This is a genomic window from Arthrobacter sp. 10N44_2 (assembly GCF_056394385.1).
This window is the reverse complement of sequence record NZ_JBFTHT010000013.1, coordinates 1-57,671: the sequence shown is the minus strand read 5'-3', so window position 1 is coordinate 57,671 and position 57,671 is coordinate 1. Positions and strand designations below refer to the sequence as shown.

At 67.5% G+C, this 57,671-nt stretch carries 44 protein-coding genes and 1 pseudogene (1 of these 45 running past the window's edge); 22 read left to right on the top strand and 23 right to left on the bottom strand.

Annotated features, from left to right (window positions below):
- The 4 genes from AC1DBX_RS14365 to AC1DBX_RS14350 all read left to right on the top strand — a co-directional run.
- Positions 1-734, top strand: the 3' portion of a protein-coding gene (locus tag AC1DBX_RS14365) for a CoA-acylating methylmalonate-semialdehyde dehydrogenase (protein WP_476856194.1). 766 nt of this gene lie to the left of the window's left edge; only the last 734 of its 1,500 coding nucleotides appear in the window; its start codon lies beyond the left edge, outside the window; the stop codon is at positions 732-734.
- Positions 734-1,882, top strand: a complete 1,149-nt coding sequence (locus tag AC1DBX_RS14360) for an enoyl-CoA hydratase/isomerase family protein (RefSeq protein WP_476870141.1) — start codon at positions 734-736, stop codon at positions 1,880-1,882. Before AC1DBX_RS14365 ends, AC1DBX_RS14360 begins: the two co-directional genes overlap by 1 nt.
- Positions 1,875-2,834: a 3-hydroxyisobutyrate dehydrogenase gene (gene mmsB / locus AC1DBX_RS14355; protein WP_476851800.1), complete on the top strand. Its 960-nt coding sequence runs from the start codon at positions 1,875-1,877 to the stop codon at positions 2,832-2,834. The genes AC1DBX_RS14360 and mmsB overlap by 8 nt, the downstream gene beginning before the upstream one ends.
- A 68-nt stretch (positions 2,835-2,902) precedes the next feature.
- Complete coding sequence (locus AC1DBX_RS14350; RefSeq protein WP_476932043.1) at positions 2,903-3,682, top strand: enoyl-CoA hydratase; 780 nt, start codon at positions 2,903-2,905, stop codon at positions 3,680-3,682.
- 36 nt (positions 3,683-3,718) lie between these two features.
- Here AC1DBX_RS14350 and AC1DBX_RS14345 read toward each other — a convergent pair whose 3' ends face one another.
- The 4 genes from AC1DBX_RS14345 to AC1DBX_RS14330 form a co-directional block, all read right to left on the bottom strand.
- Positions 3,719-6,898: a bifunctional cytochrome P450/NADPH--P450 reductase gene (locus AC1DBX_RS14345; protein WP_476932042.1), complete on the bottom strand. Its 3,180-nt coding sequence runs from the start codon at positions 6,896-6,898 to the stop codon at positions 3,719-3,721.
- 235 nt (positions 6,899-7,133) lie between these two features.
- On the bottom strand, positions 7,134-8,132 hold the full coding sequence (locus AC1DBX_RS14340; RefSeq protein WP_476932041.1) for a zinc-binding metallopeptidase family protein: 999 nt from the start codon (positions 8,130-8,132) through the stop codon (positions 7,134-7,136).
- A gap of 54 nt (positions 8,133-8,186) precedes the next feature.
- On the bottom strand, positions 8,187-8,693 hold the full coding sequence (locus AC1DBX_RS14335; protein WP_223914576.1) for a MarR family winged helix-turn-helix transcriptional regulator: 507 nt from the start codon (positions 8,691-8,693) through the stop codon (positions 8,187-8,189).
- 2 nt (positions 8,694-8,695) lie between these two features.
- Complete coding sequence (locus AC1DBX_RS14330; protein ID WP_476932040.1) at positions 8,696-10,441, bottom strand: AMP-binding protein; 1,746 nt, start codon at positions 10,439-10,441, stop codon at positions 8,696-8,698.
- Between the two features lie 357 nt (positions 10,442-10,798).
- Between AC1DBX_RS14330 and AC1DBX_RS14325 the strand changes: the two genes are divergently transcribed.
- A complete protein-coding gene (locus tag AC1DBX_RS14325) occupies positions 10,799-11,932 on the top strand; it encodes an acyl-CoA dehydrogenase family protein (RefSeq protein ID WP_243181414.1) in 1,134 nt (377 codons plus the stop codon).
- A 14-nt stretch (positions 11,933-11,946) separates the two neighbouring features.
- Here the strand turns inward: AC1DBX_RS14325 and AC1DBX_RS14320 are convergent, their stop codons facing one another.
- The 9 genes from AC1DBX_RS14320 to AC1DBX_RS14280 all read right to left on the bottom strand — a co-directional run bounded on the left by AC1DBX_RS14320 (position 11,947) and on the right by AC1DBX_RS14280 (position 24,777).
- Positions 11,947-13,794: a sensor domain-containing diguanylate cyclase gene (locus AC1DBX_RS14320; protein WP_476932039.1), complete on the bottom strand. Its 1,848-nt coding sequence runs from the start codon at positions 13,792-13,794 to the stop codon at positions 11,947-11,949.
- Positions 13,795-13,867: 73 nt separating this feature from the next.
- Positions 13,868-14,542: a response regulator gene (locus tag AC1DBX_RS14315; RefSeq protein WP_230008106.1), complete on the bottom strand. Its 675-nt coding sequence runs from the start codon at positions 14,540-14,542 to the stop codon at positions 13,868-13,870.
- Positions 14,539-17,217, bottom strand: a complete 2,679-nt coding sequence (locus tag AC1DBX_RS14310) for a DUF4118 domain-containing protein (RefSeq protein ID WP_476932038.1) — start codon at positions 17,215-17,217, stop codon at positions 14,539-14,541. Before AC1DBX_RS14310 ends, AC1DBX_RS14315 begins: the two co-directional genes overlap by 4 nt.
- A 12-nt stretch (positions 17,218-17,229) precedes the next feature.
- Positions 17,230-17,859 (bottom strand): K(+)-transporting ATPase subunit C, encoded by a 630-nt coding sequence (gene kdpC, locus AC1DBX_RS14305; RefSeq protein WP_476932037.1) that lies wholly within the window; start codon positions 17,857-17,859, stop codon positions 17,230-17,232.
- 10 nt (positions 17,860-17,869) lie between these two features.
- Complete coding sequence (gene kdpB, locus AC1DBX_RS14300; protein WP_476870134.1) at positions 17,870-20,008, bottom strand: potassium-transporting ATPase subunit KdpB; 2,139 nt, start codon at positions 20,006-20,008, stop codon at positions 17,870-17,872.
- On the bottom strand, positions 20,005-21,672 hold the full coding sequence (gene kdpA, locus AC1DBX_RS14295) for a potassium-transporting ATPase subunit KdpA (protein WP_476870133.1): 1,668 nt from the start codon (positions 21,670-21,672) through the stop codon (positions 20,005-20,007). The genes kdpB and kdpA overlap by 4 nt, the downstream gene beginning before the upstream one ends.
- A gap of 7 nt (positions 21,673-21,679) precedes the next feature.
- Positions 21,680-21,778, bottom strand: coding sequence for a potassium-transporting ATPase subunit F (locus AC1DBX_RS14290; protein WP_344361134.1), 99 nt, complete (start codon positions 21,776-21,778; stop codon positions 21,680-21,682).
- 271 nt (positions 21,779-22,049) lie between these two features.
- Positions 22,050-24,026, bottom strand: coding sequence for an APC family permease (locus AC1DBX_RS14285; protein WP_476932036.1), 1,977 nt, complete (start codon positions 24,024-24,026; stop codon positions 22,050-22,052).
- Between the two features lie 130 nt (positions 24,027-24,156).
- The gene (locus AC1DBX_RS14280; protein WP_476932035.1) at positions 24,157-24,777 is read right to left on the bottom strand and encodes a hypothetical protein; all 621 of its coding nucleotides are present in this window, start codon (positions 24,775-24,777) and stop codon (positions 24,157-24,159) included.
- Positions 24,778-25,043: 266 nt separating this feature from the next.
- On the opposite strand from AC1DBX_RS14280, the gene AC1DBX_RS14275 reads away from it, so the two are divergent.
- Positions 25,044-27,020 (top strand): APC family permease, encoded by a 1,977-nt coding sequence (locus tag AC1DBX_RS14275; RefSeq protein ID WP_476932034.1) that lies wholly within the window; start codon positions 25,044-25,046, stop codon positions 27,018-27,020.
- 150 nt (positions 27,021-27,170) lie between these two features.
- On the opposite strand, the gene AC1DBX_RS14270 is transcribed toward AC1DBX_RS14275, so the two are convergent.
- From AC1DBX_RS14270 to AC1DBX_RS14235, 8 genes are all read right to left on the bottom strand, one after another.
- Complete coding sequence (locus AC1DBX_RS14270) at positions 27,171-27,374, bottom strand: cold-shock protein (RefSeq protein WP_009357211.1); 204 nt, start codon at positions 27,372-27,374, stop codon at positions 27,171-27,173.
- Positions 27,375-27,521: 147 nt separating this feature from the next.
- Positions 27,522-28,469 (bottom strand): alpha/beta fold hydrolase, encoded by a 948-nt coding sequence (locus tag AC1DBX_RS14265; protein ID WP_476932033.1) that lies wholly within the window; start codon positions 28,467-28,469, stop codon positions 27,522-27,524.
- A gap of 87 nt (positions 28,470-28,556) precedes the next feature.
- Positions 28,557-31,367 carry a PEP/pyruvate-binding domain-containing protein gene (locus AC1DBX_RS14260; protein WP_476932032.1) on the bottom strand — a complete coding sequence of 937 codons (2,811 nt, stop codon included), beginning with the start codon at positions 31,365-31,367 and terminating at the stop codon, positions 28,557-28,559.
- A gap of 166 nt (positions 31,368-31,533) precedes the next feature.
- A complete protein-coding gene (locus tag AC1DBX_RS14255; protein ID WP_079552423.1) occupies positions 31,534-31,851 on the bottom strand; it encodes a hypothetical protein in 318 nt (105 codons plus the stop codon).
- Positions 31,852-31,995: 144 nt separating this feature from the next.
- Entirely contained in the window at positions 31,996-33,051 is a 1,056-nt protein-coding gene (locus AC1DBX_RS14250; RefSeq protein WP_476851828.1) for a zinc-dependent alcohol dehydrogenase family protein, read from the bottom strand.
- A 144-nt stretch (positions 33,052-33,195) separates the two neighbouring features.
- A complete protein-coding gene (locus AC1DBX_RS14245; protein WP_476932031.1) occupies positions 33,196-34,392 on the bottom strand; it encodes an acetyl-CoA acetyltransferase in 1,197 nt (398 codons plus the stop codon).
- Positions 34,389-35,069, bottom strand: coding sequence for a CoA transferase subunit B (locus AC1DBX_RS14240; protein WP_476932030.1), 681 nt, complete (start codon positions 35,067-35,069; stop codon positions 34,389-34,391). Before AC1DBX_RS14240 ends, AC1DBX_RS14245 begins: the two co-directional genes overlap by 4 nt.
- A gap of 82 nt (positions 35,070-35,151) precedes the next feature.
- Positions 35,152-35,892, bottom strand: a complete 741-nt coding sequence (locus AC1DBX_RS14235) for a CoA transferase subunit A (protein ID WP_476932029.1) — start codon at positions 35,890-35,892, stop codon at positions 35,152-35,154.
- 249 nt (positions 35,893-36,141) lie between these two features.
- On the opposite strand from AC1DBX_RS14235, the gene AC1DBX_RS14230 reads away from it, so the two are divergent.
- The gene (locus AC1DBX_RS14230) at positions 36,142-36,924 is read left to right on the top strand and encodes an IclR family transcriptional regulator (protein ID WP_476859421.1); all 783 of its coding nucleotides are present in this window, start codon (positions 36,142-36,144) and stop codon (positions 36,922-36,924) included.
- A 135-nt stretch (positions 36,925-37,059) separates the two neighbouring features.
- A complete protein-coding gene (locus AC1DBX_RS14225) occupies positions 37,060-37,965 on the top strand; it encodes an NADP-dependent oxidoreductase (RefSeq protein WP_476932028.1) in 906 nt (301 codons plus the stop codon).
- Positions 37,966-38,017: 52 nt separating this feature from the next.
- On the opposite strand, the gene nadE is transcribed toward AC1DBX_RS14225, so the two are convergent.
- On the bottom strand, positions 38,018-38,839 hold the full coding sequence (nadE, locus tag AC1DBX_RS14220; RefSeq protein WP_476874325.1) for an ammonia-dependent NAD(+) synthetase: 822 nt from the start codon (positions 38,837-38,839) through the stop codon (positions 38,018-38,020).
- 244 nt (positions 38,840-39,083) lie between these two features.
- On the bottom strand, positions 39,084-40,109 hold the full coding sequence (locus tag AC1DBX_RS14215; protein WP_223914562.1) for a LacI family DNA-binding transcriptional regulator: 1,026 nt from the start codon (positions 40,107-40,109) through the stop codon (positions 39,084-39,086).
- A gap of 206 nt (positions 40,110-40,315) precedes the next feature.
- On the opposite strand from AC1DBX_RS14215, the gene AC1DBX_RS14210 reads away from it, so the two are divergent.
- From AC1DBX_RS14210 to AC1DBX_RS14145, 14 genes and pseudogenes are all read left to right on the top strand, one after another.
- Positions 40,316-41,164, top strand: coding sequence for a sugar phosphate isomerase/epimerase family protein (locus AC1DBX_RS14210; RefSeq protein WP_476932027.1), 849 nt, complete (start codon positions 40,316-40,318; stop codon positions 41,162-41,164).
- A 52-nt stretch (positions 41,165-41,216) separates the two neighbouring features.
- Complete coding sequence (locus AC1DBX_RS14205; RefSeq protein ID WP_476932026.1) at positions 41,217-42,224, top strand: Gfo/Idh/MocA family protein; 1,008 nt, start codon at positions 41,217-41,219, stop codon at positions 42,222-42,224.
- Positions 42,225-42,535: 311 nt separating this feature from the next.
- On the top strand, positions 42,536-44,059 hold the full coding sequence (locus AC1DBX_RS14200; RefSeq protein ID WP_230008163.1) for an ABC transporter substrate-binding protein: 1,524 nt from the start codon (positions 42,536-42,538) through the stop codon (positions 44,057-44,059).
- Between the two features lie 6 nt (positions 44,060-44,065).
- Positions 44,066-45,007, top strand: a complete 942-nt coding sequence (locus AC1DBX_RS14195; protein ID WP_476851820.1) for an ABC transporter permease — start codon at positions 44,066-44,068, stop codon at positions 45,005-45,007.
- A complete protein-coding gene (locus AC1DBX_RS14190) occupies positions 45,004-46,875 on the top strand; it encodes a dipeptide/oligopeptide/nickel ABC transporter permease/ATP-binding protein (protein WP_476872360.1) in 1,872 nt (623 codons plus the stop codon). The genes AC1DBX_RS14195 and AC1DBX_RS14190 overlap by 4 nt, the downstream gene beginning before the upstream one ends.
- Positions 46,872-47,747, top strand: coding sequence for an ATP-binding cassette domain-containing protein (locus AC1DBX_RS14185; protein ID WP_476859415.1), 876 nt, complete (start codon positions 46,872-46,874; stop codon positions 47,745-47,747). Before AC1DBX_RS14190 ends, AC1DBX_RS14185 begins: the two co-directional genes overlap by 4 nt.
- Positions 47,748-47,870: 123 nt before the next feature.
- Positions 47,871-48,707, top strand: coding sequence for a sugar phosphate isomerase/epimerase family protein (locus AC1DBX_RS14180; RefSeq protein WP_476932025.1), 837 nt, complete (start codon positions 47,871-47,873; stop codon positions 48,705-48,707).
- 31 nt (positions 48,708-48,738) lie between these two features.
- Positions 48,739-49,905: a Gfo/Idh/MocA family protein gene (locus AC1DBX_RS14175; RefSeq protein WP_476932024.1), complete on the top strand. Its 1,167-nt coding sequence runs from the start codon at positions 48,739-48,741 to the stop codon at positions 49,903-49,905.
- 94 nt (positions 49,906-49,999) lie between these two features.
- Positions 50,000-51,073, top strand: a complete 1,074-nt coding sequence (locus AC1DBX_RS14170; RefSeq protein WP_223914553.1) for a LacI family DNA-binding transcriptional regulator — start codon at positions 50,000-50,002, stop codon at positions 51,071-51,073.
- A gap of 73 nt (positions 51,074-51,146) precedes the next feature.
- A complete protein-coding gene (gene uxaC, locus AC1DBX_RS14165) occupies positions 51,147-52,553 on the top strand; it encodes a glucuronate isomerase (RefSeq protein ID WP_476932023.1) in 1,407 nt (468 codons plus the stop codon).
- Positions 52,550-53,995, top strand: coding sequence for a mannitol dehydrogenase family protein (locus AC1DBX_RS14160; protein WP_476932022.1), 1,446 nt, complete (start codon positions 52,550-52,552; stop codon positions 53,993-53,995). Before uxaC ends, AC1DBX_RS14160 begins: the two co-directional genes overlap by 4 nt.
- A gap of 208 nt (positions 53,996-54,203) precedes the next feature.
- Positions 54,204-56,015, top strand: coding sequence for a beta-glucuronidase (gene uidA / locus AC1DBX_RS14155; protein WP_476932021.1), 1,812 nt, complete (start codon positions 54,204-54,206; stop codon positions 56,013-56,015).
- A gap of 58 nt (positions 56,016-56,073) precedes the next feature.
- Positions 56,074-57,498 (top strand): glucuronide transporter, encoded by a 1,425-nt coding sequence (uidB, locus tag AC1DBX_RS14150; RefSeq protein WP_476932020.1) that lies wholly within the window; start codon positions 56,074-56,076, stop codon positions 57,496-57,498.
- 33 nt (positions 57,499-57,531) lie between these two features.
- Positions 57,532-57,671, top strand: a pseudogene (locus tag AC1DBX_RS14145) (bifunctional D-altronate/D-mannonate dehydratase); the annotation flags it as partial.

Below are 57,671 nucleotides of genomic sequence, written 5' to 3'. Positions count from 1 at the left end.
TGATCATGCCCGACGCGGACCTGGACATGGCCGCGGACGCCCTGATCGGGGCAGGCTTCGGCTCCGCGGGCGAGCGCTGCATGGCGATTTCGGTGGCCGTTCCGGTGGGCCAGAAGACCGCGGACGTCCTCGTGGAGAAGCTGCAGGAGCGGATCGCCGGCCTCAAGGTCGGCCACAGCCTCGCCAAGGACTCCGATTTCGGCCCGGTGGTGGCGGCCTCCGCGAAGGACCGGATCGAAGGCTACATCGCCTCCGGCGTCGAAGAAGGTGCGAGCCTGGTGACCGATGGCCGCGGCCTGAAGGTGGAAGGCTACGACGGCGGCTTCTGGATCGGACCCACGCTGTTCGACAACGTCACGAAGGACATGAAGATCTACAAGGAGGAAATCTTCGGCCCGGTCCTCAGCGTGCTCCGCGCCGAAGACTACGACGAGGCCCTCCGGCTCTGCAGCGAACACGAGTTCGGCAACGGCGTGGCCATCTTCACCCGCGACGGCGACGCCGCCCGGGACTTCGCCAGCCGGGTCCAGGTGGGCATGGTGGGCATCAACGTCCCCATCCCCGTGCCGATTGCTTACTACACCTTTGGCGGCTGGAAGGCGTCCGGATTCGGCGACCTCAACCAGCACGGGGCCGACGCCTTCCGCTTCTACACGAAGACCAAGACGGTCACCAGCCGCTGGCCGTCCGGTATCCGCCAGGGCGCCAGCTTCATCATGCCGGAAGGCAGCTGATGGGGGCGGACGTTGCGCGGGTAGCGGACAGTGGAGCAGCGGCAGGCGAACCCTTGGCCGGGGAAGCAGGGGAAGTGACGTTTGAACGGCGCGGCCACCTCGGCGTCGTGACCCTCAACCGGCCCGCGGCCGTCAACGCCCTGACGGCCGGCATGGCCGCCGCGATGCTCGAACAGCTCACGCTCTGGGCCGACGACGACGCCGTGGCTGCGGTGCTGGTCCGCGGCGCCGGGGACCGGGGCCTCTGCGCCGGCGGTGACATCGTGGCCATCTACCGGGACATGCTCGACGGCGGGGACGCCACCGCAGACTTCTGGGCCGTCGAGTACCGGCTGAACCTGCTCATCTCCGAATACCCCAAGCCGTACGTCGCGTTCATGGACGGGCTGGTGTTGGGCGGCGGCGTGGGGATCTCGGCCCACGGCTCCGTACGGATCGTCACCGAACGCACCCGCACGGGCATGCCCGAAACGACGATCGGGTTTGTTCCCGACGTCGGCGGCACCCTGCTGCTCTCCGGCTCGCCGGGGGAGACCGGCACCCATGCGGCCCTGACCGGAGCCCACCTGAGCGGCGCGGACGCACTGTTCCTGGGCCTCGCCGACTGCTTCGTGCCCTCCGGCCGTTTGCCGGGCCTGGCGGCAGCGCTCGAAACCGAGGCGGCCGAGGCCGCTGTGGCCCGATTCGCCGAACCGGCACCGGCTTCAGTCCTGGCCGCACAGCAGGAATGGATCGACGCCTGCTACTCCAGCGACGACGCCGAGGAAATCCTGCGCCGGCTGCGGGCCTTCGGTGGAGAGGCGGGCGGGGAGGCCGCCGCAGCCGCTGACACCATCGAGGCCAAGTCGCCGACGGCGGTCAAGGTGGCGCTGGAATCCCTGCGCCGGGTCCGCGGCCTGAGCCTGGAGCAGGCGCTGGAGCAGGAGTACCGCGTCGGCCTGCGCTTCCTTGACGGCCCGGACTTCCGCGAGGGCATCCGCGCCCAGGTGGTGGACAAGGACCGCAATCCCCGCTGGAAGCCCGCCACCCTTGCCGAGGTCACCGGGACGGACGTCGCGGCCTACTTCGCCCCGCTGGGCGGGCGCGAACTGAAACTCTCTCCGAAAGAGAACAACGCGGAGAACAACAAGGAGAAGAACCATGTCTGACGCAGGAGCCCCGGATACCGGCACCATCGCCTTCCTCGGCCTGGGCCACATGGGCGGCCCCATGGCCGTCAACCTGGTCAAGGCCGGCTACCGGGTGACCGGCTTCGACGTCGTGCCGGCGGCCCTGGACGCCGCCCGGGAGCACGGCATTCCCACTGCCGGGACGGCTGTCGAGGCGGCGGCGGGCGCCGCCGTCGTGCTGACCATGCTGCCCAGCGGCAAGCACCTCCTTGACGCCTACCGCGGCACGGGCGGTACGCCCGGCCTGCTCGAAGCCGCCGCCCCGGGCACCATGTTCCTGGATTGCTCCACCATCAACGTGGACGAGGCCCGCGAGGCCGCAGAACTCGCGGTCGCGGCCGGCCACCGCGCCGTCGACGCCCCCGTGTCCGGAGGCGTGGTGGGCGCCGAGGCCGGCACGCTCACATTCATGGTCGGTGCCCTCCCGGAGGACTTCGTGGCCGTCAATCCGCTGCTGGAAGTCATGGGCAAGCGGGTGGTCCACTGCGGCGCGCACGGTGCCGGCCAGGCGGCCAAGATCTGCAACAACATGATCCTGGGCGTCTCGATGATCGCCGTCAGTGAGGCCTTTGTGCTGGGCGAGAAGCTCGGCCTGACCCACCAGGCGCTGTTCGACGTCGCTTCCGCCGCCTCGGGACAGTGCTGGGCGCTGACCACCAATTGCCCCGTGCCCGGTCCGGTCCCGACGAGCCCCGCCAACCGGGACTACCAGCCTGGCTTCGCCGGGGCGCTCATGGCCAAGGACCTCAACCTGGCCCTCAACGCGTTGCAGAGCACCGGCGTCGCGGCCCGGCTCGGGCCGCTCGCGGCCGAAATTTACGATACGTTTGCCGCGGAAGGCGGTGCCGGCCGGGACTTCTCGGGCATCATCACCGACATCCGGGAAAAGTCGGAAGCAGGCAAATCCGAGGCAGGCACGGCCGGGCACTAGTCCCGGACCGAAGCCAACGCGCAACATCAGAACCAGAACCAGACCAGCACCACCGAAGGGGACCACCCATGACGGAACAGTACGCAATCATCCTGGTGGAGCGCCGCGGCCGCGTGGGCCTCGTGACGCTCAACCGGCCCGAGGCCCTCAATGCCCTGAACAAGGCCACGATGGACGAGCTGGTGAAGGCAGTCGCCGGGATGGACGCGGACCCGGGGGTCGGTGCCGTGGTGGTGACCGGTTCGGCGAAGGCCTTTGCTGCCGGCGCGGACATCAAGGAAATGCAGTCCAAGGGCTACATGGACATGTACGCGGCGGACTGGTTCCGCGGCTGGGAGGACTTCACCCGGCTCCGCATCCCCGTCGTGGCAGCCGTGTCCGGCTTCGCGCTCGGCGGCGGCTGCGAGCTGGCGATGATGTGCGACTTCATCATCGCCGGGGACAACGCCAAGTTCGGCCAGCCGGAAATCAACCTTGGCGTGCTCCCCGGCATGGGCGGCTCGCAGCGCCTGACCCGCGCAGTGGGCAAGTCCAAAGCGATGGACATGATCCTGACCGGCCGCTTCATGGACGCCGAGGAGGCCGAACGCGCGGGCCTGGTGTCCCGGGTGGTCCCCGCCGCGGACGTCGTCGAGGAGGCGCTGAAGGCGGCCGAGGTGATTGCGTCCAAATCCAAGCCGGTGGCGATGGTGGCCAAGGAAGCGGTGAACGCCGCGTTTGAGACCGGGCTTGCCCAGGGCGTGCTGTTTGAACGGCGCGTGTTCCACTCGCTGTTCGCCACCGAGGACCAGAAGGAAGGCATGGCCGCCTTCACCGAGAAGCGGCAGCCGGAGTTCAACCACCGCTAGGCGGCACCGGCCGGCCGTGGGAGCGGCGGGGCGGCCTCAGGTGAAGATGTCGGCCACGTACCTGCCGTGGGTGCGCTCCACCTCATCCATCCAGGCCTCGGCCTCCGCCTTGGAGGCGCCGGTCGCTTCCTGGTAAATGAGGGCGCACGTGTCCCGGACCTGCGGCGCCATGTGCTTGCCGTCGCCGCAGACATAGACCGTGGCGCCCTGCCGGACCAGTTCGACGACGTCGGCCCGGTCTGCCCAGAGCCTGTCCTGGACGTATTTCAGGCCGTCCTCGGGTGCGGTGGAAAAGACCGGCCGCAGATCGAGGTTGGCTTGGTCCGCCCATGACGCGAGTTCCGAGCGGTAGAGGAAGTCGGTGTCCGGGGCGCGGCAGCCGAAGAACAGCAGGGCAGGTGCCGGCGTCGTCTCCTCGGCCTCGGCCCGCAGCGCCCGGTCCTGGACGAACCCGCGGAAGGGGGCCAGTCCCGTCCCCGCGCAGACCATGATGAGCGGGACCGCCAGGGACGGCGGCGGGTGGAAGGCCGCGTTCGAGGGGCGGACAGTAACCGCGACCCTTGACCCGGGCCTGGCCTGGGCGAGGTAGGTGGACGAGGCCCCTTCGAAGACCCCGCGGCCGGACCACGCCGGAGCCTGGATGACGGCGAAGGTCAGGGTCACGTGGTCGGGGCTCCAGAGCGGGGACGAGGAGATGGAGTACCGCCGGGGGGTCAGCTGGGTCAGCAGTTGCAGGAACGAGGTGAACGACAGCTGGCATGACGGATACGTCTCCAGCAGGTCAAGGATGGAAACGCGCCTGTCGAGGATCTCGGCCGCGTACCGCCCGCGGTCCTGGGCCAGGGCCTCAAGTTCGGCGCGTTGGGCAGGATCGGCCGCGACATCCGCCAGGTCCTCGAGCTGGGTGCGGGTGGCGGGGACTGCGAGCTCCACGTAGCTGCTCAGCAGTTCGCCCACCGCCACCGGCGCGCCCGTGGGCAGGAAGGTGTCCCCGCGCTCCATGGTCAGCTGGACGTGCGAGTCGTAGTCGAGGTTGAAACGGGCCAGGGCCCGCTGCACGAGTTCGCTGGGATTCAGGGGCAGCACGGCCAGATAATCCCCGGTCCGGTAGCTCATCCCCTCGGGCAGGGCGATCTCGACATGCCGCTTGGACCGGGCGCCGGGCTTGGCCAGATCGACCAGTTCCCGGTTCGCGACGACGGTGCCCAGCGCCAGCCCGTTCTGGCGCAGCATCGGGTCCCGGACGTTGCCGACGAACTGCAGTTCCAGCTCGGGTTGAGCTGTCGGCTGGCTGGTCCGCTGCCCCAGGGCGGCGTCCACCGCGGGCCAGAATCCCGCGTACCACTCTTCGAAATCGCCGAAGAAGTCGCCGCGGGCGTTGGCTTCGCCCCGGGCATAGATCCGCGTAGCACCGGCTGCCTCGAGCCGGGCTTCGATGGCCTTGGGCACCTCCTGGTACGTCCTCGCCCAGTCCTTGTTGCCGTTGCCGAAGACCGTGTACCGGACCCCGGCGAGGGCGCCCGGCCGCAGGCCCTCGGTCCAGGCCACGAATTTTCGGGCGTTGTCCGGCGGCTGCCCCTCGTAGGAGGACGTCACGATCGCGACGAGCCCCTCCGTGGGCAGCCCGCCGGCCGCCTCGTCGAGCGGACCGATGGTGGGGCTGTAGCCGCGCCGTCCGGCGTCGTTGGCGAGGCGCTGGGCGAAGTCCTTGGACGTGCCTGCATTGGAACCGTAGAGCACCCGGATCGGGACGCCGTTGGGCGCGGCGGCCGCCGCTGCGGCTTCGGCCTGCCGTGCCTGTTCGACGTCGGCCCGGGGGCTAGCCGCGATGGTGACGTCCCGCCTGCGCACGTGGATGAACAGCCCTTCAGGCTTCATGGTCAGCGTGTGTTTGATCTGCAGCTCATAGCCCGGGTCCGCCGCCGTGACCTCGAAGCGCTGCAGGAGCTTGGCCAGAAAGAGCATGGCCTCCTGCAGGGCAAATCCCCGGCCGATGCAGGAGCGCTGTCCGTTGCCGAAGGGCTTCCAGGCATTGGCGGGGATTTCGGCGGCCCGTTCCGGGGAGAACCGCTCCGGGTCAAAGATGCCGGCGTCCTCGCCCCAGGCCGCCTTGTCCCGATGCAGTTGCGGGATCAGGACCATGATGGGCTGGCCCGCGGGGACTTCGTAGCGGCCGCCGAGCATCGTGTCCTCGTAAGGAGTCACGTTGAACGCCGGAGCGGTGGGCCACAGCCGTAGCGTTTCCTTAAGGATCTGGTCCAGGTATCCCAGCCGGGGCAGGTGCTCGAACCTGGCGCTTTCGGTACCAAGGACCTCGTCCACTTGTGCACGCGCCTTGGCCAGGACGCCCGGATGGCGCAGCAGTTCGTAGAGTGTAAAGGACAGCAAGCCGCTGGTAGTCTCGTGCCCGGCGATCAGGAACGTGACCATCTGATAGCGGATGTTTTCATCGGATAGACGCTCACCGGTCACCGGGTCCGCCGCGCTGAGCATGGTGTCCAGGATGTCTTCGCTGCCGGGCGGGCTGGGGTTGCGCCGCCGGTCACTGATGATCTGTTCGGCGACCTCGAACATCAGGGCATGGTCTTCTTCGAGCTGGTGCCGCCTGCGCAGCATGATCTTGTTCTGCACCGGGAGCCTGCGCGCCCGGTCCCCGGATTCAACCAGGGCGCGGACCATGGCGCCGACGAACGGGTGCATCTCCTCCCGGTAGAGGCTGTTGAACCGGTAGCTGAACGAGCACAGGGCGATGGTGTCCAGCGTCAGGCGGGTGGTGCTGTCCGGAATGTCGATCCGCGCCGTGGGGCCCAGCCTCTCCCACTTGAGCAGCAGCTGCTCAACGATGTCGTCCATGCCGGCGAACATCCGCTTCAGCGCTGCAGGCCCGAACGCCGGCATCAGGATCCGGTGTGCCTTTTGCCAGTTGGGTTCCTGTGTATCTGCGGTGAACAGGCCGTCGCCGGCGAACTGCCTCACCTGCCGAAGGGCAACGCCCAGCACTTTGCCGAACCGGGACTCGTCGCACACCTCGTTGACGAGCTGCTGGGAAGAGATGGCGACGATACTGCGGTTGAAGAACTGGATGCGGACTATGGGGCCGTACCGCTCGGCCAGCTCGACTATTCCCAGGATTCCCTTGCTGGAGTCGATGTCCGGCAAATTGCCGACCACCGGCCTCGTGGGAGGCTGCGGTATGGGGACGCTGGGCGAAGTCATGGCCACTCCTAGGCGATCGCCAATGGACGCGCTGTGAGCACTGCTTACTGCCTGGCCGGACGGAACCGTCCTGCCGGAACCACGATACTCCGGTCCGATCCCGCACAAAATAGCTCCTGCCCGGCTTCGCGGGCCATCGTCCCTGACGGCCGAACGCCAAGAAGCGAAGGGTCGGAGACTGTTTTCTTCGTGCTGTCTGCCGGGACGCCCTTCTTGTCAGCGGGCGGGGCGTTCCTTAGCCGGCGGCCGTCGCTGAGGTTCGCAGCCCGTGGACGAACTCAAGCTTGTCGATAACTGCGGCGGAAAGGACGAAGGGGTAAAGATCATCTTTCCCCATGCTGCGGTTGACCTGGTTCAGGGCAAGGGAGAGCGGCAGCCATTCGGTTTCCACAACTTCCTGGAAAGAGGTCCCCCGGGGAGTGCCTGGGATGAGTCCGAATTCCCGGGCGGTGTCGAGGGTGTCGCAGATGTGGAGGTAATGGGCGAACGACTCCGCAAAGTCCTCGTAGGGGTGCATGGTTGCGTACTTTGAGATGAACCGTTCATTCCAGTCCGCCGGGGCGCCTTCGCTGTAGTGGCGGTCTATCTCTGCCTGGTAGTCCTTGGTGTCGTCGCCAAAGAGATTACGCGCCTCGCGCGTTCGTCCGTCATCGCTGAATACCAGCACCGTCTCAAAATAATGCCCCACTTCATGCCGGAAATGCCCGAGCATCGTCCGGTATGGTTCATCGAGTTGGGTACGCATTCGTTCCCGATAGGCATCGTCGCTTTCGGCCAGATTGATGGTGATCACACCGTCAGCATGACCGATCACCACATTTTCCTTGACACTGGACAACAGGTCGAAAGCAAGTCCCCCGTCGGGGTCTTCTGTGCGCGTGATGATCGGCAGGCCCAGCCCATCGAGCTCAGCAATGAGATGACGCTTGGCCCGCTCAGCCGCAATGAACTGCGATAGGCCTTTGGCGTCGCTGTCGTTCGGGCGAGTCCGCGTGAGCTCACAGCTGAAGCACTGACTGCCGCCCTCCGGGGCAAGCCAAGTGCAACCGGAAAGCAAAAAATTAGCGCACCGGTGCCAAGTGGCTCCCGACTCATCGGTGTACTGTCCCTGACTGCCTGTTGCGACTATGGCGCGGGCGTTCCGCAGGTATGCCAAGTTAGTTCCGCAGTGCAGGCAGACCGAATTTTCAAAGTACACGCTCGAACCGCAGACACCGCAGGATTGTTTTTTCACTTCATGATCTTAGCCGCGGCCACCGGGCTTCACCCGGTGCCCGGCGCCCGGGTCTCAGCCGCTGAAATCACCGGCGTTCCGGCGGAATGTGCCCAGGATCCGGATCAGCTGGTCCACGTCCTGGTCCGCGAAGCCGGACTGGCCAAAGACCTCGGAGTTCAGCACCGCCGTCGCCCGTTTGGCCAGGGTGCGGCCTTCCGGGGTGAGTTCGATCAGGGTGGTGCGGCCGTCCGTGGGGTGCGGCGAGCGGATCACCAGCCCGGCCTCCTGGAGCCGGTCCACGGCATTGGTGACTGAGGTGGGGTGGACCTGCAGCAGCGCGCTCGCCTTGTTCATGGGCAGCGCCCCGCTGCGGGCGAAGCTGAGCAACGCGAGCAGCTCGTACCGGGCAAAGGTGAGCCCGAACGGCTTGAGCACCGTCTCGATCCGGCCGAGCAGGATCTGCTGGGTCCGCATGATGGCGGTGATGGCGGCCATCGGGGCGGCGACGTCGGACCAGCCGTGGCGCTCCCAGTTCAGCCGGGCGTCGGCAATCGGATCTCGCGGCAGCGGTGTTCCCATGTTCAGCCCTGACCCTTGAGCCCGGGGAAATCGGAGTCGGAGTACTCGACGCCGAGGCCTTCCGGGACGGGCCCGCCGCCGTGGCGCACTTCCTCGCTGTGCCGCAGCTCCACGCGCCGGATCTTGCCGGAGATCGTCTTGGGGAGCTCGGCAAACTCCAGCCGGCGGATCCTTTTGAACGGTGCCAGGTGCTCCCGGCAGTACCGCAGGATGTCCTCGGCCAGCTCCGGGCCCGGCTGGTGTCCGGCCGCAAGAACCACAAAGGCCTTCGGCACCGACAGCTTGAGCGGGTCGGGAGAGGGGACGACGGCGGCCTCCGCCACCGCGGGGTGCTCAATCAGCACGCTCTCCAGTTCGAACGGGGACAGCCGGTAGTCGGAGGACTTGAAGACGTCGTCGCCGCGGCCCACATACGTGATGATGCCGCGCTCGTCCCGGCTCGCCATGTCCCCCGTGTGATAGTAACCGTCGCGGAAAGCCTCCGCCGTCTTGTCCGGGTCGCCGTAGTACGCCTTCATGAGCCCCACGGGGCGGGGGTCGAGGCGCAGGCAGAGCTCGCCGTCGTCAGCCTCCTCACCAGTAGCGGGGTCCACAAGCACGACGTCGTAGCCAGGCAGCGGCTTGCCCATGGCGCCGATCTTGATCGGCTGTCCCGGCGTGTTCGCGATCTGCACGGTGGATTCGGTCTGGCCGAAGCCGTCCCGGATGGTTTGCCCCCATGCGCGGTGGACCTGGTCGATCACCTCGGCGTTGAGCGGTTCGCCGGCGGATACCACCTTGGTGGGCGGGTTCTTGAGCAGGGTGAGATCGGCCTGGATCAGCATCCGCCAGACCGTGGGCGGGGCGCAGAAGCTGGTCACGGATTCGCGGTCCATCTGCTCCATGAGCGCCCTGGCGTCGAAGCGTTCGTAGTTGTAGATGAACACACACGCCTCGGCGATCCAGGGGGTGAATACATTGGACCAGGCGTGCTTGGCCCAGCCCGGCGAGGCCACGTTGAGGTGCACGTCGCCCGGTTCCATGCCGATCCAGAACATCGTGGACAGGTGTCCCACCGGGTAGGACGTGTGCGTGTGTTCGACGAGTTTGGCCTTGGACGTGGTGCCCGAGGTGAAGTACAGCAGGAGCGTCTCGTCGGCCAGGGTGGGGGCGTCGGGGGTGAAATCCGTACCGGCCGCGGCAGCATCCGCGCCGTAGTACTGCAGGGCATTGGCCTGGGCGGCGGCGGGGTCCCCGGCGCTGGCGCCGACTTCAATCAGCGTGTACTGGCCGGCGACGTCGGCGAACTTCGCGATGTTGGCACTGCCGACGGCGGCCCAGGCCGCACCGCCGCGCTCCACCCGGTCCTGGAGATCGGCCGGTCCCATCAGCGTGGTGGTGGGAATCATGACGATCCCCAGCTTGATGCCGGCCAGCATGAGTTCCCAGAGCTCCACCTGGTTGCCGAGCATGATGATCATCCGGTCCCCGCGCCGCACACCTGCCCCGCGCAGCCAGTTGGCCACCTGGGACGAGCGCCGGGAGAGGTCAGCGAAGCTGCGCCGGGTCGCGGACCCGTCCTGTTCAACGATCACCAGCGCAGGCTTATCCGCCTTGGCCGGGTCCGCGGCGAGCTGGTCGAACCAGTCCAGGGCGAAGTTGAACTCCTCGAAGCGGGGCCACTGGAATTCGTTGCGGGCGCCGTCGTAGTCCCCGCGCAGGGCCAGCAGCCGGTCCCTTGCGGCCCGGAATTCCTCAGTCACGGTCATGGTGCACCTTTCGAAGTCCTCGGGCGCTGCCGTTCCGGGCGGGCGGTGGCACGGCGCCGTTGCCTGGGATCCACCGGCCCGGCACGGTGCCTGCCTAGTGATCCCCGTCACTGTGCAATATACTAGGACATCCAAGGGTTTGGAAGGGCGGCGCTGCTCTGCAGGCGTTGCATGACGAAGGGATACGTGCCCGTGCAGCCACAAGGACGTGCCAGCGGACCGGCCGCGAGAGCGGAATCAAATACAGCCGAATCAAATACAGCGGAAAACACAGCGGGATCAGACACGGCGGAATCCGCTACCGCGGGCGCCGCATCCGAAGCCGCGGCGGAGCCGCCGTTTCCCGACGCCGACCTCATGTACATCGTGGACCTGCTGCCGCCGGACGAACAGCTCCGCTACCAGGAGGTCCGGGAATTCCTGCAGTCCCGGATCCGGGCCGCATCAATCGATTACTGGAACCGCGAGGAGTTTCCCTTCGGGCTGCTCGCCGAACTCGGCAAATACGGTTTGGGCGGGCTGCAGACGGACGGCACGTCCAAGCTCTTCAAGGGGCTCATGTATGTCGAGGTGGCGCGCGCCGACGTGTCCCTCTCGGCGCTCGTCGGGATCCACAACGAGCTGATCGTCGGCATGATCGACGAGCTCGGCTCGGAGGAACAGAAGGCGCGCTGGCTCCCTGGCCTCACCGCGTTCACCCAGCTCGGGGCGTTCGCCCTGACGGAGCCGGACCACGGCTCGGACATCGCCGGCGGCCTGGAAACGACTGCGCGGCTGGACGGCGACGAGTGGGTCCTCAACGGCGCCAAGCGTTGGATCGGCGCGGGCACCATCGCGGACTTCGCCCTCGTGTGGGCCCGGGACGTCGCTGACCAGCACATCAAGGGCTTCATCGTGGAGACGGACCGTCCGGGCTACACCGCAACCAAGATCGCCAACAAGATCGGCCTGCGCATCATGCAGAACGCGGACATCGTCCTCGACGAGGTCCGGATCCCGGCGGCCAACCTGCTGCCCGGCGCCACCAGCTTCTCCAAGGCCAACGAGCTCCTGCGCGATTCGCGGGCCTGGGTGGGCTGGCAGGGTGCCGGCATCCAGCTGGCCGCGTTCGACGTCGCGCGCGCCTATTCGCTGAAGCGCCGCCAGTTCGGCAAGGAACTGGCCCGCTTTCAGCTCATCCAGCAACAGCTCGCCGAGATCCTGGGCAACGCGACCGCCTCCCTGGCCCTGATGGCCCAGCTGGCGCGCATCCAGGAAGAGGGCAAGCTCGAGATGGTCCAGGCCGCCATGGCCAAAGCGACCACCACGCGGCTGGCGCGTGCCTCGGTGGCGATGGGGCGGTCCCTCATGGGCGGCAACGGCATCAGCAGCGACTATGAGATGGGCAAGCTCTTCGGCGACGCCGAGATTCTCTATACCTATGAGGGCAGCTACGAAATCAATTCACTGATCGTGGCGCGGGCCGTGACGGGAAAGTCCGCTTTCGTCTAGGCTCCCCGCGGGATCTAGGCTCCGAGTGTGTCAGCGCCGTCCCGCGCCTGGCCGTCCCGCGCCTGGCCGCTCCGTGCCGGCCCGGCCGGGGCAGGCTGAACCGCCGGGCTGGCGTGGCCGTAGCGGGACGTGCGGTTGCGGCCGCCGTTCTTGGCCTCGTACAGGGCCCGGTCCGCGCAGTCCAGGAGCGAGCCGGCCGCGGCGTCGCTTTGCTCGCAGACTCCGGCGGAGATCGTCAGGAAACCAACCTCCCCGAACGGTTCGGACGCGATGGCCTTGCGGGCGCGTTCGGCGGCGCGCAGGGCCTCGGCACCGTCCGTCTCCGGGAGCAGCCACACGAACTCCTCGCCGCCGAATCGGGCCACGATCTCCTCGGCGCGGGCGACCGCCCGGAGCCTGGCCGCGACCTCCGCCAGGACCACGTCGCCCGTCAGGTGGCCGTGAGTGTCGTTGACCCTCTTGAAGTGGTCGATATCCAGGACGACGGCACTCAGGCTTGTCCCGCGGGTCCGGGACTGCGCAACATGCTCGGCGAGGTGCCGTTCCAAGGCCCGCCGGTTGGGCAAGCCACTGAGGGCATCGGTAGTGGCCTGCTGTTCGAGGTCGGTCCGGGCCTCCGTGTTGCCGATGGCGATCTCGACGAGCTCCGCGAACTGGGCCAGCCGCTCCATCATCGCCTCCGTGACCCCGGTGCGCGACTTCGACGTCAGGCTCACGGCGCCCCACAGGCTGCCGCGGACCCGGATCGGCGCCGCCGCCGCAGACTGGAAGCCGCCGGCGCGCATCTGCTCCGCTGCCTGTCCACCTTCCGCCCGGTAGCGAACCAGGGCCGGCTTGCCGGTCACGGCCACCCGGACAGTGGCCGACTCGTCCGTCGGGGCGAAGATCTGCCGCCGGCTCAGCGTCGGCGGCAGCGTCGGCGCCATGGCGACGATTTCCGCCGAGGATGCGCCCGTGAAACGGACGACGGCGGCGGAATCGACGTTGAACAGGTCGCGGACAATCGCGGCGACCCGCTCAGAGATGGCTGCGGGGGCCGCGTTGCGGGCAACTTCGGTGGCTATCTCGTGCAAAGCCTCCCAAATTTTTTGTTGCTGCAGGCGCTCGGTTATATCAACCGCCACCACCATGCCGGCCGCGGCCTCGTCGTCGGAGTAGACCGGCCCGGCGTTCAGCCGGTAGGTGCGGTGGCCGATCTGCCGGCTCCAGGACACCTCGCGGCCGGCGAGGGCAGCGAGGTAGCGCGGCTCGAGCTCGCTGGCGAGATTGCCCTTGAGCACGTCCTGGATGCGCTGGCCTTCGAGCTCTTCCTTGCGGTAGCCGAAGGTCTCCAGCTCCTGGCCTTCGGCGATCAGGTAGCGCAGCTCGGCGTCGAAGAGGAGGACAAAGACGCCGGGGACGCTCCGCGCCAGGGCGCGGTACCGGTCCATGTCCCGTTGCCGGCGCCGGTCGGCCAGGACACGCTCGGTGATGTCCGTGACCAGGACGAAGAAGCCCTGCACCGCGCCGTCCTGGGTATCGGGGGTGTAGGTCACCTCGGTGAAGCGGGACTGGCCCGCGGCATCCACCAGGGTCCGGTCGAACTGCTGCCGCTTCCCGGCGAGCGCTCCCTCGATGTGCGGCAGGTTGGCCTCCAGGACGGTCTCGCCGAGCACGTCCCGGACATGCATGCCGTGAAGCTGCTGGGGTGCGAAACCAAACCACTCGCAGTAGGCGTCGTTGGCCAGGCGGTTGCGGAGTCCCGTGTCCCAATAGCCCACGAGTGCCGGGATTCCGTTCAGGACGGCCCGCAGCTGCGCCGGGATCTCAGGCAGTGGCGACGGACCGGCATCGTCCCTGTTGAGCGGGCTGCGATTAGTCATTGCCCCAGTATCCATTGCCGGGTTGCCTGGAGGGAAACGTCAGTGTCATCGACCGCCAGCGTGTCAGCGGGACTCAGGGCATGAACCTGTAGCCGATGCCGGCCTCGGTGAGCAGGTGGCGCGGGCTGGCGGTATCCGGCTCCAGCTTGCGCCGCAGCTGCGCCATGTAAACCCGGAGGTAGTTGGTCTCCTTGGCGTAGGCCGGACCCCAGACCCTGGAGAGCAGCTGCTGCTGGGTGATGAGCTTTTCCGGATTGCGGACCAGAACCTCCAGAATCTTCCATTCCGTGGGGGTCAGCCGGACGTCCTCGTGGTCCCTGGTCACCCGGTGCTTGGCAAGGTCCACGGTGAAGGCATCGGTCCTGACCACTGATTCGTGCTCCGGTTCGACGCTGCGGCGCAGCAGGGCGCGCAGCCGTGCCAGGAGCTCGTCCAGGCCGAACGGTTTGGTGATGTAGTCATCCGCGCCGGCGTCGAGCGCCTCAACTTTGTCCTCGGAGCCGTGCCGGGCGGACAGCACCAGAACCGGCACGCTGCTGAAGCCGCGCAGCTCCTTGAGGACGCTGGTCCCGTCAATGTCAGGCAGGCCGAGGTCCAGAATGATGAGTGAGAGCGGGTTCTGAGTGGCCGCCAGCAGTGCTGAGGTCCCGTCGACGGCGGTGGTGACGGCGTAGCCGTTGGCCTGGAGCGTGATCCGGAGGGCCCTGAGCAGATGCGGGTCGTCGTCGACGACGAGGACCGCCGTCATGCTGCGTCCGGTCCGGACGTGACGGGCAGCGCATGACCACGGCGCGCCGCCAGCGAGCGGGGCTCGAACGGGGCCTGGGCCCGGTGCCCGTCATACGGGGTCCCCGTCGACAACGGCAGCCGGATAATCATCGTCAGCCCTCCTCCCGGTGTAGCTTCCGCGGTCAGGCTCCCACCCATGGCGTCCGTGAACCCTTTCGCTACCGCAAGCCCGAGCCCGATCCCAGTGGCCTGCGGGGCGTCGTCGAGCCGCTGGAATGGCCGGAACATTTCCAGGACACTCTCCGCAGGGATTCCCCGGCCGTGATCGATGATCCGCAGCTCGCCGGCAGGACGCCCCCCGAGAGTCGCCGGGCTCAGCCCGCCGGCCGCCCCGACCAGGACGATGTCCGAGTCGGGGGCATATTTCACGGCGTTCTCGACGATGTTCGCAATCACCCGCTCCAGCATTCCAGGGTCGGCTTCAATCTCCGGCATGTTTGGAGGCAGGTCCACCCGCACCCTCCCCGCGGGGACGGCGCTCAGGGAACCCGGGATGACCTCATACCAGCGCACGGGTTTGAGCAGGGGATTGACGGCATCCGACGTGATCCGGGACATGTCCAGCAGATTGCCGACCAGCGCGTCCAACCTGTCCGAACACTCCTCTATCGTAGCCAGCAGCTCCTTCTCCTCTTCCTTGGTGAAATGGACGTCGTCGTGCCGAAGTCCGCCGACAGCCAGCTTGATCCCGGCCAGGGGCGTGCGCAGGTCGTGGGAAACGGCCCGGAGGATGGAGGTGCGCATCGTGTTGCTCTCGGCCAGGCGCAGCATCTCCCGCCGGCTCGCCACCAGCTGCTGTCGTTCCAGCTGCGCTGCCAGATGAACCCCGAACGCCCCCAGAAGGCGCCGGTCGCTTGCGGGCAGAATCCGTCCGAACAGCACCAGGCGCGTGGAGGCGTCGATTTCTTCGACGTTGTCGCCGGCGGCATCGCTTCCGGTCCCGTCAGCGGACAGGGCAGGAATTTCACCTACGGCGGCCTGGAGACGCCACTGCCGGTCCGGGCTGGCTCCGCTGTCGCCGTCCGCGAGGCCGTAGCCCAGGCTGAAAACAGCAGCACCACGGACCTGGAAAACGCTCAGGGCTTGTTCCAGCAATGCCTGGACCGTGTCCTCCGAGCCGGCGGCACTGCGCGTCAGGTCACCGAGCGTCGTGGCTTCGGCGCGGGCCCGCGCGGCCTCCTTGGAGCGGCGGGCCGATAGGTCGACCACAAGGGCGACGGCGGCCGAGACGCCTACAAACACCAGCAGCGCCAGGAAATTCTGGGGATCGCTGATGGTGAGGTTGCCCAGCGGCGGGGTCGAAAAGTAGTTCACCAGGAGGCTGCTCCACAGTGCGGCCAGGATGGCCGGCCACAACCCGCCGATCAACGCCACCGCCACCGAGCCGGTGAGCTGGACCAGCATGGCCGCAGCCACATTCTGTTCCGGATTCAAGAGCGACAGCAGGAGTTGCAGGACCACCGGGAGCAGCACAGCAAGTCCGAACCCGGCGGCCACCCGGATGCGGCCAAGGTCCCGCTGCCGTGGCGGGCGGGTTCCCCGGCCGCCGAGCGGATGGGAGACCATGTGGACGTCGATGTCGCCGGAATCGCGGACCACCCGGGTGCCGACCCCGCCGCCGAGCAGATTTCCGACCAGGCCGGCGAGCTTTTTGTGCCGCGAGATGCCGACGACGATCTGGGTGGCGTTGACGCTGCGGGCGAAGTCCAGGAGCGCGGCAGCCGGATCCTCGCCGGTCACGATGTGGTAGCTGCCGCCCAGGTCCAGGATCAGGCGGCGCTGGGCTTCCAGCGCCTGGGGCGACTCCTCGGCGAGGCCATCGGCGGACCGGACGTGGACCGCCAGCAGGTCCCCACCGCTGACGCGGTTGAGGATCCTGGCCCCGCGGCGGATCAGGACTTCTCCTTCGGGGCTGCCGGTCAGCCCGACCACGATGCGTTCCCGGGCCGGCCAGCTTTCGTCGATGCCCTGTTCGGCCCGGTACTTGGCCAGGCCCTCGTCCACCCGGTCGGCGAGCCACAGCAAAGCCAGTTCACGCAATGCCGTGAGGTTGCCCAGGCGGAAATAGTTCGAGAGGGCGGCGTCGATCTTGTCGGCAGCGTAGATCTTGCCGTCGCCCAGGCGCTGGCGGAGCACCTCGGGGGAGATGTCCACGAGGTGGATCTGGTCCGCCTTCCGGACGACGGCGTCCGGCACCGTCTCCGCCTGGTGGACATCGGTGATGGCGCTGACAACGTCGCCCAGGGACGCCAGATGCTGGACGTTGACGGTGGAGAGCACGTTGATGCCGGCATCCAGAAGCGCATCGACGTCCTGCCAGCGCTTGGGATTGCGGCTGCCGGGGATGTTGGAGTGGGCGTATTCGTCCACGATCGCGGTCCCTGGCGCCCGGGCCAGGACAGCGTCGAGGTCCATCTCCTCGAACTCCGTGTCCCGGTAGGGCAGCTTCCGGGGTGGAATGACTTCGAGTCCCTCCAGCAGCGCCCCTGTCTCGCTGCGGCCGTGGTCCATGGCGAACGCGACGACGACGTCCTCGCCGCGCTTGCCGAGCCGGTGGGCCTCCTCGAGCATCTCGTAGGTCTTGCCCACACCCGGCGCGGCGCCCAGGAAGATCCGCAGCGTTCCACGTGCCATGCCGTCATTCTCTCACTTGGATTGTGCCGGCTGCGACGGCAGCGCGGCCGCCGCCACGGCGAGGTTGAGGGCAGTCACGTTGACCGACGGCTGGCCGAGAAACGCGACTAACCCACCGCTGGTGTGCTGCTCCACCAGGGAGGCAACGGCGTCGGTGCTGAGGCCGTTCGCTGCTGCCACCCGCGCAAGCTGCAGTTTGGCGTACTCGGGTGAAATGTCCGGGTCCAGTCCGGAACCGCTGGCCGTCACCGCGTCGGCCGGCACCGCTGCCGCATCCACGCCTTCAGCGGCGGCGACGGCGGCCCGGTTCGCGGCGACGGCCTCGAGCAGTTTCGGATCGTTGGGCCCGAAGTTGGTGGCCGAGGACGACGCCGGGTCCCACTTCACGGCCGAGGGCCGGGGGTGAAACCAGCGCGGGTCCTGGGCGCCGGCGTCGTTAGCGGATGACTGGGCGATCAAGGCAGACGCGACCGGGTCGCCGGCGGCGTCCTTGATGATGGAGCCGTTCGCCTGATATGGCGCGATGAGCTGTGCGATGCCGAAAACGGCCAGCGGGTAGGCGACGCCGAGGGCCAGTGTGGCAAAGAGCAGGAACCGCAGTGCGGTGCCGGCCTGGCGGAGGTAGCCGGTGAGTGCGTTCATGGGGGTGTTCCTAGCCGATTCCGGGGATGAGGGAAATCATGAGGTCGATGATTTTGATGCCGATGAAGGGTGCGATCAGGCCGCCGAGCCCGTAGATCAGCAGGTTCCGCGCCAGCGCCTGGTTGGCGGAGACGGCACGGTATTTGACCCCGCGCAGAGCCAGCGGCACCAGGGCGATGATGATTAGGGCGTTGAAGATCACTGCGGACAGGATGGCTGAGGCCGGGGTGGACAGGCCCATGATGTTCAGCAGTCCGAGCCCGGGGAAGGCTGCGGTGAAGAGGGCCGGGACGATCGCGAAGTACTTGGCGACGTCGTTGGCGACAGAGAAGGTGGTCAGGGCGCCGCGGGTGATGAGCAGCTGCTTGCCGATGCCGACGATGTTGATGAGTTTGGTGGGGTCGGAGTCGAGGTCGACCATGTTCGCGGCGTCCTTCGCGGCCGGGGTTCCGGAGTTCATGGCGACGCCGACGTCCGCCGCGGCCAGGGCCGGGGCGTCGTTGGTGCCGTCACCGGTCATGGCCACGAGCCGGCCTGCGGCCTGTTCCTTTTTGATGACCGCGAGCTTGTCCTCCGGGGTTGCTTCGGCCAGGAAATCGTCGACTCCGGCTTCGGCGGCGATGGCCTTGGCGGTGATGGGGTTGTCGCCGGTGATCATGACGGTCCGGATGCCCATTTGCCGCAGTTCGGCGAAGCGGGCGTGCATGCCGGGTTTGACGACGTCGGCCAGGTGGATGGTTCCCAGGATGTCCGCCCGGCCCTCCTTGTCCACCTGGGCGACCAGCAGGGGGGTGCCGCCCTGGGCCGAGATTTCCTGTACCCGGTGGTCGACCTCCGCCGGAGTGTGCCCGCCGAAGTCGGCAACGAACGCCGCCACCGTGGAGGCCGCGCCCTTTCGGATCTGCAGCCCGTCAAGGTCCAGCCCGCTCATTCGGGTGCTGGCGCTGAAGGGAACCACGGCAAAATTGCCGGAGGAGCGTTCAAGTGTGGCCAGATCGGACCCGGTCACGCCCTTGTCCGCGGCGAGGTCCACGATAGAGCGTCCCTCGGGGGTTTCATCGGCCAGACTGCAGACCCGTGCGGCCTCGATGAGTTGGGTCCTGTCCACTTGGTTGGCGGGGAAGAAATTGACGGCGCGGCGGTTGCCGTAGGTAATGGTTCCGGTCTTGTCCAACAACAGTGTGGTGATGTCCCCGGCGGTCTCCACGGCACGGCCGGAGGTCGCCAGCACATTGTGCTGGACCAGGCGGTCCATGCCGGCGATGCCGATCGCAGGGACCAGGGCCCCGATGGTGGTTGGGATCAGGCAGACCAGCAGGGCGACAAGCACGATCGGAGACGGCGTGGCGCCGGCCAGGGCGGCGAACGGTGCCAGAGACATCGTCACGGCCAGGAACACGATGGTCAGGGACACCAGCAGGACGTGCAGCGCGATTTCGTTGGGAGTCTTCTGCCGCACGGCGCCCTCCACCAGCTTGATCATCCGGTCGATGAACGTCTGTCCAGGCTCGGCCGTGATGCGGATGACAATCCGGTCCGAGAGGACCCTCGTGCCGCCGGTGACGGAGGACCGGTCACCGCCGGATTCGCGGATCACCGGGGCTGATTCGCCGGTGATGGTCGATTCGTCGACGCTCGCCAGGCCTTCGATGATTTCGCCGTCCGAGGGGATGACGTCCCCGGCCTCGCAGATCACCACATCATTGAGACGCAGCTCCGTGCCGGGCACGTCCCGGGTGGTGCCGTTGGGCTGGCGGAGCCGGGCCTGGACGCCTTTGCGGCTGGCGCGGAGGCTGTCGGCCTGGGCTTTGCCCCGGCCCTCGGCGATGGATTCGGACAGCGTGCCAAAGAGGACGGTGAGCCACAGCCAGGCTGTGACCGCGATGCCGAACACCGACGGCCGGTACAGGGAGATCGCCGTGCACAGGCCAGCCCCCACCAGCACGGTGAACATGACCGGGGAATGGATCATCTGCCGCGGGGAGAGTTTGCGGACCGCGAGCGGCAGGGCCGCGAGGACGGACGCGAACGTGAGTTTTGCCGGGGCCTTGGTGTGGTGCTTGTGTTCGCCGGGGGTGCCGAGGGGGTTGCCGTCGGCGTAGGTCTGGGCGTCGGTGTCCGTGGCTAATGCCGTGTGAGACCGGGTCATTTGAGGAGTCCTTCTGCGAGGGGTCCGAGGGCAAGGGCCGGGAAGTAGCTCAGGGCGGTCATGATCACTGTCACGCCGAGCAGCAGCGAGCCGAACAGTGGGCCGTGGGTGGGGACGGTGCCGGCGGAGGCGGGAACCTTGCCCTGACGGGCGAGGGAGCCGGCCAGAGCCAGCACCAAGACAATCGGGAGGAGCCGGCCCAGCAGCATGCCCAGGCCCATCATGACCGACATGAAGGGGCCGGAGGTGGTGATGCCACCAAACGCGGAGCCGTTGTTGTTGGCCCCGGACGTGAAGGCGTAGAGCACTTCGCTGAACTGGTGGGGACCGGTTGCTGGCGCGTTGGCCATGCTGTCCGGCAGCAGGACGGTGATTCCGGACAGGGCCAGCACCAGGGTCGGGGTGACCAGGATGTACATGGCGGCGAGCTTCATTTCCGTCGGGCCGATCTTCTTGCCTAGATACTCCGGGGTGCGCCCGACCATGAGACCTGCGATGAAGACGGAAATGATCGACAGGATCAGCAGGCCGTAGAGCCCGGAACCGGTTCCGCCGGGAGCGACCTCGCCGAGCATCATGTTCACCATGGCTATTCCGCCGGCCAGCGGCGGCAGCGAATCGTGGGCGACGTTGACGGCGCCGGTGGAGGTCAGAGTGGTGGAGGTAGCGAAGATCGCGCTTGGCACGGGGCCGAAGCGCTGTTCAAACCCCTCGCCCAATCCGCCGGCGGCCGCTGTCGCCGTTCCCTGCCCGGCAGCCACGGCCCAACCCATCAGCGAAATCGAAGCCAGCCACAGGGTGCCCATCACGGCGACCACCGTATAGCCCTGCTTCTGGTCGCCCACCATCCGGCCGTAGGCGTAAGGCAACGCCGAGGGGATGAGCAGGATCAGGAACACCTCAAAAAGACTGATGAAGGCGTTGGGGTTTTCGAACGGGTGGGCCGAGTTGGCATTGAAGTAGCCGCCGCCGTTGGTTCCCAGGATCTTGATGGCTTCCTGGGAGGCGACGGGACCGCCGGGAATGGTCTGGCTGACCCCGGACGCCTGGTTGACGACGTCCGTAGGCCAGAAGTTCTGCACCACACCGCCGAGGACCATCACCACAGCCGCGACGAACGCGATCGGCAACAGGACCCGGAACGAGGTCCGGGCCAGGTCCACCCAGAAGTTGCCCAGCCGGTCGGTGCGGGTCCGGGCGATGCCTCGGATCAGGGCGATAACGACGACGATCCCGACGGCGGCAGAAAGGAAGTTCTGCACCGCAAGCAGGGCCATCTGCACAAAGATGCCTACCGTGGTCTCCGGTACATAGGTCTGCCAGTTCGTGTTGGTCACGAACGAAATGGCCGTGTTCATGGCCACCCAAGGATCCACGCCGGGCAGGGATCCGCTGCCCGGCAGGACGCCCTGCAGCCGCTGGAGGCCGAACACGGCCAGAATGGACACGGCCGAGAACGCCAGGACGCTGCGCAGGTAGACGGACCAAGTCTGCTCGGTGTCGGCGTCGACCCCGGCCAGCCGGTAGAAGAGGCGCTCGGGCCGGGATGACGTTTTGCCCTCGAAAACCCGGGCCAGGTAGATGCCCAGGGGCTTGTGCACGGCCGCCAGAACGATGAGGAGGGCCGCCACCTGGGCAGCAAAGGATGCAGCGTTGAACGTCATGATCCGCTCACCACTTTTCCGGGTGGATCAGGACGGCCAGCAGGTAGCCGAAGAGGCACAACCCGGCCAGCAACAGAACGAGCCACATGATCGCGTCGGCGCTCACTTGCCGCTCTCCGGCCGGTCATCGGCACTGCCGACCATTCCGGCCAGGACGTGGCCGATCCACATGACGAACCCCATGGACACCATGAGGATTCCGATAACAGCCAGGTCGGCCATTGCAGGTTCCTTTCATCCGCGCCCCGTTTGCGGGGCTACTGAAAGTCAATCCCTGCCAAGAGCGAAATAACCGGTTCCTGATGGTTTCTTAACGCCCGGACGGCCGATCTTGACGCAGTCTTAACGGGCGCGGAAAGCGCGCCGTCCCGCGGCCATTAGCCGACGTGGACCCAGGGCCGTTTGGTGACGTCCGGTTCGGCTTCGCGGAGCACTTCGCGCGTGACCGGGGCGATTTCACCTTCGCCGAAGGCCAGGAAGCGCAGCAGGTTGGTGACCGGGTTGCCTTCGGTCCAGCGGAAGTAGATGTGCGGCATCAGCCCGGTGACGTCGCGGATGTGCAGCAGCACGGAGGCGATCGTGTTCGGCACAACTGGCCCGTGGACCTCCAGGATCTGGTAACCGTGCCGGGTGACCCCGTTGACCTCGAGCGCGGTCTCGAAGTCCGAGGAGTCGTCCACGACGACTTCGAGGAACAGCGCCTGGTAGTCCACGGGGAGGTGGCTGACCTCGATCGCGGACGTGAGCTTGTCCAGGTACGCTTCAGGGCTCAGCCGCAACGGCTCGTGGGCGATGATGGCGATCGGACCTTCCAGGTTGGCGGACATGAACTCCAATGCCTTCCGGTCCATGTGGACATGGGTCGCGTGGAGTTCGAAGGAGCGCCGGATGCGGGAAAGCAGAGAGATCACAATGATGCCCCCGATGAAGAACGCGGCGATCCGGATGCCTTCGGGCCGTTCGATGATGTTGGCCACCGTGGTGTAGATGAACACGACGGCGATGACGCCAAACCCGATAGTGCGTTTGCGCTGTTTCCCGCGCCGGGCGGACAGTGCCACCGCCACCGCGGCGGAGGTCATCAGGACCAGGACGCCTGTGGCGTAAGCGCCGCCCTGGGCGTCGACGTCGGCGTCGAACAGCCAGGTGATCAGGAACCCCACCAGGGTGAACACCAGGACCAGCGGGCGCACGGCCCTTGCCCACCCGGGGGCCATGCCGTACCGGGGCAGGTAGCGCGGCACGAGGTTCAGCAGCCCGGCCATGGCGGAGGCGCCGGCGAACCACAGGATGGCGATGGTGCTCAGATCGTAGACGGTGCCGAATCCGTTTCCCAGGTATTCGTGCGCGAGGTAGGCCAGGGCGCGGCCGTTCGCCGGGCCGCCGGGTTCGAAGTCCTGCGCTGGGATCAGGACCACCGTGGTGAAGCTGGTCGTGATCAGGAAGGCACTCATGATGACGGCGGCAGTTGTCAGCAGCCGGCGGGCACCGTCGATTCGGCCTGCCGGTTTCTCTTCCGTGTCACCGGGGCGTCCCTGGATCTGCGGCATCACGGCCACGCCGGTCTCGAAGCCGGACAGGCCCAGGGCCAGCTTGGGGAAGACGAGCAGCGCGATGCCCACCACCATCAGCGGGCTCCCGTGCTGGGTGGTCAGGGCCAGCCACCAGTCGTCCACGGCAACTGGGTGGGTCAATGTTTCGAATATTGTCGTGACTACCACGACGACGTTCAGGCCCAGGTAAATGCCCACCAAGACGACGGCGACGCCGATGGCCTCCTTGAAACCGCGCAGGAACACGGCGGCGAGCAGAGCCAGCAGGAACAGCGTGACCGCGACGTTCTGGCCCTGCATCCAGGCGGGGGCGAACGGGTTCTCGAGCGCGTGCGCGGTCGCGTCCGCGGCAGAAAGCGTCATGGTGATCATGAAGTCGGTAGCCGCGAACCCCAGCAACACCAGGACGAGCAGTTTCCCGCCCCAACGCGGCATCAGCCGCTCCAGCATGGCGATGGATCCCTCGCCGCGGTGGCTTTCGCCGGCCACCCGGCGGTATACCGGCAGTGCGCCGAACAAGGTCACGGCAACCAGGACCAGCGTGGCCAGCGGCGAAATCACGCCCGCGGCCAGGGCCGCAATGGCCGGCTGGTAGCCCAGCGTGGAGAAGTAATCGACGCCGGTCAGGCACATGACCTGCCACCACGAGTGCTTCTTCAGGTGGCTGTCGCTCACGGCCCCGGGCCCCTGATGGATACCCTTGGCGTCCTGCAGGCCGAACAGCAGCCATTTCCTGAAGTTGTCCCCGGCTCCCGGCCGTGCCGCTGAGGGATCCGAAGGCGGCCTGCTCATCGTGGTCATCTATGCCTCTCCGCGCGATGCCCACCATCGTGTTTACTGCCGACGATAACACCGGAGCCGGGAGCGGCTCCCGCCCCGGGGCCGATCTTGACGGATCTTTAACACCGGCCCGCCGGCGGCGGCACCGGTCTCAGCGGGCTGCGGCGGGGGCGGGGATTTCGATGTAGAGGATGAAACCGGCGGCAGCCGGCAGATACCAGTGCCTGCGGTGCCGTGCGGGCCGGTAGAGGTGTCCGAACGGGTCTGTCACGTGGGCATGCGCCAGCACGTCTTGGCGCCGGAGCTGGACGTCGATGTCCTCGATGCCGGACGGGTGCGAGGCAAGGCCGTCGATGTCGAGAGACCAGGCGCCCCCGGCCGGGGCTGTCCCGCGTTCCAGGGCGAGGGTTTCGAACAGGTCCGAGACCACTTCGTCCCTGGTGGCGGGGTAGAAGCGGCGGAGCCGATGCCCCTCGGGATGCGCGCCTTGTGCGTCCAGCCATGCGTGGCGGAGCCAATGGAATTCCACTTGGCCGCGGGAGGGCCCGAGGACCAGATGACGGTTCGGATCCAGGGCGAGGCGGTAGGCGCTGCCGCTGCGGTCGATGATGCACGCGGCTTCCCCGACGTACTCAAACGCCGCCAGCAGGTCCTGTTCCGACCGGTGATAGGAAAAGTCCCCGCTGTCATCGACGGCGACGAAATCCGGGGCAGTGCCGCCACGGGCCGGAAGGTCGGGCGTGTCGTGTGCCGGCCGGGACGTGGTGTTCATGCTGTTTGGCTCCTGCTGGGGATCGGATTGCGGCCACCGTGGCTGCAGCGTCCTCTTGCTTCATAACATCACCGGCGACGCCCCTCGGGACGGTCCTTAATGCTTTCCATATGCCGGCAGGCCATAAATTTGCGTTCTCTTAATGTGGCGGCTCGCCGTGGGCGTTAAGGAACCATCAGGATTGTTGGCCGGACGGTCGTGACGGCTGCGTGCGCTGGTACTCTCGCGGACGGAAGCGGCGCGATGCGTCGCCTGGAAAGGACTACATGACTACCCTCAGCCGGCCACCGGCAGACCCTTCGGCGCCGCGGCCCGACGCCGGGGAGCACTTCAAGAACTGGCTGCTGTTCGGCCTCCAGGACGCCAAGGGAATCCACCAGGGGCCCGGGGCCGTGAGCGACAGCCACCTGAAGAAACACACATGGTGGCAGGTCATGTGCCTGACCGGCGTGGACTACTTCTCCACGCTGGGCTACCAGCCCGCCATCGCCGCGCTCGCGGCCGGCGTGATTTCGCCGCTGGCCACCCTGGTCCTGGTCGCCGTGACCTTGCTGGGCGCACTGCCGGTGTACCGCCGGGTGGCCGGCGAAAGTCCGCGCGGCGAAGGGTCCATCGCCATGCTGGAGCGGCTGCTGCCGCGGTGGGGCGGGAAACTGCTCGTCCTGGTGCTGCTGGGTTTCGCCGCCACCGACTTCATGATCACCATGACGCTCTCCGCTGCGGACGCAACAGCGCACGCGATCGAGAACCCGTTCGCCCCCGACTGGATCCAAGGCCAGAACGTCGCGGTCACGCTGGTCTTCCTGGCCCTGCTCGCTGCCGTGTTCCTGCGCGGCTTCAAGGAGGCGATCGGCGTCGCCGTCGTCCTGGTGGGCATTTACCTCGGGCTGAACGTCGTCGTGGTCATCACAACGATCATCGAGGTCCTGCAGCACCCGGTGGCGGTCGACAACTGGTGGCTGGCCCTGACCACCCAGCACGGGAGCCCGCTGATGGTGGTGGGGATCGCGCTGCTGGTCTTCCCCAAGCTGGCCCTGGGCCTGTCCGGCTTCGAGACCGGCGTCGCCGTGATGCCGCAGATCCGCGGCCACGCCACGGACACCGAGGAGAACCCTGAGGGCCGGATCAAGGGTGCCCGCCGACTGCTGACGACGGCGGCCCTCATCATGAGTGCGTTCCTCGTCACCACAAGCTTCACCACGGTGGTGCTCATCCCGGCGCCGGAGTTCCAGCCGGGCGGGCAGGCGAACGGCCGCTCGCTGGCCTATCTCGCGCACGAGTACCTGGGAAACGGATTCGGCACCGTCTATGACCTGAGCACCATTGCCATCCTGTGGTTTGCCGGCGCTTCCGCCATGGCCGGGCTGCTGAACCTCGTACCGCGCTACCTGCCCCGGTACGGCATGGCTCCGGAGTGGGCCCGCGCGGTCAGGCCACTGGTCCTGGTGTTCACGCTGGTCGGGTTCCTGATCACCTGGCTGTTCGACGCCGACGTCGACGCCCAGGGCGGCGCCTACGCCACCGGCGTCCTGGTCCTGATGACGTCGGCCGCGATTGCCGTGACGCTGTCCGCGCGCAGCCACCAGCAGCGCAAGCGCACCATCGGGTTCGGCATCATTGCCGTCGTGTTCATCTACACCACGGTGGTCAACATCTTCGAGCGGCCCGAAGGCATCCGGATCGCCGCGTTCTTTATCATCGGGATCATCGTGATCTCCCTGCTCTCGCGCATCCGGCGCTCCTTCGAGCTCCATGCCACGCATGTGCGGATGGACACCCCGGCCCTGGAATTCCTGGCCGCCAATGAATCCGGCCCCATCGCGATCATCGCCCACGAGCCGCTGCGTCTCACTGCCCAGGCGTACCTGGACAAGCTCACGTCCGCGATCGAGGTCAGCCACCTCCCGCTGGACTCCCAGGCACTGTTCCTCGAAGTGGTGGTGGACGACTCCTCCGACTTTGAGACCGCGCTCGAGGTCCGCGGGGTCAGCCGGCACGGGTACCAGATCTTGGAGGTCCACGGGCCAGTTGTTCCGAACACGATCGCCTCCGTGCTGCTGCACATCCGCGACGTCACCGGGCTGATGCCGCACATCTACTTCCGCTGGACGGAGGGAAACCCGTTCACCAACCTCCTGCGGTTCCTGGCTTTCGGCGAAGGCGAGATCGCCCCGGTGACGCGCGAAGTGCTGCGGGAGGCCGAGCCGGACGTCACCCGGCGTCCATGGGTCCACGTCGGCTGAGACCGCGCCCGGCGGCAGGCGCAAGGCCACAAGTGCCTCGAACACAAGCGCCTCGAACACAAACGCCCCTCCGGAGGAATCCTCCGGAGGGGCGTTGTGGTCTTCGGGGAAAGTGTCCCGGCCAGGCGGCCGGGGCTTTTTCCGGAGTATTTAGAGCGGGCGGATGTTCTCAGCCTGCGGGCCCTTCGGGCCCTGCGTGACGTCGAATTCAACCTTCTGGTTCTCGTCCAGCGAACGGTAGCCGCTGGTAGCGATTGCCGAGTAGTGGGCGAAAACGTCGGCCGACCCGTCATCCGGGGCAATGAAGCCAAAACCCTTTTCGGCGTTGAACCATTTAACTGTGCCTGTAGCCATGCCTTTATCCTTCTGAAATGCTGCTGATCTCCGGCGGCCATAAGGCCAACGGCTGCGGAGACATTCGTCCGCTGTCCCCAACGTACGGTGCGACGGGCCGCGGTGCAAGGGTCTGACGGGGGTCTTCGTCCCGGCCGGCCGCTTTCGTCAGGCCGAGACGGTGGCGTCGAAGAGCGCAATCAGGTCCCGGCTGATCTGGTACGGCGAGGTCTCGGACGGGCTGTGGCCCGCGCGGTAGACCGAAATCCGCGCACCGATCGACTGCGCGAAGCTCCGGTGCAACGCCAGCGGCCAGAGGTCGTGTTCGCCGACTGCGACAAGCTTTGGCAGCGTCGCGGCCGCCAGCACCCGCCGCAGATCCGGGGTGTGCTTCATAAGGCCGATGATGTCGACCACCGAGGCGCGGCGCGTGAACGCGAACCGGCTCCTGACGAACCGCAGCCGCTGCGGCGCCACCCGGGCAATATTGCTGCGGATGCCCCAAATCATTAATGCGGTGCGGACCCTGGAGTTGACCCAACAGCTTACCCAGCCAGCCAGGCGCACATAGCGGAGGCTCTGCCCCGGCTCCGGCGGGCAGCTGATGAGGGTCAGGCTGCGGAACTTTTCTGGCCGCTGGACGAACGCCAGTTGGGCAACCACCGCCGCGAAGGAATACCCCACGACGTGCACCGCGCCTTGATCGGTGTCCAGCATTGCCAGGAGATCGTCGCGGAACAGCTCATAGTCGTAGCAGTTCCGGGGCGGAACGAGGTTTTCGGGCCCGGCCTGGGCGGATTCGTACTGCCCGGCGATGTCGCAGCTGAGGACGAAGTATCCGGCCGCGGCGAGCTCGGGCAGCATGAGGATGAAGTCTTCCTTGGAGCCGGTCGCGCCCGGGACTAGCAGGACGCGCGGCTTCCCGGGATCTCCGGCAGCGATCGTCGCCAAGGTCCCGCTCGGTGCCTCGAACTCACCGCGCATCACGCCTGCCGGAAGGACGGCCCAGTCGAAGTCGGGCAACGCGGCGTCCCGGCGGGCGGCATCGTCCACCAGCCCCGAACCAAAGCCCTCGGGAACCGGGCCGCCCTGTGCGTTACTGCCGGCAGACGCCATCTAACTAACATAGCCCCCTGCTGGCGGCGTGGCGGAGGTCCCGCTGCAATTCGAAGGCCCGGCGCCGGCCGGTCCGGAGGTTCACGCTCAGCCAGCCAGGCTGCCGGCGGCCGTCGCAGGGGAGAGCGGGGCATCCACCTGCCGCACCGTTCCGGCCGATCCGTCCACGGTCACCTTCTCACCGGTCCGCAAACGGGTGGTCGCGTCCGGCACGCCCACCACCGCCGGGATGCCGTATTCGCGGGCCACCACGGCGCCGTGCGAGATCACCCCGCCCATTTCCATCACCAGGGCGCCGGCCGTCATGAACAGCGGCGTCCAGCCGGGGTCGGTGGAGGGTGCCACAAGGATTTCCCCGGGCTCAAGGTGCGCGCCCACCGGATCCAGGATGACCCGGACCGTTCCGGTGGCGGTGCCGGCCGACGCCGGTGTCCCGGCGAGGGCGCCGGAAGCGGGGGACTTGGCCATCACGGCCGCCTCGACGTCCGTGCCGTCGGAGAGCAGGAGCCGGGGAATCCGGCGCCGGCGCAGTTCGACGTCGTAGATCCGGCGGCGGCCCGCGACGATGCCCTTGAGGTCGGCACCCCGCAAACCCACACGGACCTCGTCGAATTCCAGGAAATACACATCGTCCGCGGCGGCGATCGCACCGGACCGGGCCAGCTCGATGCCGATCGCGTTGAGCTGGCGGCGCATCTCCGCGAGGGCGAGGACGATGTAGAACTTGGGCAGTTCGCGCAGTCCGGACAACTGGCGGGTCCGGCGCAGGCAGAATTCCACCAGCCGCGCCCGGAGCCGGCTGCGCGCCCCGGTTCGTTCCACAAGGTCGCGGATCCTGGCCTCGGCATGTTCCTCCGCGCGCGCAAACTGCCGGTCGGGAGCCTGTTCGGGGTCCTCCACGTGGAGGTAGTTCGAGATCATCCCGAGGATATGGTCCGGTTTCTCCGACCACCGCGGCATGCCAAGGTCTATCTCCGCCACGGCGCGGTGGCCGTAGCGGTCCAGGAACCCGTGCAGGCCGGTCTGCGCCACCGCGGGCAGCGAGCCGGCCTGGTACAGGGCGGCCAGTTCCCTTGGCCCGTGGGCCAGGAACACCTCCCGGGACGCGGCATGCGCGCCGATGGTGACGGCCAGTTGCCAGAGCTCGAGGTCCATCTCGGTGGTGACATTGTTGGGCAGACCCCGCAACACGGCCTCGAGTTCCCGCGGTGCCGCGATGCCGCGCAGCAGCCTGCGCGCCCCGGCCAGCATGAGGTACCCAACGGACGGTCCGGGCAGCGTCGCCAAGATCAGCCCGTCCACGGTGTTCTCCAGGATGCGCTGGGCGTGATCGAGCCGGCCAAAAGTGGTGGCCGGCTCCGGCAGGACAAGCTCGGATTGAAGGCGATTTCCGTAATCGAAGGCGCGGCGCAGTTCGGCGGACGGCCGCACCGCGGCCCGCGCCAGGGACGGAAGCAGCCGGACCGTCAGGCCCAGGCCGGCCATGGTTCCGGGATCGCGCCCTGCGCTATTGCCCGCTGCGCCGCTGCCAGTCCCCGCCTGTCGGGGGGCCAGCCTGCCCGCTGCACCGTGCCGTGCCCGCCGGGACGGCCGTTTGCGCACGCCGAACCGCGGGTCATCCAGGAGTGCCGGAAAAACCGCGCCGGACCTGCCGTCCGCCAGCGGCAGCATCCGCAGCAGGTAGCGGCGGCCGTACCTGTTGCGCACCATGGGCGTCACGTCGACATACATCCGCAATCCCGGGTTGACGTACCGCCACGGCCCGTTGCGGTTCCGCATTGAGCCCAGCACGGAGAGCCCCATGGGGGTCAGGGGCCTGGTCAGGCCCTGGAGCAAGGTGCCGCACAGGTAGACGCGGGGGTCGGCGTCGGCCCCTGCCTCCGCGCCGAGCGGTTCGGCGGCCGCAGGCTCCGGCAGCGGATACAACGTGGTGATGGGCCGCGACTGGGTCACCCAGATCCTGCCCGCTGCGTCGATCACCCATTCCACATCCTGGGGTGTACCGAACAGCCGCTGGACGGTATCGCCGAGGGCCGTGAGTTCGCTGATCCGGGCGTCGTCCAGGCTCGGCCGCCGCCGGACTGCCGTCCCCTTCGGTGAACGGAGGAGGATGCGTCCCGTGGCCGTATCCACGACGAAATGGTCCGGGTTCACGCTGCCGGAGACCACCGCCTGGCCGGGCCCCGCGCTCGCATCGATGACCGTTTCAGTCCGGGTGCCCGTCACGGGATTGGCGGTGAAGAGCACGCCGGCGCTGGTGGCGGTGATGAGGTCCTGGACGACGACGGCGAGCCCCACCTCACGGTGGCTGATCCCGTTGGCGGCGCGGTAGGCCACGGCCCGTTCGGTCCAGAGTGAGGCCCAGCAGCGCCGGACCGACTCGACCACGGCGTCGGCTCCGGAGATGTTCAGGAAGGAATCCTGCTGGCCGGCGAAGCTGGCGAAGGGCAGGTCCTCGGCGGTGGCGGAGGACCTGACCGCCACTGTGGCCCGGCTGCCGAGCGCGGCATACGCGCCGCGAAGGGCGGCATCGACGTCGGCGGGAATCGGCGCGGTCACGATCATTTCCCGCGCCTGCCGGGCCAGTTCGCCCAGGTCCGGTCCGGGCCGGGCCAACCCGGGGCGGCCTGGCTGGCCGGGGCGGGAGCCGCCGTCGCCTGGTTCGCCGTCGCCTGGTTCGCCGTTGTCTGTTTCGCCGTTGATCGAAGGGCCGGGCCGCGCGGCGTCCAGCCGGGCCGCGAGCGCGTCCAGTTCGGCCGGGGCCGCCTTTCGGTAGGCAACCGTGGTGAGGCAGAATCCGCGGGGTATACGGAATCCGGCGGCCGTGAGTTTGCCGAGGTTCAGGGCCTTTCCGCCCACGAGCGGCAGGGGAGCGGAGCCCAGTGCGCTGAGATCCATGACGAGACTTTCCGGCGCCCTGCCATCTGCAGAACCCATTTCCCTGCTCCCACGTCCTGTCCGCGTCTTCAATCCACGTGGTCACGCCACGTATTCAAGCCGCGGGCGGCCTCCGGGTCCTGAGTCCGGCGGCGCGGCGGCACCTCCGCCAAGCGAGCCTGCCGGCCTACTGGCCGGCGTCGGCCTCGCCGGTGTCTTCCCACATAAGATCCAGGTTGCGGAAGACCGGAGGGCCGTCGCACAGGGCGGCCATCTGCGCGGCGAATTCGGAGGTCTCGGGCCGGTTGGAGTTCTCCATGGCCGACTCGTAGGAGTCGAATTCCACGATCGTGAGGTACGTTCCGGGGCGGTCGCGGTCTGCGGTGGCCATGATGCGGCGGAAGGTCGGGGCAGTGGTTCCCTCCGTCCTGGAGGGCCGGCCGAGTTGCTCGATCTCCTCAATGCGGGAGGTCTGAAATTCGATGATCTGCACGAACCTGGCCATGACGGCTCCCTTGACGGCGGCGGATGCTGATGCGCTTCACGCTAGACCCTCGTCCTTGCCCGTGCAAGGGCGGGAGCTAGCAGTACAGCTAGGCCGGCGCGGGCGACCGCGCGGGTGCAAGCGCGGCCGCCGTCGAGATCCCGGCTAGGGGGTCAGGAGGACCTTGATGGCGCGCCGTTCGTCCATCGCGCGGTAGGCCTCGGGTGCCTCCTCCAGCGGCATGACCGAGTCGAACACGCGGCCCGGATTGATGGTGCCGTTCAGCACGTCCGCCAGCAGTTCCGGGATGTACGTCCGGGCCGGGGCCATGCCGCCGCCGATCGAGATGTTGGTGTCGAACAGGAAGCGCAGCGGGGCTTCGGCGCCGCCGGTGGGGACGCCGACAAAGCCGAGGGCGCCGCCCGGGCGGACGCTGTGCAGGGCCTGTTCCATGGATTCCTTGGTCCCCACGCACTCCAGCACGGAGTCGGCCAGGACGCCGCCGAGCAGTTCGCGGACCTTGGCGACGCCCTCGTCCCCGCGTTCGGCGACGATGTCCGTGGCCCCGAATTCGCGGGCGATCGCCTGGCGGTCGGCGTGCCGTGACATGGCGATGATCCGCTCCGCGCCGAGGCGCTTGGCGGCCAGGACGCCGCAGAGCCCGACGGCGCCGTCGCCGACCACCACGACCGTCCGGCCGGGACCGGCCTTGGCCGCGAGGGCTGCGTGGTGGCCGGTGGCCATGACGTCGGAGAGCGTGAGCAGGCTGGCGCGGAGGGCGTCGTCCGGGTCGGTGACGCCCGGGACCTTGACCAGCGTGGACTCGGCGAGCGGTACGCGCACGGCCTGGCCCTGGCCGCCGTCGATCCCGTGGCCGGTGTCATCCTTGCCGCCCCAGCCGGCGAGGTGGTCGCAGGCCACCGTGACGCCGTCGAGGCACTGCGGGCACGCGCCGCAGCTGACCACGAACGGGGCGATCACGTAGTCGCCCACGGCGAGGTCTTTGATGTCGTCGCCGATGCTTTCGACCGTCCCGATGAACTCGTGCCCGATCGCGGACGGCTTGTGGGTGGGCTTGACCCCGCGGTACGGCCAGAGGTCCGAGCCGCAGACGCAGGAGGCGGTGACCTTCACGATGACGTCGGTGGGCAGCTGGAGGGTGGGGTAGTCGCGGTCTTCGACTCGGATGTCGCCGGGACCGTGGATGATGGTGGCGCGCATGGGTGCTCCTCGCATTGTGGTGGATGGGCTGGGAACGAGTTTAGTCCCGTGGCATGCCGGCCACGCAGGCGAGGACAAGCAACGCGGGGTCAGATACGGCCCATCAAGCCGCCCGGCATGGGCTGTATCTGACCCCGCGTTGCTTTAGAGGGCTTCGAGCACGCTGACGTAGTTGGCGATGCCCACGCCGCCCATGTTCTGCACCGCGGCCCGGCGCGGGTTGGCCAGCTGCATGTCGCCGGCGGTCCCGGTGAGCTGCATGGCGGCGATGACGTGCTGGGAGACGCCGGTGGCGCCGACGGGGTGGCCCTTGGCCTTGAGCCCGCCCGATACGTTGACCGGCAGCTTGCCGTCCTTGAAGACCCAGCCTTCTTCCAGCGCCCGGGCGCCCTGGCCGCGTTCGGTCAGCCCCATGGCCTCGTACATGAGCAGTTCGGCAATGGTGAAGCAGTCGTGGACTTCCGCGAAGTCGAGCTCCTCCAGCCCGACGCCGGCCATCCCCAGGGCCCGCTGCCAGGAGGCGCGTGTGGCGGCGAATTCGGTCGGGTCCCGGCGCTCGGCGGGGAAGAAATCATTCGCCTGGCCGAAGCCGGCGAGCCGCACCGGGGCGGTTGCCCCGCCGGCAGGGGCAACGCTGAGGACGACGGCGGCGGCGCCGTCGGAGACGGGGGAGCAGTCGGTGCGGCGCAGCGGATCGGCCACCATCGGGTTCTTGTCCGAGACGGTGCGGCAGAACTCCTCGCCGAGGTCCTTGCGGAGCTGGGCGTAGGGGTTGTCGACGCCGTTGCGGTGGTTCTTCGCCGCGATGGTGCCCAGGACGTCGCCGAGCTTTCCGTTGCCGTCGCCATAGCGCTTGCCGTAGTGCTTCGCGACCTCCGCGAAGAGCCCGGTGAACCCGGTGGTGGAGGCCTTGCCGGCCATGTCGTAGTCCGCGCCGAGCAGGGCCGCGCCCACGACGTCGGCCCCGGCGTGGGTCATCTTTTCGGCGCCGATCACCAGGACGGTCTTCGCGGTGCCGGCAAGCAGGGACTTGGTGCCCTGCTGGAATGCGGCCGAGCCGGAGGCGCAGGCGTTCTCCACCCGAGTGGAGGGAACGTTGGCCAGTTGATCCGAGACCTGCAGTGCGAGGGAGGACGGGAAGGCCAGCGGCATCATGCCGGAGTTGAACTGGCCGAGGTAGATCTCATCGATCTGGCCGGGCTCGATCCCGGCGTTGCCGATCGCCTCGGTGGCGACCTGCACGATCAGGGACTCCAGGGTTTCTTCGCTCAGCTTGCCGAACCGGCTGTGGCCCCAGCCGGTGAGCAGGACGTCCTTGCCGAACTGGTCTTTGAGGCTCATGCCGTCGCTCCTTCAAATTCGAGCGCGACATCGAAGTCGGCTTCGGTCTTTTCGCGGATTTCCTCCACGGTGACGCCGGGCGCGAGGCGCGTGAGCGTGAGCTTCCGCCCGCCGCCTGCTTTGTGTTCATTCTGCACAAGGTCGAAGACCGCGAGGTCGCTGATGATGCGGTCCACGCAGCTGAGCCCGGTGAGCGGCAGCGTGCATTCCTTGACGATCTTGGCGCTGCCGTCCTTGGCGTTGTGCTCGGTCAGGACCACGACGCGCGGGGTGCCGGCCACGAGGTCCATGGCGCCTCCCATGCCCTTGACCATCTTGCCGGGGATGGTCCAGTTGGCGAGGTCGCCGTTCCCGGAGACCTGCATGGCGCCGAGGATCGCGACCTTCACGTGGCCGCCGCGGATCATGCCGAAGGACGTCGCGGAGTCGAAGATGCTGCCGCCGGGCAGGACCGTGACGGTCTGCTTGCCGGCGTTGATCAGGTCCGCGTCTTCCTCGCCCTCGAAGGGGAACGGGCCCATGCCGAGGAGGCCGTTCTCGCTCTGCAGGACAACGCGGACGCCGTCGGGCAGGTTGTTGGCCACCAGCGTGGGGATGCCGATGCCAAGGTTGACGTAGTCGCCGTCGTTCAGTTCTTCGGCCGCGATTGCGGCCATTTCATCTCGGGTCCAGGCCATGGTGGTTCTCCTTGGAAAGTCAGGGTGCAAAGGGTGGGACGCCAACGCCGGCGCGCCCGGGGTGGGCGGCGCTCGGGCCGGATTAGACGGTGACGGCGGAGGCGGCCTGCGCCGCCGCCGCTGCGGGCCGCGGGCGGACGGTGCGCTGTTCGATGTCCTTGACGCGGCCGCTGGCCTGGACCAGGCGCTGGACGAACACTCCGGGGGTGATGATGTGGTTCGGGTCCAGCTGGCCGGGCTCGACGATCACTTCGGCCTCGGCGACCGTCACGGCTCCGGCGGTAGCCACCACCGGATTGAAGTTCTGCGCGGTGTACCGGTAGATCAGGTTGCCGTCGGTGTCGGCCGTGTGGGCGTGAACCAGGGCGACGTCGGCCTTGATGGCGCGCTCCTGGACATAGGTCTCGCCGTCGAACTCCGCCAGCGGCTTGCCTTCGGCGACGAGGGTGCCCACGCCGGTCTTCGTGTAGAACGCCGGGATGCCGGCGCCGCCGGCGCGCAGCCGCTCAGCAAGGGTGCCCTGCGGGGTGAACTCCACCTCCAGTTGGCCGGCGAGGTACTGCTCGGCGAAGAGCTTGTTTTCCCCAACGTAGGACGCGATGACCTTACGGACCTGGCCGCCTTCGATCAGGACCCCGAGGCCCTTGCCGTCCACGCCCATGTTGTTGGAGACGACCGTCAGGTCCTTCACCCCGGAGTCCCGCACCGCCTCGATCAGGTCAGCGGGGATCCCGCTGAGCCCGAAACCGCCGACGGCGAGCGTCATGCCGTCGCGCAGTACGTCCTGCAAAGCGGCCGCTGCCCCGGATTTCACCTTTGACATTGCATCTCCTCATTGAGCTCGTCTTGCTGTCCACCCCGGCAATCCACTTTGTGGACTCCATGTCTGAAGAAGGAGCCTATGGTGTGTCACGGACCACTGTCAACGTGGATTTTCCCCGCTAACTGGCGAAGTTTACAGTGTGGACGCTACCCTTGGGACTATCCATTATGTGGATAGCTGATGGCAAAATTGGGTAAAAGCAACGTGGGTGACAGCATCATTCAGTTCCGGGCCGACGTGAGGCAAGCAATGAATACAACCCCCGTCCAGGGCGCCCAGGTGGTCAGCCGGGCAGCCGGCCTGCTGCGCCTGGTCGGCCGGAAGCCGGAGGGCTGCCCCCTGGTGGAGCTCGTGCGCGAATCCGGCCTGACGCGGCCCACCGTGCACCGGCTGCTGAGCTCGCTCGCGGCCGAGGGGCTGCTGGACCAGGACCCGGGCAGCGGCAACTGGGTCCTGGGCCCCGAGATCCTGTTGCTGGGGTCCGTGGCCTCGGCGCGCTTCCCCCTGGAGGATCTCGCGAGGCCGAGCCTGCGCCGCCTGGCCGAAGAGACCGGCGAAAGCGCGTTCTTCTCCATCCGCCGCGGCAACGAGACCGTGTGCCTGCTCCGGGAAGAAGGCAGCTTCCCGGTCCGTTCCTTCGTGCTGCACGAGGGGGTGCGGTTCCCGCTGGGCGTCGCCTCGGCCGGCACCGCCATCATGGCCTTCCTGCCGGCACAAGAGCAGGAAGAACTGCTCGCCAACTGGGCAGCCCATGCCGGCAGCTTTGCGGCCGCGCATACCGCAGCACTGGTCAGGGCGAACCTGGAAGCGACGCGGCAGGCCGGCTATTCGGTCAATCCTGGCCTGGTCCTGGAAGGCAGCTGGGGGATGGGTGCGGCGGTCTTCGACCAGCGGGGCCGCCCCGCCTGGGCGCTGTCCCTGACCGGCATCGAACCGCGCTTCCGGGAGGACCGGCGTCCGCAGCTGGGGCGGCTGCTCCTGGAAGAAGCGCACCGGATCTCCACGCTGCTGACCCGCTCGCCAGGCGCCTGACCCTCGTCACGGCCCCGGTTCGGCTCAGGCTGCCTCGGACAATTCAACTTGCCGGGCGACCCTTGCGCAGCCGCCGCTTGTGCCAGAAGCTGGCAGCACAGGCCGCAGCGCGTCGAGCCGAAGGAGCAAAGCCTCATGAAAGACACCAAGATCTCTTTCGATCACTATGGCAGCCCGGACGTCGTCACCGTTGGCGAGGAGAAACCGCCGGTTCCGGGGGAGAACGAGGTCCAGGTGGGAATCCGCGCCGTCGGCGTCAACCCGGTGGACTGGAAAGTCGTCGCCGGCTACCTGGAGCCGTACCTTGCCCTGGACTTCCCTGCAGTTCCCGGCTGTGAGGCGGCAGGAATCGTGACCGCCGTTGGCCCCGGCGTGACCGGCTATGAGGTGGGTGACGACGTCATCTGGAATGGCATTTCCGGGGCCTACCGTGCCGTGGCCAATTTTCCGGTCGACCAGCTGACGCCAAAGCCCGCGGGCATCGATTTTGAGCAGGCGGCATGCGTCGCGATAGCTGGCGGCACAGCGTATTCGGCGCTGGTTCAGCTTGGCATTGGCATGGGGGACACGGTCCTCATCCAGGGCGCAGCGGGCGGGGTCGGCTCGGCGGCGGTCCAGATAGCACGGCACCTCGGCGCCCGTACCATCGGCACCGCTTCAGAGCAGAACCACGACTACTTGCGCGGCCTCGGCGCCGTGCCTGTGGCCTATGGCGAAGGGCTCGTCGAACGCGTCCGCGCACTGGGCACCATCACCGCCGTCGTGGACACCTTTGGCGGGGAGGAGACGACGACGGCGACGGTCCATTTGCTCGGCGGCCACGGCCCCGCGGTGACCACAGTGCCTGGAAAGGAGGCCAACGCCGCCGGAATTGCACCGGTCAGGCTGCTGGACGGACGGGTAGCGGAGGCGGCCCGGCTGTCGGCCGGGGGAAAGCTCCGCTTCAGCATCCAGGAGCGGATTCCCCTCACCGATGCGGCCCGGGCATTGGTCATCAGCCGCGCAGGCCATGTCCGGGGCAAACTCGTGCTGATCCCGTGATTGGACCCCCGCGGGGCGAGCCTGCAGCCCGGCCCGGGGCTCTCGGCTCAGGCTATTTCCACCAGGTGTCGAAAATCGTCACCGGGACCGTGCGCTTGTGGCGGGTCCGCAGGTACATCGCCTCGATCCGTTCGGCAGCGGCATCGGGTACGTCACGGCCCTCGAGGTAGTCATCGATCAGGTCGTAGCCCAGGCCGAGTTCGTCCTCGTCGGTGCGGCCCGGCTTGCCGTCCAGCAGATCCGCCGTCGGAACCTTTTCCCAGATCCGGGCCGGTGCGCCGAGTTCCGCCAGCAGGGCGCGGTTCTGGCGCTTGTTAAGGCCGAACAGCGGCAGGATGTCCGCGCCGCCGTCGCCGAACTTGGTGAAGAACCCCGTGACGGACTCGGCGCCGTGATCCGTGCCGATCACCAGGTAGTTGTGCTCGCCGGCCAGGGCGTACTGGGCAATCATCCGGGTCCGGGCCTTGGTGTTGCCCTTGTGGAAATCGGAGATCTCCGCGCCCACGGTCTTCTCGAACTCGTCCTCGAAGCCATCTACTGCCGCCGAGATGTTGAATGTCCATTCGGTCTTGGCTCGCACGAAGTCCAGGGCCGCCTGCGCGTCGTCCTCGTCATGCTGGACGCCGTAGGGCAGCCGCACGGCCACGAAGTTCGCCTCGGTGCCCTCGGCCTCGAGTTCCTCGACCGCCAGCTGGGCCAGCCGCCCGGCCAGGGAGGAGTCCAGGCCGCCCGAGATGCCCAGGACGAAGCCCTTGGTGTGGGTGGCCGCCAAGTATTCCTTCAGGAACGTCACGCGTTTGCGCACCTCCCCGGCAGGGTCGATCCGGGGCTGCACGCCCATTTCCTCGATGATCTTCGCCTGGAGTTCACGCATGCCTCACAGCCTAGTCAGCGGTGTCAACAACGCTCAACTATTGCGTCCGGACCGGCGGCTGACGGGCGGATCCGGCGTCGAAATGGCTTCGGTTCCGGACGGCGGCTACGGTTTCGGACCGTTGCGACTTAGATCCCAGGTGCGCCGGTCCGAATTCGGCGCCCCTGTCCGGAACCGCTGCGAAAACCGCACCGCCGGCCGACGCCTGCCCGGTCCTGACTGGGCACCGGCCCGGACGCCGGGCCTATTGAGCCTGCCGCACCGGACCGGTGGAGCCGCGGACCGTGAGATGGGTGGGCATCACGGACCGGCTTCGGGTGCCACCGCCGGCGAGCGGGTTCAGCTGGGCCAGCAGCATGGACACCGCCACGCGGCCGGCCTGCTCGATCGGGGAGGCCATGGTGGACAGCGGCGGATTGCAGAAGTCGGCGCCAAAGATGTCGTCGCAGCCCACAATGCTCATGTCCTGCGGGACGCGGATGCCGCGTTCGCGAAGGCGCTGGAGCATGCCGATGGCGATGAGGTCGTTGAACGCGAGGCAGGCGGTGACCCCGCTGTGGACGGCGGCGTCCGCGGCTGCCGCGCCGGACTGTGTCTTGGGGGCGAACGGACCGAGCCGGCGCACCTCCACGCCGCGTTCCTCGGCTGCCACGGACAGCGCGGTCCACCGCCGTTCGCTGGACTGCGACGTCGTCGGGCCGGCCACATAGGCCACCCGGGTGTGCCCCAGCGAGATCAGGTGGTCCAGCGCCTGGCTGGTGCCGGATGGGGTGTCGATCAGGACCGCGGGAACGCCGGGCACGTCACGGTTGATCGCGACCATGGGCATCTTCGCCGCCGCGTTCAGCAGAGCTTCGTCGCTGAGCCGGGATGCGGCAACGATGATGCCGTCGGCGCTCTTGCGCAGCTGCTCCACGGTGCTGGCCTCCACCTCGTCGGATTCTTCCGTGTCCACCAGCAACTGGGTGTACCCGGCCGCCTTGAGCTGGAGCTGAGTTCCCCTGATGAGGTCGAAGTAGAACGGGTTGGTGATATCCGGAACCAGGACTCCCACCGCGCCCGTGCGCCCGGAACTCAGCGCCTTCGCCTGGCTGTTGGGTGTGTAGTGCAGCCGGGCCGCGGCCGCCTCGATCCGCTGCCGTGTCCTGATGTTGACCCGGTCCGGCGTGGAGAGGGCACGGGAAACCGTGGAGGCCGCCACGCCACAGAGCGCGGCGATGTCATGGATGGTGGCCGGGCGGTCCACTGCTGCTGGTTGCGTCGTCGCCACGGCGCTCCTCTCTGAACGTGGTGGCCGGGCTGTGATTGCCGCCACAGGGCCGGTCAGCAAAGCATGCCACAGATTGTCAGAATTTGGCAACCGGTTGTCATTTGAGTGCGGTGATGGCTAGACTGGGGCCCACATCGTTTGTGAACTGCGTCACCGCGCCGGAGCCGGAAGCTGCCCGCGGCGGCCGCGAAACCCAGGAGATCCGCGTGAGCAAAACACCACCCGCAGTCTGGTCGCTGTCAGGCTTCGGCGACGAAATAGATCCGGACCCGGCAGTTCAGGCCGCCGTGCTCCTGGCGCTGGGCGCAAGCCACATCGAGGTCCGCAGCGCCTGGGGCACCAACGTCTCCGAGATGCAGCCCGCGCAGGTTGCCCGGCTCAAGGAAATCCTGGATGAAAAGGGCCTCAAGGTCTCGGCCGTGGCCAGCCCCATCGGGAAGGTGGACGTGAGCCTGCCGGTGGAGCACGAGCTGGCACGGCTCCGGCAGATCATCTCAGTGGCCAGGGGGCTGGATACACAATACGTCCGCATTTTCTCCTTCTTCCGGGCCGAAGGGCGCAGCGCGGAAGACATCCGCGAGGACGTCCTGGCCCGTATGGGCGCGCTGGCGGCGCTCGCCGCGGAATCCGGCGTCGTGCTCCTGCACGAAAACGAAAAGGGCATCTATGGCGATACCCCGCAGCGCGTGCTGGACATCATGGAATCCGTGAACTCGCCCGCGCTCCGCATCGCGTGGGACAACGCCAACTTCGTCCAGGTGGGCGTCAAGCCCTACACCGAGGGCTACGCCATGTTGCGCCCCTACCTCGAGTACTTCCAGGTCAAGGACGCGCTCGCCACCACCGGGGAAGTGGTCCCCTCCGGTGAGGGCGACGGCGAGCTCGACGCCACCATCGCCGCCCTCAAGGCGGATGGTTACGCCGGCTTCGCCTCGCTGGAACCCCACCTGGCCAGCGCCCACGAACTCGGCGGCTTCTCGGGCCCGGCGGCCTTCGGCACCGCGGCCCGCGCCTTTGCCGCGCTGGCCGCGAAAAACCAGATCGAACTCGTGTAATCGGCCTTCTTTAGCAGGCATGCACCACCACTAGGGAAAGAGGGAACTCCGGATGCCAAAGGCGGCAATCATCGGCTGCGGCGACGTGTCGGTCGTTCACTTTGAAGCACTTGCAGGGATGGACGACGCCGAATTGGTGGCCGTCTGTGACCCGGATCCGGCACGCCGGGCGGCGGCGCAGGAGGCCCACGGCGTCCCCGGCTTCGCGGACTACCGCGACATGCTGGAGGTGGCAGCTCCCGACGTCGTGCACATCACCACCCCGCATCACGAACACGCGGCGATCGCGATCGAATGCCTGCGCCGCGGGGTCCACGTGGTGCTGGAAAAGCCCCTGGCGCACACCCTGGCCGAGGGCGAAAGGCTGCTGGCCGCGGCTGCCGACAGCACGGCGAAAATTGCCCTGTGTTTCCAGAACCGCTACAACGCCCCGGTGCAGGAAATGCGCCGGCTGCTGGACTCCGGCGAGCTGGGCCAGGTGCGGGGGGCCTCGGCCACGGTCATGTGGCACCGCAATGCCGATTACTACCTCAGCCGGCCCTGGCGCGGAAGCTGGGCCGAGGGCGGCGGCGGGCTGATGATGAACCAGGCCATCCACACCGTTGACCTGCTGCAATGGCTGGTGGGCGACGTCGTCGCGCTCGCCGGCAGCGCCTCGACCCATGTGCTGGCAGAAACCATCGAGGTGGAGGACACGGCGGAGTTCGCCGCACTGCACAGCAGCGGGGCCCGCTCCGTCTTCTACGCCACCCTGGCCAACGCCGTCAACGCACCGGTCACGCTGGACATCAGCACCGAGCGGGCAACATTGAGCCTGCGCCGGGACCTGACAGTCACTTACGACGACGGGCGCAGCGAGGTGTTGCGTGAACGCGCCAAGGGATCGGGCGGCCGGTCCTACTGGGGCGTTTCGCATGCCCTGCTGATCGCAGATTTCTATGCCGGGCTGGCGCAACCGGGCCCGTTCTGGATTGACGCCGCCGAAGGGGCTAAGTCGCTGCGGATCGTGAAGGACCTCTACCGCCAGTCCTACCCCGGCTCTGAGGAAAAAGTGTCCTGACCGAAGCCGCCGCCGCGACCGTGCGCGGCCATGCGCGGACTTCCGTTGCGCTGCTTGTGCACTCCGCTGCGAACGTCGTGCTTGCCCAGTACGTGCGCCCCTCAGGCGCGCCGCGCTGCGTCTCCGTCCGGTGCCGTCGTAGTGCTTGGCCACGCCCGGATTCGCAATAATTCAAAAAATAATGACAACCGGTTGCCAGATGTGGCAACCCAACGTACGCTGAACCCACAAGCAGCGGTGTGGCCCAAGCCACATTGCCGCCATCAACGTCCGTGCAGCGGACCTCGAGAAGCGATCCAAAGGAGCCAACAATGAAGTTCGGTCCCAAGGCAGCAGCTGCTGCCCTCATCCTCAGCGCATCCCTCGCGCTCACCGCCTGTGGCGGCGGCGCCGCAGCAGGCGGCGCAGGCACCACAGCCACGTCCCTCACGCTCGGCACCATCCAGGATGTCCGGTCCTGGGATCCGGCCCAGGCCCATGTGGGCCATATCCTCCAGCCGTACCAGGCCGTCTACGACACCCTGATCCTGCGCGAGCCGGACGGAAAGCTCAGCCCCATGCTGGCGACGGCCTGGAAGTACAACGCAGCAAACACCAAACTGACGGTGGACCTGCGCTCGGACGTCACCTTCAGCGACGGAGCAAAGTTCGACGCCGAGGCTGCCAAGGCCAACATGGACCACTTCAAGACGGCCAATGGTCCGCAGATGGCCCAGCTCAATGCCGTCAAGGACGTGGCCGTTGTGGACGCCGATACCATCGACATCAACCTCAGCACCCCGGACCCGGCCCTCGAGTACTTCCTCAGCCAGGCGGCCGGCCTGATGGGCAGCCCCAAGGCGCTCGGCACCGAGGGCATCAAGACCGAGCCGGTGGGCTCCGGGCCCTACGTGATGGACAAGGCCGCGTCGGTCAAGGACTCCCAGACCGTGTTCACCGCCCGGAAGGACTACTGGAACAAGGATCTGCAGAAGTACTCCAAGCTGACCTTCAAGATCCTGACCGACCCCACCGCCCGCACCAACGCCCTGGTCTCCGGCCAGGTGGACGCCACACTCCTGGACCCCAAGAACGGCAAGCAGGCCGAAGGCGCCAAGATGAAGCTGGCCGCCAACGAGGTGGACTGGCAGGGGCTGCTCCTCCTGGACCGTGACGGTGCCAAGAACCCCGCACTGCAGAACGTCAAGGTCCGCCAGGCCATCAACTACGCCTTTGACCGCAAGACCATCCTCGACCAGGTCCTGTTGGGCCAGGGCACCCCGACGTCCCAGCCGTTCGGCAAGGCCAGCGGCGCCTGGACCGAAGAACTGGAGAACTACTACAGCTACGATCCGGCCAAGGCCAAGCAGCTCCTCAAGGAAGCCGGCTATGAAAACGGCGTGACCCTGGAAGTCCCCAGCATCCCCGACTTCCAGACTCAGATTTCCGTGGTCCAGCAGCAGCTGGCAGACGTCGGTATCACCCTGAAGATTGGCGCCGCGCTCACCAACACCTTCACCTCCGATGTGGCTGGACAGAAGTACACCACCATGTACTTCTCCCTCTTCCAAGGCCAGCCGACAGTTGCCATCAACCAGATCATCTCCACCAAGGCGCTCTACAACCCGTTCAAGAACGCGTCGCCGGAGCTCGACGCCAAGATTGACGCCGTGCGCAACGGCGGGGCTGACGCGGGCAAGCTGGCCCAGGAAGTGAACAAGTACGTGGTGGAGCAGGCCTGGTTCGCGCCGCTGTTCCGCGTCAACCAGATGTACTACCACAACGCCAAGGTCGACGTCACACCCCAGATCCAGCAGGCCGTTCCGTCCATTTACAACTACTCACCCGCCAAGTAGGACACCATGATCAGGTTCATTGCGAAACGACTGGGCAGCGGGCTGGTGGTGCTGCTTGTTGTCTCGGCGCTCACCTTCTTCCTGCTCTATATGTCCAGCGGGAGCATCGCCAGGAACATCCTGGGCGATCAGGCCACCGCTGAGCAGGTGGCGATGAAAGAACACGAGCTGGGGCTGGACCAGCCCCTGCTGACCCGCTACTTTGCCTGGGTGGCCGATGCCCTCAGCGGAAACCTGGGCGCCTCCTGGTTCTCCTCGGAACCGGTGGCCAACTCCCTGGCCACCCGGATTCCGGTGACCATGACCATGGTTTTCGCCGCAATGATCCTGATCGCAATTTGTGCCGCACTCATCGGTGTCTTCGCCGCGGTCAAGCGCGGCTGGGTGGACAGGGTGGTCCAGGTTGGCGCCATCATCGGCGACTCCGTTCCGGGGTTCGTGATCGGCGTCATCCTGGTCACCATCCTGGCCATCCAGCTGGGCCTGTTCCCGGCCACCAGCACCATTTCCCCGGATTCCGGGGCCGACGCGTGGGTCTATTCCATGTCGCTTCCGGTGATAGCCCTGCTGATCAACGGCGTCACCGGGGGCGCGCAGCAGATCCGCAGCGCCGTCATCAAACAACTCGAGCGGGACTATGTCCGCACCCTGCGCAGCCGCGGGATCGGCGAGCGGGAAATCCTGTTCAAGCACGTCCTGCGCAGCGCCGCGCCGGCCGGCCTGACGGTGCTGAGCCTGCAGCTGATCGGCATGCTGGGCGGCGTGGTGATCATCGAGCAGATCTTCGCCCTTCCCGGCATGGGTCCGATGGCGGTCGCCGCCACCGGCCAGTCGGATCTTCCGGTGGTGATGGGCGTCGTGATGTACACGGTGGTCGTCGTCATTGTGGTGAACCTGCTGGTGGACATCCTCAATGGCTGGCTCAACCCGAAAGTACGTGTGTCATGAACAATTCTTCCGAAGAAGCCGCCGCAACCGCGGCATCCGCCGCCATTCCGATTCACCCCGGCCAGAGCGGCACCGTGGTCCGGTCCACCGTCATCCGGCGCCTGTTCAGGAACCCGCTGGGCATCGTTGCCATGACCATCCTGCTGGCGATCTCGCTCCTGGCGGTACTCGCCCCGGTCCTGGCGCCCTTCGAGCAGAACTACGCCAACATCGCCAAGACCCTCGCCGCCCCGGACTCCGTAAACATCCTCGGAACGGACAGCGCCGGGCGCGATGTCTGGAGCCGGCTCCTGTACGGCGCGCAGCTGACGCTGCTTTCCGCCCTGCTCTGCGCGGGCGTGGCCATTGCCATCGGCCTGCCGTCCGGCCTGGTCGCCGGGTACTACGCCGGCAAATTCGAGGCAGTCTCCAACTGGGTGGTCGGCATCCTCATGAGCCTCCCCGGGCTGATCGTGCTGCTGACCATCCGGGCGGCCTTCGGCCCTTCGGTCTGGATGTCCATGATCGCCTTCGGCATCCTGATCAGCCCGTCCTACTTCCGGCTGACCCGCACGGCCGTCCAGTCGGTGCGCAACGAGCTCTATGTCGACGCCGCACGGGTCTCCGGGCTGTCCGACCTCAGCATCATCGCCCGCCACATCTTCTCCGTGGTCCGCGCCCCCATCATCATCCAGACCGCGGCGATCGCCGGCGTGGCCATCGCCATTCAGTCCGGTCTGGAATTCCTCGGCCTGGGCGACCCCACCAAGGCCACCTGGGGCGTGATGCTCTCGGAGGGCTTCAAGAACGTCTACCTCACTCCCACGCTGCTCTTCTGGCCGGCACTGGCCATGGCGCTGACCATCGGCGGCCTGGTCCTGCTGGGCAACGCCATCCGCGATGCCCTTGAAGACGGCGAAAAGATCACGCATCGCAAGAAGCCAAGGGGAAACGGCATCAGCAAACGCACGACGGCGGCGCCCGCCGCCGCGCGCCCGTCGCGGAAGTCAGTGGCCGCCGTCGACCCCGGAACCGAACACCACCTGGTCAAGGTGACCAATCTCGGCGTCGGCTATCCGCAGGCAGACGGCTCCATCAAGAAGGTCGTCGACGACGTCTCCTTCCACGTGGACCGCGGCGAGATCCTGGGCATCGTGGGCGAATCCGGTTCGGGCAAGTCCCAGACCGCCTTCTCCATCCTGGGGCTGCTGCCGGACAATGCCCGCATCGTGGCCGGCTCCATCCAGTTCGATGGCAACTACACCGTTGCCCCGGGCGAGGAACGCGTCAGCCAGGAGCGCCTGTCCAAACTGCGCGGCAGGCGGATTTCCTACATCCCGCAGGAGCCCATGAGCAACCTGGACCCGGCCTTCACCATCGGCTACCAGCTCGTGACGCCCATGGTCCGCGTCCTCGGCATCTCCAAGGCCGAGGCCAGGAGGCGGGCCCTGAAGCTGCTCACCGACGTCGGAATCGCCAACCCGGAACGGACCTTCAACGCCTACCCGCACGAAGTCTCCGGCGGCATGGCCCAGCGCGTCCTGATCGCCGGCGCCATCAGCTGCGAACCGGACCTGGTTATTGCCGATGAGCCCACCACGGCCCTGGATGTCACGGTGCAGGCGGACGTGCTGGACCTGCTGCGCGAGCTCCAGCAACGCCTGAACATCGGCGTCATCCTGGTGACCCACAACTTCGGTGTGGTGGCGGACCTCTGCGACCGTGTGGCCGTCATGCAGAACGGCCGGCTCGTGGAGGAAGGATCCGTCCGCGACATCCTGCGCAATCCGCAGGAGCCTTACACGCAAACGCTCCTGGCATCGATGCTTGAGGGCAAGGAACCCATGTCCATGCTCGTTTCCACCGGCCAGAAGGAGCCAGTCGCATGAGCCCCACCGACAGCGCTCCGCTGCTCGCGGTAGACCAACTGATCGTCGAGTACCCCAGCAAGAAGTTCCGGGCCAAGCCCTTCCGCGCCCTGACGGACATCAACATCACCATCGGCCGCGGCGAAACCCTCGGCCTGGTGGGGGAGTCCGGTTCCGGCAAGACCACCCTGGGCCGCGCCATCCTGGGGCTGGCCCCGGTGACCGGCGGGAAGATCAGCTTCGACGGCAAGGACATCAGCCGCGCCACCCGCAAGGACCGGCGGGTCCTGAGCCGTGACCTGCAGGTGGTGTTCCAGGATCCCTACACCTCGCTGAACCCCGCCCTGGAGATCGGCGACATCCTCGCCGAACCACTGGGCGTGCAGGGCATGGACGCCGCGGCGGCCAAAAAGCGTGTGAGGGAACTGCTGGACCAGGTGGGTCTGCCCGCCGACGCCATCAACCGGCTGCCGCGCGAATTCAGCGGCGGACAGCGCCAGCGCGTGGCGATCGCCCGCGCCCTGGCCCTCTCGCCCAAGCTGATCGTCTGCGATGAGCCGGTCAGTGCCCTGGACCTCTCCACCCAGGCCCGGGTGCTGGACCTGTTCCTGCAGATCCAGAAGGACACCGGTGTGTCCTACCTCTTCGTCTCCCACGACCTCGACGTCGTCCGGCACATCAGCCACCGCGTCGCCGTGATGTACCACGGGGAGATCGTCGAACAAGGCCCGGCCGGCGTCGTCACCACCGACCCCGACCACCCCTACACCCAGCGGCTGCTGCTCGCCTCCCCGGTCCCGGACCCGGACCGGCAGGAACAGCGCCGCGCGGACCGGCACCGCCTGCTCGAGACGCAGCGCATGCAGCACGAACAAGCGGGCGCCCTCGCCTGAGGCCACCCGCGCCGTCAGACAGAACGGCCGGCGCCCTGGCGGCAGCACCTAACCGGCAACGAGGGCCCTTGCGGGTCCGTAACACCACGGAGGAATACAGTGGCCAAAATTGGCGTACAAGCGATGATGCTGAAAGACAGCTTCGCCGAAGTGGGGGCGTTCAAGACGCTCCGCAAGGTGAGCGCGATCGGATACAACGCCGTCGAGATCTCCCAGATCCCGATGACCCCGGAGAACGTCGCCGAGCTGGGCCGCGCCCGGAGCGAACTGGGCATGGACATCGCGGCACTGTCAGTCGCGATGGAGACCCCCAAAGGCCGTCCCGGGGACTCCCTGGCGGAGCACTTCGACAAGATCGTGGCGGACGCCAAACGCCTGGACTCCAGCCTCCTGCGGATCGGCATGCTGCCGTTCCCGGCCATGAAGTCAATCGCGGCAGTCGTTGATTTCGCCAAGCAGGCCAACGAGTACGCGGAGCGCCTGCAGGAACAGGGCCTGAGCCTGTATTACCACAACCACCACATCGAGTTCGCGAAGTTCGACGGCAAATTCATGCTGGACATCATTGCCGAGAACTCCCCGGCCATGGGCATGGAAATCGATGTGCACTGGGTGCAGCGCGGCGGCCTGGACCCGGTCCGGACGCTGCAGAAGTACGCCGGCCGCACGGCCATGGTCCACCTGAAGGACTACCGGATCGGAGAACTGCCGGAGTCCTCGTTCGGGCTCCTGGATTCCGGGGACATCATGGGCTTCATGACCGAGTTCAAGAATGTGGTCCAGTTCGCTGAAGTGGGCGAAGGCAACCTGGACTTCGCATCCATTGTTCCGGCCGCCCAGGCCGCCGGCGCCCGGTACCTGCTCGTGGAGCAGGACGAACTCTACGGGCGCACCGTCTGGGACGCGCTGCAGACCTCCCACGACAACCTGGTGGCGCTCGGCCACGCCGACCTTTTCTAACCCACCCCCACTGACTACGGAGAACCACCACATGAGCAAGCAAGTACGCCTGGGCATCATCGGCCTGGGCCAGCAGGGCGGCGCCTACGCCCAGTTCATCACCGACGGCCTGGTCCCGAACATGGTGATCGGCGCCATCTGCGACACCGACCCCGCGAAAAAGGAACTGGCGACCGCCAGATACCCCGACGCGCCCTTCTACGACGACTACATCACGATGCTGGAAAGCGGCGACGTCGATGCGGTCGTGACGTGCGTGCCGCACTTCCTGCACCCGGAAATGGGGATCGAGACCCTCAAGCGCAACATCCACGCCCTCGTGGAGAAGCCGGCCGGCGTCTACACCAAGCAGGTCAGGGAGCTCAACGAATTTGCCGCGGGCAAGCCCGAACTGTCCTTCGCCATCATGTTCAACCAGCGCAACAACCCGCTGTACCAGAAGCTGAAAGAGATCGTCGACGGCGGCGAGATCGGCGGCATCCGCCGCACCAACTGGATCATCACCAACTGGTGGCGACCGCAGGGCTATTACAATTCCAGCGAATGGCGCGCCACGTGGGGCGGCGAGGGCGGCGGCGTTCTGGTCAACCAGGCCCCGCACCAGCTGGACCTGTGGCAGTGGATCTGCGGCGTGCCGAAGTCCGTCTACGCCAAGGTGGCCTACGGCTTCCGCCGCGACATCGCCGTGGAGGACGAAGTCACTGCCGTGGTGGACTACGGCAACGGCGCCACGGGCGTCTTCGTCACCGCGACGCACGACCTCGTGGGAACCGACCGCTTCGAGATCCTGGGCGACCAGGGCAAGATCGTGGTGGAGAACAGCAAAACCGCCACCGTGACCCGCCTGAAGAAGCCCGAGCGTGAACTCAGCGACGGCATGGGCATGGACGATGTCCGCAAACTCTTCATGGGCGAGCTGAATCCCGGCGAGTACTACACCACCGAGGTCATCGAGTTCGAGTCCGCCTGGGGCGCGCAGCACTCCGGCGTCCTGGCGAACTTCGCCGCCAACATCCTGGACGGCACGCCGCTGCTGGCCCCGGGATCGGACGGCATCAAGGGTGTCCGGCTGGCCAACGCCATCCACCTCTCGAGCTGGACCGGCACGGAAGTGGCGCTGGACTTCGACGAGGACGAGTTCCTCGCCGAGCTGAACAAGCGCATCGCGGACGAGGGCAAGTTCGCCGAGCGCTCCTAGCCCGCCCCGCCCAGCCGCAGCAGGGGCCGTTTTGAGCACTCAAAACGGCCCCTGCTGGGGGCTGGTTGGGTTGTTTCCTCGTTAGGATGGGGCGGTGACTGAACCCAAGACGCCGGACGCTGCCGCAACAACAGACCCGGCCAAGAAGCACTCCCGGTCCGGAAAGTCCCACGCCACCATCTACGACATTGCCAAGGTTGCCGGCGTCAATCCTTCGACCGTCTCACGGGCGCTGAGCAAGCCCGGCCGGGTCAGCGCCAAGACGCAGAAACTCATCGAGGACGCGGCCGCCGAGCTGAACTACCAGGTCAATCCGTTCGCCCGCGCGCTGCCCACCGGCCGCACCAACACCTTCGGCCTGATCGTCGCGGACATCACCAACCCCACGTTTTTCGACATCATCCGCGGGGCGGAAACGACCGCCACGCTGCGGGACTACACCCTGGTGCTGGCCGAGTCGGCCGAGTCCGGCGTCACCGAACTGACGGCAGCACGCCGGATGATGGCCACCGTGGACGGCCTCATCCTGGCCAGCCCCCGCATGGACGACGACGACATCCGCGCCATCGCCCGGGACAAGCCGGTGGTGGTCATCAACCGCGAGGTCGACGGCGTGCCGTGCGTGGTTCCCGACGTCAACAAGGGCATCAGCGAGGCAGTCCGCAGCCTGGCCGCCAACGGGCACCACAAGGTTGCCTTTGTTGCCGGGCCGCCGCAGTCCTGGATGTCCGCGCGCCGCTGGGAAGGCGTGCAGGCGGCCTGCGAGTGGTCCCGGCTCGAAGCCGTGCGGCTGGAATCCACCAAACCCACGGTCGACGGCGGCCGCCAGGTGGCGCGCGACGTCCGGGCAAGCGGCGCCACGGCGGTGCTGACCTACAACGACCTCCTGGCCATCGGGCTCATGCAGGAACTCCAGGCCGCCGGCATGGTGGTCCCGGACCAGATCAGCATCGTGGGTTTCGACGACATCTTCGGCGCGGATTTCACCACGCCACCGCTCACCACCGTGCGCTCGCCGTTGGGGGAGTGCGGCTCCGGCGCCGCGACGCTGCTCCTTGATCTGCTGCATGGTGCGGGGGAACCGGCCGCCACGCTGCGCGTCGAGACGGAGCTGGTGCTGCGCGGCTCGAGCGGGCGGCTGCTGCCCGCGGGCCAGCCACACCTGTGAGGCCATCCGCAACTTGATGGCAATTATTGGCAACCGGTTGACAAATGCCGGAGGCAAGCCGGACCATTGATCTATGTCACAGTCGATTGCCGCCAACCCAGACCGGCTTCTGCCCGCGGATCCCGGAACGCGCAGCATTGCGCGCGACCTTCTCCAGCGCGTCCAGGACCTCCCCATCATTTCCCCGCACGGGCACGTTGACGCCGCCGTCATCGAGCACAACAGCCCCTTCCCGGACCCGGCAGCGCTGCTGGTCAGCCCGGACCACTACGTCACCCGGCTGATCCACGCCAGCGGCGTCCCGCTGGACCGGCTCCGGGGCTCGGCCGCGGCGGAACCGGACTCCCGCACGGTCTGGCGCGAGTTCTGCAAGGCCTGGCCGCTCTTCGAAGGCACGGCCTCCGGCTACTGGCTCCGCACCCAGTTCAGCAGCGTCTTCGGCCTCCGGCAGGAGATCAGCGCCGAAACCGCCGACGCCAGCTACGACGCGATCTCCGCCAAGCTGCTGGAGCCCGGCTTCCGTCCCCGCCAGCTCTTCAAGGACTTCAACATCGAGGTGCTGGCCACCACCGACGACCCCCTGGACAGCCTCGCCAGCCACGCGGCGATCGCCGAGGACCCCACCTTCCACGGCCGCGTCCTGCCCACCTTCCGCCCCGATGCCTACCTCAACATCGCGCACCCCACGTGGAGTGCGAATGTTGACCGGCTTATTGCGGCAGCGGGCGACGGTGCCACCGGCTATGCCGGCTACCTCACCGCCCTGGAAAACCGGCGCCGCTACTTCGTGGACCACGGCGCAGTCTCGGCCGACCACGGCGTCCGGACCCCGGCAACGCTCAAGCTCGACGCCGGCGACGCGGCCAGGCTGTTCGACCGCGCCCGCTCGGGCCAGGCCACGGCGGCCGACCGCGACGACTTCGAGGCCCACATGATGTACCAGATGGCACGGATGTCCGTGGAGGACGGCCTGGTCATGACCATCCACCCGGGGTCCTACCGCAACCACCACGAACCCACCTTCAACGCCTTCGGCGCCGACACCGGCCACGACATCCCGTTCGCCGTCAACTACACCGAGGCGATCCGTCCGCTGCTGCAGGACTTCGGCACCGCCAAGGACTTCCACCTGGTGCTCTTCACCCTCGATGAGACCGTGTTCTCCCGCGAACTCGCGCCGCTCGCGGGTTTCTACCCGTCGGTCTACCTCGGTGCGCCATGGTGGTTCCTGGACGCGCCCGACGCCATGCTGCGCTTCCGCTCGGCCGTGACCGAAACCGCAGGATTCTCCCGCTCGTCCGGCTTCATCGACGACACCCGCGCCTTCTGCTCCATCCCCGCGCGCCACGATGCCTCCCGCCGGATCGAGGCCTCCTTCCTGGCCAGGCTGGTCGCGGAGCACCGCGTCAGCGAGGACCGCGCCCATGAACTGATCGTCGACGTCGTGGACGGCTCACCCCGACGGGTGTTCAAACTGTGAGCGCCGAACTGACATCCGCACAGGAATCCGAGGTCGAGGCCGCCGTGGAACTTCCCCAACTGAGCCGCCGCCTGCACCCCGGTGCGACGGCGCCTGCGCGGATCGTCCATCTGGGGCTGGGCGCCTTCCACCGCTCGCACCAGGGCTGGTACACCCACCAGGCGTCCGACGCAGCGGACTGGGGCATTGCGGCCTTTACCGGACGCCGCCCCGACGCCGCCCTGGCGCTGGCCGAACAGGACGGGCTCTACACGATCGTGAACCGGGCCGACGGCGGCGACACCTTCACCGTTGTCAGCAGCATCGTCGAAGCCGTGGACGGGGCGGATGTCCAGCGCCTGGCGGAGCTGGTTGCCGCGCCGGCCACCGCGGTGATCACCCTGACCATCACCGAGGCGGCCTACCGGCTCCGCGCCGACGGGCAGCTTGACCGCGCCGCGCCCGACGTCGCCGCCGACCTTGCGCTGCTGGCGTCCGGCAGCGCCAACCCGGCGACGCCGCTGGGCCGGCTGGTGCTGGCCCTCGCCGCCCGCCGGGCTGCCGGGGCGGGACCACTCGCCGTCGTCTGCTGCGACAACCTTTCCAACAACGGCACCGTCGCGCACAATGCCGTGGCAGGCATGGCCGGGGCGTGGGACGCGGACCTGGCCGGATGGATCGACGCCAACGTCAGCTTCGTCAGCACCTCGGTTGACCGCATCACTCCCCGCACCACGGCCGCGGACATCGCCGCCGTCCAGGCCGCGTGCGGCTACCGCGACAATTCGCCCGTGGTGGCCGAGCCCTTCTCCAACTGGGTGCTCAGCGGGGAGTTCCCCGCCGGGCGGCCGCGCTGGGAAGACGCCGGAGCCGTGTTCGTCGCCGAGATCGAACCGTACGAAAACCGCAAACTCTGGCTCCTGAACGGCGCGCACTCCCTGCTGGCCTACGCCGGCCAGCTGCGCGGCCACACCACCGTGGCCGAGGCCCTGGCAGACCCGCTGTGCCTGCGGGCCATTGAAAGCTTTTGGGACGAGGCGGAGGCAAATCTGTCCGGGCCGGCGGGACATGCCGCCGAGCTGCAGATCCCGGCCTACCGCGCCGCCCTGCTGGAGCGATTCGGCAACGCCCGGATTGCCCACCACCTCGCACAGATCGCCATGGACGGCAGCACGAAGCTGCGGATGCGCGCCGTTCCGGTGCTGCGGGCCGAGCGTGCCGCGGGCAGGCCCGGCGCGGCGGCCGCGCTCATGATTGCCGCCTGGATGGACTACAGCGCCGCCTCGGCCGCGCTCCAGGATCCGCTGGCCGAGGAGGCAGCCGCAGCCAACCGGCTCGCGGGCGCCGAGCGGACCCGTGCGCTGTTGGCCCTGGTGGATCCGGCCCTGGCCGGTGACCGTTCCGTTGTGGAACTCATTGAAAGCTTGCGCGGAACGTTCGGGGAGCAGGCTGTCTCCCCGTAACGCCCTGCGTGCGAGCAGCGCTGCCCGGTCCCGGATCATCGGGAGCCGGGCAGCAGCGTTTCGATGTACTTTCAATAAATCTATGGCAACCGCTTGCCATTTGATTGCCAAGTGATTAGGATTACAGCAAGAGCACAAACCGGCCCCGCGGCCGGACCCTAAAAACCCTCCCCGGCACTGCCCGCAAAGACGCGATAGGACCTCCCCAATGCTCAAGCCCCAGGCCAGCGAAACCCGCGAGATCGTCAACCTCGACGGCCTGTACCGCTTCAAGGTCGACCATGACCGCTCCGGCCACCGGGACGAATGGTTCAAGGCGCCCCTGGAAACCGGACTGGAAATGGGCGTCCCGGCCAGCTACAACGACGTCTTCCCCGACAAGGCTGTCCGGGACCACGTGGGCTACGTCTGGTACCAGCGCGACGTCCGCGTCCCGCGCGGCTGGGCAGGGGAGCGCATCCACGTCCGCCTCGACTCCGCCACCCACGAAGGCATGGTGTGGGTGGACGACACCCTGGTGGCACAGCACACCGGCGGCTACATGCCGTTCAGCGCAGACATCACGGACCATGTGACACCCGGACAGGCCTTCCGCCTGACGGTCTCGGTCAACAACGAGCTCACGCAGGCCACCATCCCGCCCGGGACCATCACCGTCACCGGGGACGGCCGCCGGCAGCAGAGCTACCTCCACGATTTCTACAACTACGCCGGCCTGCACCGCAGCCTCTGGCTCTTCAGCACCCCCGCGGTCACGGTCGATGACATCACCGTCGTCACCGGCTTCGAAGGAACCGCCGGCAGCGTCGACTACACGATTGCCACCGCCGGCGGAACCGGCAGCGAAACGGTCACAGTTTCCCTCCGCGACGCCGACGGCGTCGAGGTCGCCCGCGCCGACGGCGCCCGCGGCACCCTGGCGGTCGCCGACGTCGTGCTCTGGAAGCCCGGCGCGGCCTACCTGTACAGCCTCACCGCGCAGATCCGCGACGGCGGCCGGCTGCTGGACAGCTACACCCTGCCGGTCGGCGTCCGCACCGTGGAAGTCAGCGGCAAGGAATTCCTCATCAACGGCGAACCGTTCTACTTCACCGGCTTCGGCATGCACGAGGACCACGTGGCCATCGGCAAGGGCCACAGCAACGCCCAGATGGTCAACGACTTCCAGCTCCTGGACTGGGTGGGCGCCAACTCGTTCCGGACCTCGCACTACCCCTACGCCGAGGAAGTCATGGAGTTCGCGGACCGGCACGGGATCGTCGTGATCGACGAAACCGCCGCCGTCGGGCTGCACCTGGGCTTCGGCGCCGTCTTCGGCGGCATCGCCAAGAAGACCTACGTCGAGGGCGGAGTGGACGCCAACACCGCCGCCAACCACCGGCAGGCGATTACCGAACTCGTCGCCCGCGACAAGAACCACCCCTCCGTCGTGATCTGGTCGATCGCCAACGAACCCAACGGTTCCGAGGAGGGTGCCCGCGAGTACTTCGCACCCCTCGCGGAGCTGACCCGCAGCCTGGACCCCACCCGGCCCGTCGGCTACGTCAACGTCCTGTTCGACACCCCGGACAAGGAACTGCTCGGGGACCTGTTCGACGTGATCATGCTCAACCGCTACTACGGCTGGTACGTCGATAACGGCGACCTCGAAACCGCCGAGCAGCACCTCGAGAAGGAGCTGCGCGAGTGGGAAACCAAGTACGGCAAGCCCATGATCATGACCGAGTACGGACCGGACACCATGCCCGGCTTCCACTCCATCTATGAACAGCCCTGGAGCGAGGAATACCAGGCAGCGTTCCTGGCCATGTACCACCGGGTCTTCGACCGGGTCGACGCCATGGTCGGTGAACAGGTCTGGAACTTCGCGGACTTCCAGACCTCCAACGGCATCATGCGCGTGGACGGCAACAAGAAGGGCGTCTTCACCCGGGACAGGCGGCCCAAACCCGCCGCCTATGCCCTGCGCCAACGGTGGACGGCACTGGCCGGCACCAAGAACAGCACCTCCAAGGCGTAGGCCTCACCGCACATTTTTCGCCGGACCCAGGTCCGGCAACGGGTAAAGGAGCCCAATCATGAAAAAGCTGAACAAGCTCAGCATCGTCGGCTATGGCGCCGGCGACGCCGCAAACAACCTCGCCTTCACCACCGCCACCATGTTCCTGCTCGTGTACTACACGGATGTGGCCGGAATCTCCGCCGCGGCCGCCGGCACCCTGCTGCTGGTGGTGCGGATCTTCGACGCCTTCGCCGACGTCTTCGCCGGCCGCGTGGTGGACCGGACCTACAGCAAGCGGTTCGGCAAGTTCCGTCCGTTCATCATGTTCGGTTCCATCCCGTTGCTGCTGCTGAGCGTGGCCACCTTCTCCATCCCTGAGCTCGGCGAATCCGGCACCCTGCTCTACGCCTACGTCACGTACGCAGCCCTGGGCCTGGCCTACAGCCTGGTCAACATCCCCTACGGCTCCCTCGCCGGCGCCATGACCCAGGACCCCGCGGAACGCGCCAAGCTCGGCTCCGCCCGGATGATCGGCGGAATGCTGGTCGGCTCCGCCCTTGGCATCTTCGTGGCCCCTTTGATCAAGCCGGGCGCCAACCTGCAGGCAACGTTCACCACCATCACCCTTGTCTTCGTCGTCATCGGCGCGGCCCTGTACCTCTTCACCGTCCTGACCGCCAAGGAGCGGGTCCACCGCGCCGTCCCCAACGTCACGTTCAAGCAGAGCATGGACACCCTCAAGGGCAACAGGCCGCTGCTGATGCTGTGCGTGAGCTCCTTCTTCTTCCTGACCGGCTACCTGGCCCTCACCTCGGTCCAGCTGTACTACCTCCGCGATGTCCTGGGCCGGCTGGACCTGTACCCCGTACTGTCCATCACCCAGCTCGTCCTCACCTTCGTGCTGGCCGGGTTCATGCCGAAGCTGGTCCGGAACCTTGGCAAAAAGCGCGTCTACATCTTCTCCTCGCTGCTCACGGTCATTGGCGGCGCCATCGTCTTCTTCACCCCGGCAAGCCAGGTCTGGATCGGATTCACCGGCCTGATCATCAGCCTCGTGGGCGTGCTGGCGGTCAACATCGTCGTGTGGGCCCTCGAGGCCGACACCGTGGAGTACGGCGAATGGAAGACCGGAGTCCGGACCGAGGGCATCACCTACGCGTTGTTCTCCTTCACCCGCAAGACCGGACAGGCCGTCGGCGGTGCGCTCGCCGCCTACGCCCTGGCCCTGGGCGGCTACAAGTCCGGCGCCGTCCAGACGCCCGACGCCGTCTTCGGCATCCAGATCGCCGCAGGCGCCCTGCCGGCCGTCATGACCATCCTGGCCGTGCTCGTCATGGCCAAGTACACGCTTACCGATGCCATGCACGCCCGGATCCTCGCCGAGATCCAGGCCCGCCGCACCGGCGGCGACAGTTCTTCGGCCGGCGTTCGGCCGGCCGGCACCGCCGGCGGTGCCCCCACCGTTCCGGCCGGCGCCGGGCCGCTGGCGCCGGGCAACTAAGACACCCCCTGTAAGAGCAGAAAAGGACCTGTTGTGAAAATCATTGCCGCTGAAGTGTTCGTCACCAGCCCCTCCCGGAACTTCGTGACCCTGCGGATCACCACCGAGGACGGCGTGACCGGGATCGGGGACGCGACCCTGAACGGGCGCGAGCTCGCCGTGGCCGCCTATTT

What these genes read in the sequence shown, in the direction of transcription:
- AC1DBX_RS14360 (WP_476870141.1), top strand. Translation starts at nt 734, where the DNA reads ATGGGGGCGGACGTTGCGCGGGTAGCGGACAGTGGAGCAGCGGCAGGC.
- mmsB (WP_476851800.1), top strand. Translation starts at nt 1,875, where the DNA reads ATGTCTGACGCAGGAGCCCCGGATACCGGCACCATCGCCTTCCTCGGC.
- AC1DBX_RS14350 (WP_476932043.1), top strand. Translation starts at nt 2,903, where the DNA reads ATGACGGAACAGTACGCAATCATCCTGGTGGAGCGCCGCGGCCGCGTG.
- AC1DBX_RS14345 (WP_476932042.1), bottom strand. Translation starts at nt 6,898, where the DNA reads ATGACTTCGCCCAGCGTCCCCATACCGCAGCCTCCCACGAGGCCGGTG.
- AC1DBX_RS14335 (WP_223914576.1), bottom strand. Translation starts at nt 8,693, where the DNA reads ATGGGAACACCGCTGCCGCGAGATCCGATTGCCGACGCCCGGCTGAAC.
- AC1DBX_RS14330 (WP_476932040.1), bottom strand. Translation starts at nt 10,441, where the DNA reads ATGACCGTGACTGAGGAATTCCGGGCCGCAAGGGACCGGCTGCTGGCC.
- AC1DBX_RS14325 (WP_243181414.1), top strand. Translation starts at nt 10,799, where the DNA reads ATGTACATCGTGGACCTGCTGCCGCCGGACGAACAGCTCCGCTACCAG.
- AC1DBX_RS14320 (WP_476932039.1), bottom strand. Translation starts at nt 13,794, where the DNA reads ATGACTAATCGCAGCCCGCTCAACAGGGACGATGCCGGTCCGTCGCCA.
- AC1DBX_RS14315 (WP_230008106.1), bottom strand. Translation starts at nt 14,542, where the DNA reads ATGACGGCGGTCCTCGTCGTCGACGACGACCCGCATCTGCTCAGGGCC.
- AC1DBX_RS14310 (WP_476932038.1), bottom strand. Translation starts at nt 17,217, where the DNA reads ATGGCACGTGGAACGCTGCGGATCTTCCTGGGCGCCGCGCCGGGTGTG.
- kdpC (WP_476932037.1), bottom strand. Translation starts at nt 17,859, where the DNA reads ATGAACGCACTCACCGGCTACCTCCGCCAGGCCGGCACCGCACTGCGG.
- kdpB (WP_476870134.1), bottom strand. Translation starts at nt 20,008, where the DNA reads ATGACCCGGTCTCACACGGCATTAGCCACGGACACCGACGCCCAGACC.
- kdpA (WP_476870133.1), bottom strand. Translation starts at nt 21,672, where the DNA reads ATGACGTTCAACGCTGCATCCTTTGCTGCCCAGGTGGCGGCCCTCCTC.
- AC1DBX_RS14285 (WP_476932036.1), bottom strand. Translation starts at nt 24,026, where the DNA reads ATGACCACGATGAGCAGGCCGCCTTCGGATCCCTCAGCGGCACGGCCG.
- AC1DBX_RS14280 (WP_476932035.1), bottom strand. Translation starts at nt 24,777, where the DNA reads ATGAACACCACGTCCCGGCCGGCACACGACACGCCCGACCTTCCGGCC.
- AC1DBX_RS14275 (WP_476932034.1), top strand. Translation starts at nt 25,044, where the DNA reads ATGACTACCCTCAGCCGGCCACCGGCAGACCCTTCGGCGCCGCGGCCC.
- AC1DBX_RS14270 (WP_009357211.1), bottom strand. Translation starts at nt 27,374, where the DNA reads ATGGCTACAGGCACAGTTAAATGGTTCAACGCCGAAAAGGGTTTTGGC.
- AC1DBX_RS14265 (WP_476932033.1), bottom strand. Translation starts at nt 28,469, where the DNA reads ATGGCGTCTGCCGGCAGTAACGCACAGGGCGGCCCGGTTCCCGAGGGC.
- AC1DBX_RS14260 (WP_476932032.1), bottom strand. Translation starts at nt 31,367, where the DNA reads ATGGATCTCAGCGCACTGGGCTCCGCTCCCCTGCCGCTCGTGGGCGGA.
- AC1DBX_RS14255 (WP_079552423.1), bottom strand. Translation starts at nt 31,851, where the DNA reads ATGGCCAGGTTCGTGCAGATCATCGAATTTCAGACCTCCCGCATTGAG.
- AC1DBX_RS14250 (WP_476851828.1), bottom strand. Translation starts at nt 33,051, where the DNA reads ATGCGCGCCACCATCATCCACGGTCCCGGCGACATCCGAGTCGAAGAC.
- AC1DBX_RS14245 (WP_476932031.1), bottom strand. Translation starts at nt 34,392, where the DNA reads ATGAGCCTCAAAGACCAGTTCGGCAAGGACGTCCTGCTCACCGGCTGG.
- AC1DBX_RS14240 (WP_476932030.1), bottom strand. Translation starts at nt 35,069, where the DNA reads ATGGCCTGGACCCGAGATGAAATGGCCGCAATCGCGGCCGAAGAACTG.
- AC1DBX_RS14235 (WP_476932029.1), bottom strand. Translation starts at nt 35,892, where the DNA reads ATGTCAAAGGTGAAATCCGGGGCAGCGGCCGCTTTGCAGGACGTACTG.
- AC1DBX_RS14230 (WP_476859421.1), top strand. Translation starts at nt 36,142, where the DNA reads ATGAATACAACCCCCGTCCAGGGCGCCCAGGTGGTCAGCCGGGCAGCC.
- AC1DBX_RS14225 (WP_476932028.1), top strand. Translation starts at nt 37,060, where the DNA reads ATGAAAGACACCAAGATCTCTTTCGATCACTATGGCAGCCCGGACGTC.
- nadE (WP_476874325.1), bottom strand. Translation starts at nt 38,839, where the DNA reads ATGCGTGAACTCCAGGCGAAGATCATCGAGGAAATGGGCGTGCAGCCC.
- AC1DBX_RS14205 (WP_476932026.1), top strand. Translation starts at nt 41,217, where the DNA reads ATGCCAAAGGCGGCAATCATCGGCTGCGGCGACGTGTCGGTCGTTCAC.
- AC1DBX_RS14200 (WP_230008163.1), top strand. Translation starts at nt 42,536, where the DNA reads ATGAAGTTCGGTCCCAAGGCAGCAGCTGCTGCCCTCATCCTCAGCGCA.
- AC1DBX_RS14195 (WP_476851820.1), top strand. Translation starts at nt 44,066, where the DNA reads ATGATCAGGTTCATTGCGAAACGACTGGGCAGCGGGCTGGTGGTGCTG.
- AC1DBX_RS14190 (WP_476872360.1), top strand. Translation starts at nt 45,004, where the DNA reads ATGAACAATTCTTCCGAAGAAGCCGCCGCAACCGCGGCATCCGCCGCC.
- AC1DBX_RS14185 (WP_476859415.1), top strand. Translation starts at nt 46,872, where the DNA reads ATGAGCCCCACCGACAGCGCTCCGCTGCTCGCGGTAGACCAACTGATC.
- AC1DBX_RS14180 (WP_476932025.1), top strand. Translation starts at nt 47,871, where the DNA reads ATGATGCTGAAAGACAGCTTCGCCGAAGTGGGGGCGTTCAAGACGCTC.
- AC1DBX_RS14175 (WP_476932024.1), top strand. Translation starts at nt 48,739, where the DNA reads ATGAGCAAGCAAGTACGCCTGGGCATCATCGGCCTGGGCCAGCAGGGC.
- uxaC (WP_476932023.1), top strand. Translation starts at nt 51,147, where the DNA reads ATGTCACAGTCGATTGCCGCCAACCCAGACCGGCTTCTGCCCGCGGAT.
- uidA (WP_476932021.1), top strand. Translation starts at nt 54,204, where the DNA reads ATGCTCAAGCCCCAGGCCAGCGAAACCCGCGAGATCGTCAACCTCGAC.
- uidB (WP_476932020.1), top strand. Translation starts at nt 56,074, where the DNA reads ATGAAAAAGCTGAACAAGCTCAGCATCGTCGGCTATGGCGCCGGCGAC.